This window comes from Ruegeria sp. H4, assembly GCF_056533065.1.
In genome coordinates this window covers 111211-166988 of sequence record NZ_JBQFOC010000003.1, presented here as the reverse complement: position 1 = coordinate 166988, position 55778 = coordinate 111211, and the positions used below count along the sequence as shown (strand labels likewise).

The following is a 55778-nucleotide window of genomic DNA, read 5'->3' as shown; positions in this document are numbered from 1 at the left end:
AAATGTCACGTCCGCCCCCAAGGCTGCCAAAGCCCGCGCCACCGCTGTACCCTGCGCACCCGAGGATCGGTTGGCGATGTAGCGCACGGGATCAATCGGTTCATGAGTAGGCCCCGATGTCACAAGGATACGTTTTCCTTGCAGCGGACCATCTGCCAGTTGCGCTTCGATCGCCGCAACAATCTCCAATGGTTCAGACATTCTGCCAGGGCCGTATTCGCCACAGGCCATATCGCCTTCGTTTGGCCCGACAAAACGCACGCCATCAGCCTGCAATTGCGCAAGATTGCGCTGAGTCGCCGGGTGATCCCACATCCGCACATTCATGGCGGGCGCGCACAATACAGGCGTATCCGTGGCCATCAATAGGGTCGAGGCCAGGTCGTTCGCCAATCCCGCCGCCATCTTGCCCATCAGATCCGCCGTCGCCGGGGCGACCACAAGCAAATCGGCAGAGCGCGACAGCTGAATATGGCCCATCTCAGCCTCATCTGTCAGATCAAACAGGTCGCGATAGCATTTCTCGCCCGCCAAGGCAGACACGGACAAAGGTGTGACGAATTCCTCGGCAGCGCGGGTCAGAACTGGCGTCACGGCAGCGCCACGCTCTTTAAGGCGGCGGATCAGGTCCAGCGACTTGTAGGCCGCTATCCCTCCGCCAATGATCAGCAGGATACGTTTGGAAGCCAGCATGTTCAGCCTTTCCCGTTCTGGTCGGCGCTGACATTAGGCAAGGCCACGGCGTTGTACCAGCGGTTAATTCTGCACCTCAAAGGCTTGGCAGGGGTCTTCGCGATCTACTGCTGGGCTATCGATGACCACATCAAAGGTTCCTTCGATCTGCCCGTCTTCGGATTGACCAAGGACAAAAACCTTCAATCCGGGACGTAGACGAGACAGGAAGGTCGGGATACCGCGATCCTTACGCGCATGACCGTTGCCAGTGATCACGGCCACGGGCCCACCGGTATCGTCCATCGCTTGCAAGATCGACCGCGTCAGCACCGCATCACGCAGGCGTTGTATCGCAACCATCTGCGGCAGCACCTGTTCGGGCAGTGCATTGCAATGCGCCACAAGTTGATCCGCTTCGCGCGCCGCTTGTTCCTGCGCAGGTAGCGGCACCGTCAAACCATAGCGTGCCGCATCTGCGCCAAGCGCGGTTGCCGCGCCGCGATCCATAGCAGCCCGCGCTGCCGCGCGCGGCACCATCGCACCGTAAACCGGTGCGTCTGTGGCCTGGAAGATAGGATAATACATGCTGAGCGGTGGCCAGCCCGTTTCCGCCCAGCGCAGAATACGGCCCAGCTCTTCTGGGTTCGAGACCGCCGTCTGCGCCAAGCGTTGTGCGCCCTCTTCGGTGACCATTTCCCAAACGACAGCAGAAGGGGCAATCACCTCAATCGCCTCGGTCTGAACCTTGTGATGGTCCGGATTGTCATGAATCTCACCCAATATCACGACATCCGCTGCCTGCATCGCAGCAATCACGTCGTCAGGGATAAGGTGAGCAGCAATACCCGGGCGCGCCGGGATTGCCGTAACTGTCAGAGCAAAAAGAAGAATCGCAAATCGTGTCATGCGATGAAGTGTTGCACCTCACGCGATTGGGCTTCAAGGTTCTTACGCATCTTCGTGAAGGCGGCAGCCTCAAGCTGGCGCACGCGTTCCTTTGATAGACCAAGCTCGTCACCCAAGCTTTCAAGGGTTCGTGCCGGTTCCCGCAGCTTGCGTTCACGCACGATGAACCTTTCCCGGTCATTCAGCGATTTCATCGCGGTTAGCAACCATTCGCGTAATTGCTCGGTATCATGGCTGTGTTCTACCGCTTCGGCGGCCTGCTCACGATCATCTTCCAGCGCGTCGATCCATTCGCGCCCATCCTCATCGGCGGATTGCACCGCATTCAACGAGAAATCCGATCCGGACAGGCGACCTTCCATCATCTCGACATCGCGCAGCGGCACACCAATCTCGGTCGCAATCATCTGGTGCAATTGATGGCGATCCAGCTCAAGGCCTTCGGTTGCGGCCTCGCGCTCCAACCGCGCCTGAACACGGCGCATATTGAAAAACAAGGATTTCTGAGACGAGGTCGAGCCAGTGCGCACCATAGACCAGTTGCGCATCACATAGTCCTGAATGCTGGCCTTGATCCACCAGACCGCATAGGTCGAAAACCGCACGCCCCGGTCGGGATCGAACTTGTCGGCTGCTTTCATCAGGCCCAGCCCGGCCTCTTGGATCAGATCGTTCATCGGTGCGCCATAGCGCTTGAACTTGGCCGCCATCGAAATAGCTAACCGCATATAGGCGGTGATCAAACGGTGCAGGGCTTGTTCATCGCGTTGGTCTCGCCACGCATAAGCCAGCTTCAATTCAGTCTCCGCGTCAAGCAGTTCCGCCTTCATCGCTCGCCGGGACATCGAAAAGTCGGTCGCGTTGTCAAGTGCCATGAAACTCTCCCTATTTGATATTCGATGGCCGGGCTTGCCTTGCCGACCTATGGTCGATACGCAGAACCCAACAGACCGGATCACTTGAAAGGTAAGAATTGTGCTTCCCGATTTAACCTTTGTTCTGGGTGGGGCTGCATCGGGAAAGTCCGCCTTTGCCGAACAACTGGTTGTTTCATCGGGCAAAAGCCGCGTTTATCTGGCCACTTCACAAGTGTTTGATGATGAGATGCGCGCGAAAGTCGATCACCATATCGCGCAGCGTGGGCCGGATTGGCCAACGGTCGAGGCCCCGCTGGATCTGGCACCTGTATTGGCTGATCTAAACCCCGAACAGATCTGCTTGATCGATTGCGCCACCATGTGGCTGACCAATCACCTGTTGGCTGAGAGCGATCTGCATACTGCGCAGACTGCCCTGTTACAAGCCGTTAAAAACTGCCCGGCCCAGATCATCATCGTATCGAACGAGGTGGGGCACGGAATCGTCCCCGAAAACACTTTGGCCCGCCGGTTTCGTGAGGCGCAGGGCCGATTGAACATCGCATTGGCCGCCCAAGCCGGGCTGGTTGTTCAGGTGACAGCAGGTCTGCCAACTGTTCTGAAAGGGGCCCTTACGTGACGCTGTTACATCTGGTCCGGCATGGCCCAACCCATGCCAAAACCATGGTCGGGTGGTCTGATGTTCCCGCCGATCTTAGCGACACCGCCGCCCTGAAGCGGTTGCATGATTACTTACCTCGTGACGCCGTTGTTATCTCATCAGACCTGACGCGCGCCGTTGATACCGCATCCGCTATTCAAGGCGCACGCGCACGCCTGCCCCATCATCGTGATTTGCGAGAGATCAATTTCGGGGCATGGGAATTGCGCGGTTTCAAGGAGATCGAGGCAGAAGACGCCGAACTGGCCTTTGCCTATTGGGACACTCCCGGTGATGTGCGCCCACCAAACGGGGAAAGCTGGAACCAGGTCCGCGCGCGTGTCGACCGCACTGTTGACGCCCTCATCGCGGATCATAAGGGCCGCGATATCGTAATCGTCGCCCATTTCGGGGTTATCCTGACGCAGGTCCAGCGGGCACTTGATCTGGACGGACAACAGACCTTTGCCCATCGTATCGACAACCTGTCGGTCACCCATCTGACCTGTAAGGGAACAGGCTGGTCCGCAGGGGCGATCAATCACCGTCCGTGATCCCACTGCGCACAAATCACTGATTTACCAAACGCCGACCCGACGCCATCGTGGGCCCATGACCTATGATCTCTTTATCGGTGACAGGCTGTTTTCCAGCTGGTCCTTGCGTGGTTGGCTAATGCTGGAAAAGTTTGGCCTGCCCTATCGAAACCATATGATCGGGCTGTATTCCGGCACGATGGCGCAGGATATGCAGACCATCGCACCTGCGCGCCTTGTGCCCGCCTTGCGCATGCCCGACGGAACGGTCGTGGGTGAAAGCCTGGCGATGGCCGAAACGCTGGCTGAATGCCATCCGGATGCCGGGCTCTGGCCAAAAGATGCTGCAGCACGGGCGACAGCCCGGTGGCTCTGCGCCGAGATGACCGCCGGCTTCAGCGCCTTGCGTGAAGATTGCCCCATGCAGTTGAAACACACCTGGCAAGACTTCAACCCATCAGAGGATACGCTGGCAGATTTGGAGCGTGTTGAAACGCTATGGTCTCATGCCCGCCAGATATCCGGGGCTGCAGATGGCCCATTGTTCGGAGCCTATTCACTTGCGGATGTGTTCTACACCCCGGTCGCGGCAAGGATTGTGGGCTATGGTCTGCCGGTGTCTGCTGCCAATCTCGACTATTGCCACTTTCTGCTTGGCCAGACCTCGGTACGGCAATGGCGAGCCATGGGACTGACAGTTGAGTACGATCCATTTCCCTACAATCATGGCTCCGTTTCTTCGCCCTGGCCCATCGGTGGCATATCAACCGCCAAAACTGTCGAAACCGGCCCCTCATTGAACGCGCACTGCCCGTATTCCGAGGAACCGGTGACGGATTTTCTGGAACTCGATGGGCAATGCTGGGGTTTCTGCAACGCATTCTGCCGCGATAAAACTGCCGCAGACCCCGAGGCCTGGCCAAAATTCATCGCCATGCGAGACGTCGTTAACGATTCCTAAACCGCAACCATGGCAGCAACGTCCTGTTAACCAAGAACAGGATTGCCATGGTCGCCCGCGCCCATACCGTTGCGTTTCAAGGGGTTGATGCCCGCCCAGTTGAGGTGCAATGCGCCGTTTCGCCCGGACTGCCGGCATTTTCCATCGTGGGTCTGCCCGACAAGGCGGTCTCGGAAGCGCGCGACCGGGTGCGCAGCGCGCTCAGCGCCATGGCCATTGCGCTGCCTTCGAAACGGATCACCATCAACCTTTCCCCGGCGGATTTGCCGAAAGAGGGCAGCCATTTCGACCTGCCCATCGCGGTTGCATTGCTGTCAGCGCTTGAGATTATCCCTGCCGACGCAGCCGAGGGGACGGTCGCTTTGGGTGAATTGTCGCTAGACGGGTCACTGGTCCCTGTAGTCGGGGCTCTGCCTGCCGCGATGACTGCTGCGTCCGAAGATCGTGCCTTGCTGTGCCCCCGCGCCTCCAGCGCCGAGGCGGCTTGGGTCGATGCAACCCAAGTGATTGGCGCAGGGTCATTGGGCGATGTGGTGCGCCACTTTTCGGGCCAGACGCCGCTTACCGCTGCAAAACCGGGTGAGGTGACCCTTGCAGCCAACCCACGTGATCTGCGCGATGTTAAGGGTCAGGAACGGGCCAAACGCGCGTTGGAGATTGCGGCCGCTGGCCGACACCATCTGATCATGATCGGTACGCCCGGATCGGGGAAGTCTATGCTTGCGGCCCGCCTGCCCGGGATTCTTCCCCCATTGACCCCGATTGAGGCTTTGGAAACATCAATGATCCAATCCCTATGCGGGCTGTTAAATGAAGGTGGGATCAGCCGCACTAGGCCCTTTCGGGAACCACATCATACGGCCTCGATGGCGGCGATTGTTGGTGGTGGTAAGGGCGCGAAACCGGGTGAGATATCGCTGGCCCATAACGGCGTGCTGTTCATGGATGAGTTCCCCGAATTCCCCCGAACAGTGCTAGAGACCCTGCGCCAGCCGATTGAAACCGGCGAAGTCATGGTCGCCCGTGCCAATGCCCATGTGAAATACCCCTGCCGCTTCATGCTGATCGCGGCGGCAAACCCCTGCAAATGCGGATATTTGACCGACCCGTCCCGAGCCTGTTCGCGTGCACCCGGATGCGGTGAGGACTACCTAAACCGCATTTCCGGCCCGTTGATGGACAGATTCGACCTGCGGATCGAGGTGCCGCCGGTTGCATTCACCGACCTCGATCTGCCGCCCTCTGGTGACAGTTCAGCCACCGTCGCCGCACGCGTCGAACAAGCACGGGCGGTGCAGGCCGCCCGGTTCGAGGGCCACAGTTCAGTACGTCAGAACGCCGACGTCGAAGGCAAACTGTTGGAAGAAGTTGCCGCGCCAGATGCTGAAGGGAAAGAGCTGTTGCTTAAGGCCGCTGACCGGTTTGGCCTGTCAGCCCGCGCGTTTCACCGCATTCTGAGGGTCGCGCGCACCATCGCGGACCTCGAAGGAGCACCTGATATCCGCCGCCCTCACGTGGCCGAGGCGCTGAGTTTTCGCATCAGCGCCAAGGTGATGGCTTAAACTTTGGCCTCAATCGCCTGCCAGATCTTTTCGGCAATGTTCTCACCATTGAACCGTTCAAGCTCTTGTATGCCGGTCGGCGAGGTCACGTTGATCTCGGTCAGATAGTCGCCAATGACGTCGATGCCGACAAAAATCTGGCCCTTTTCTTTCAGAAGCGGGCCGATTGCAGCACAGATCTCCAGATCGCGTTCTGTCAGCCCGATTTTCTCGGGCCGACCGCCCACATGCATGTTCGATCTGGTCTCACCTTCGGCAGGAACACGGTTGATGGCGCCGACGGCCTCGCCATCCACAAGGATCACGCGCTTATCGCCATTTCTGACGTCGGGCAGGAATTTCTGCACAATCAACGGCTCACGCGAAAAGCCGGTAAACAGCTCATGCAGAGAGGTCAGGTTGCGATCACCCGCATCCAGCCGGAACACGCCCGCACCGCCATTGCCATACAGCGGCTTCAGGATGATGTCCTGGTGCTTGTCCTTGAACGCTTTGATAGTTTGCAAATCCCGCGCAATCGTGGTGGGCGGTGTCAATTCCGGGAAATCCAACACCAGCAGTTTTTCAGGATAGTTGCGCACCCAGAACGGATCATTCACGACAAGCGTCTGACCTTTGAGCCGATCAAGCAGATGTGTCGACGTGATATAGTGCATATCGAACGGAGGGTCCTGACGCAGCCAAACGACATCGAAATCAGCCAGATCAACTTCGCGCTCTGGCCCAAGTATCGCCGGGTCGCCGGGGACGCGCTGAACCGTCATATCCTGACCCCATGCCGTGATCCTGCCTACTTGATAGGCCAATTGGTCCGGGCTGTAGAAGAACAGTTCATGACCTCTGGCCTGAGCCTCTTCCGCCAGGCGGAAAGAACTGTCGGCATTGATGTCCACGTCCCCAATCGGGTCCATTTGAAAGGCGATTTTCATGGCATGTCCCTCAACTTCATGCCAGATACATGGCCCAGCAGGCCGAGGGGTTCAATGGGGCTTACGCCTGCCCAAAGGCGTTTTCGATGATTTGAACAGCCCCCGAGTGATCAACCAGGGCGGCATCAAACCGGACATTCGTCAATTGCCCGCCTGGTTCATTTTTCAGAAACTGCGCGGCAGAGGCGCAAATTCGTTCCGTTTGCCGCCGCGTGATCCGGGCAGCGGCCCGGTCAAAACTGCTGCTTTTCTTCACTTCGATGAACACCAGCCCATTCGCATCACGTGCGATCAAATCAATCTCTCCACCTGCGCCGCGCCAGCGTCGATGCGCAATCGAATATCCGCGTCGTTCATAGTCCATCGCCACCTGCACTTCAGCGGCCCGACCGGAGTGATAAGAAACCGATCCCTGAACCGAGCGCTGCGCCATCTTATCCCTTTCCCAGTTTCAGGGCCTTTTGGTAGATCGGGCGGCGCGGCAGTTCGTACATTTGCGACACCAGATCCGCCGCATCCCGTACCGAATGGGTTTGCAAGGCCTGGATCAGTGCTTCTTCTACGTCAGACTCGTTAACGGTTTGCGAATGACTTCGATCCACCAGTAGAACAACTTCACCTTTGACGGACTGGCCCTCATAGGCGTTCGAAAGCTCACCCAAGCTGCCGCGCCGAACCTCTTCGAACTTTTTCGTCAATTCGCGGCAAAGCGCGGCTTGGCGGTCCGATCCCAGAACGTCTGCCAGATCAGACAGACACGCCGCCACACGCTTTGGCGATTCGTAAAAAACAAGCGTGCCGGGAATATTACGCAGCGCTTCGATACGACTGCGACGTGCGCCAGACGCATTTGGCAAAAATCCCGCGAAAAAGAACGCATCCGTAGGCAATCCGGCCAGCGTGAGCGCGGTTAAAACCGCCGACGGGCCGGGCGCGCAGGTCACGGTATAGCCGGCTTCGGATGCCTGCCGCCCCAGATCATAGCCTGGGTCCGCGATCAGCGGCATTCCAGCCTCGGACGCATAGGCCACTGAAAGCCCCTGGTCTAACGCATCCATGATCTTGCCGCGTGCTCCTGCACCGCTGTGATCGTGATAGGCCTGAATGCGCCGCCCCTCCATTGGAACGCCATGAATCTCCATCAGTCTGCGCAGACTGCGCGTGTCTTCAGCTGCGATCATGTCGGCAGAGGCCAAGACGTCCAAAGCCCTGAGCGTAATGTCGCGCGCGGTTCCGATGGGTGTGGCAACAAAATACAGGCCCGCAGCCAATCTGGTCTTTTGGAAATTCAAAGCTGGACCCTCACCGCGTGACGTTTATTATCTCGGATCGACAGAACAGCGGCGTCGCGCGCTGCCGGATCAGGGAGTTTTCTTTTAGATGTTTACTGTTTGCAAGCCCGTAAGCAAGCTGGCGAAAGCCGCAGCGGCCCTGGCCATCGCAGCATTACTGTCAGCCTGTGAGCCCGGCGGCCTTGGCGGAGGTCCATCAATCGATACATCCGATCCCGTTCCGGTCGCCCTATTGGTGCCGCGCGGTTCAGGTCAGGCCGGAGACGCCGCATTGGCACAAAGCCTCGAAAATGCCGCTCGGCTTGCCATGTCTGATCTGCCGAACGTGAAAGTCGACCTTCGGGTCTATGACACGGCCGGAAATGCGGGCACCGCCTCGACAGTCGCGCAACAGGCTGTGGCAGACGGTGCAAAGATCATTATTGGCCCGGTTTACGCGCAGGCCGCAAATGCCGCTGGCTTGGCCGTGTTAAACAAAAACGTCAATGTCCTGTCTTTCTCGAACAATACCAGCATCGCCGGAGGCAATGTCTTTGTTCTTGGTCCAACCTTCCAGAACACAGCGAACCGGCTGGTGAACTATTCGGCCGCTCAAGGCAAAACCGGAACCGTGATCGTCTACAGCAACGACGCAGCCGGCCAGTTGGGGCAATCTGCAATTGCCTCTGCCTTAGGCAGCAGCCCGGTCAACAACGCGGGCAACGTATCCTATGACCGCTCGCAACAAGGGGTGATCAACGCGGTGCCGACCATCAAGGCCACCGTCGATTCTTCCGGTGCGGACTCGGTCTTCCTGACGGCGACAACAGCTGGGGCGTTGCCTTTGCTGACACAGCTTTTGCCCGAAACGGGCGTGTCCCCCGCCACAACGCAATTCATCGGCCTGACGCGTTGGGATATCCCAGCACAAACACTTGAACTGCCAGGGGTTCAGGGGGGCTGGTTTGCCCTGCCCGACCCATCCAAGGCGCAATCCTATCGTCAGCGCTATAACGCGACCTATGGCGAAGCACCGCATCCGATCAGCGGCCTGGCCTATGACGGGATCGCCGCCATTGGCGCGCTGGTTGCACAAGGCAAATCCAATGCGCTGACCGGAGCAGCCCTGACCCAGAACGCCGGATTCCAAGGCGTGGGCGGCATATTCCGCCTGCGTCCGAACGGCACCAACGAACGCGGTCTGGCCGTCGCCACGATCCAGAACAAACAGGTGGTTGTGATTGACCCTGCCCCACAAAGCTTCGCTGGTGCCGGTTTCTGACCGGCCCGGCCTGATCACAGCGCCTGATGCTGAACTGATCTGCCCCGCCAACGACATTTTCGACAGCGCCAATGTGACGAAACACTTGGCAGCTGCATTTGAGACCTGCGCGGACAATACCGCCATGCGGGCAGAAACGGTGCGAATCCTGCGGGAGGCACAAAAATCCGGGCGCAAAGCGATTGCGGATGCCTTCGCGAAGCGCCCATTTGAGGCGCGCCCCTTGACGCGTTCCTATACCTACCTAACCGATCAGTTGGTGGGCACAGCAATGCGCGTGTCCAGCGAACGGCTGCACCCGCTTGCCACGCCTACGCAAGGCGAGAGGATCGCCGTTCTGGCGGTTGGCGGTTATGGGCGGGGCGAAATGGCCCCCGCATCCGACGTGGATCTGCTGTTCCTGACGCCCTACAAGATCACCGCCTGGGCCGAGAGCGTGATCGAATCCATGCTCTATATCCTGTGGGACCTGCGGTTAAAGGTCGGGAACTCCTCTCGCACGATCAAAGACTGCCTGCGCCTCGGGGCTGAGGACTTCACCATCCGCACAGCTATGCTGGAGCAACGCTATCTGGCGGGTGACAAGGCGCTGGCGGATGAGTTGGACAAACGGCTTAAATCCGAGCTGTTCAAAGGAACCGAGCGCGAGTTTATCGAAGCCAAGCTGCAAGAACGCGACGCCCGGCACCTGAAGCAGGGCCAGCGCTATATGGTCGAGCCCAATGTGAAAGAGGGCAAAGGCGGATTGCGTGACCTGCAATCGCTGTATTGGATCGCTAAGTATATCTACGGTGTCCAGGACGTGGCCGAACTGGTGCCTTTGGGGTTGTTCACACCCGAAGAATTCCAAACATTTGTCGAGGCCGAAGATTTCCTGTGGGCCGTTCGATCACATCTGCATCTAGTGACCGGCCGCGCAACTGAACAGCTGACTTTTGACCTGCAAGTCGAAGTGGCCGAGCGCATGGGATACAAAGACCGTGCCGGGCGACGCGCGGTTGAAGTTTTCATGCAGCGGTATTTCCGCGAAGCGACCCGCGTAGGCGAACTGACGCGAATCTTCTTGACCAAGCTGGAAGCGGCGCATGTGAAAGGTGCCCCGCTGCTGGAACGGATTTTCCGCCGGCGTCCTCAGGTCAAAGACGGTTACAAGGTTGTGCATGGGCGGCTGGACATTGCCGACCCGGATGCGTTTCTGTCTGACAAGGTCAACTTACTGCGCCTGTTTGAAGAAGGGCTGCGGACCGGCATGTTGATCCATCCCGACGCCATGCGCCTTGTTACGGCCAATTTGCACTTGATCGATGAAGACATGCGCAACGATAAAGAAGCGCGGCGCATTTTCCTGGACCTGATGCTCAAACACGGCAACCCCGAACGCGCCCTAAGGCGCATGAACGAACTTGGCGTGCTATCGGCTTTCCTGCCCGAGTTCGAGCCCATCGTCGCGATGATGCAATTCAATATGTATCACAGCTACACGGTGGACGAGCATACCATCCAATGCATCACGAACCTGGCTCAGATTGAACGTGGCGAATTGGTTGAGGCTTTGCCATTGGCCTCATCAATTCTGGAAGGCGGCGTCAATCGCAAGGTTTTGTATGTGGCGCTGTTGCTGCATGATATTGCCAAAGGGCGGCCCGAAGATCATTCGATCCTTGGGGCGCAAATCGCGCGCAAAGTGGCCCCACGGCTTGGGTTGAACAAGACCGAATGTGAAACCGTCGAATGGCTTGTTCGGTATCACCTGCTGATGTCAGACATGGCACAAAAACGCGACGTCTCGGACCCACGCACGGTGCGCGACTTTGCCAAGGCGGTGCAGACCGTCAAGCGGCTGGACCTGCTGACCGTGCTGACGGTGTGTGATATTCGCGGCGTCGGGCCAACCACCTGGAACAACTGGAAAGCCACCCTGCTGCGTGCGCTGCATGCTGAAACCAAACGTGCATTGGACACCGGACTGGAGGTCCTGAACCGCGCCAATCGTGGAGCCGAGGCGAAAAAGGCGTTGCGGGCCGAACTGGCCAACTGGACCAAGACAGACCTCAAGACAGAAACTGGTCGTCACTATGCGCCTTATTGGCAGGGTCTGCCTCTGTCGGCTCATGTCGAATTTGCCGAGATGTTGCGCGCGCTTGAGATCAGCGGCGATCCGGGGGCAATGGAAATTCGCCTACACCCGGATGAAGATCGTGATGCGACCCGCGCCTGCTTTGCGATGGGTGATCACCCCGGCATTTTCGCACGGATCGCCGGTGCGCTGGCATTGGTCGGTGCCAATGTCGTGGACGCGCGCAGCTACACCACCAAGGACGGCTATGTCACCGATGCGTTCTGGATACAGGATGCCGAGGGTCACCCATTCGAAGCTTCGCGCCTGCCGCGCCTAACGCAGATGATCCAGAAGACGCTCAAAGGTGAGGTGGTCGCCGGTGAAGCACTGAAATCCCGCGACAAGATCAAGAAACGCGAACGCGCCTTCAACGTGCCGACCCATATCACCTTCGACAACGAGGGTTCCGAGATTTACACGATCATCGAGGTAGATACCCGTGATCGGACAGGGCTTTTGTATGATCTGACCCGTACGCTTGCTTCCTCGAACGTCTATATCGCCAACGCGGTGATCGCGACCTATGGCGAACAGGTTGTGGATACTTTCTATGTGAAAGATATGTTTGGCCTGAAGTACCACTCGGAAAGCAAGCAACGCGGGCTTGAGGCAAAGCTGCGCAAAGCCATCACCGAAGGCGCCGAGCGCGCGGTCTCATGAAGCAAATCCGGTTGTTTTCGGGCCTGTTTACGGTTGGGTTCTGGACCCTGGCCAGCCGTATCCTTGGGTTTTTGCGAGAGATTCTGCTGACCGCCTATATCGGCCCCGGACCGGTGATGGACGCGTTTGTCGCCGCGTTCCGCCTGCCCAACATGTTCCGCAGGTTCTTTGCCGAAGGGGCATTCAACGCGGCCTTTGTACCGATGTTTTCGAAACGGCTGGAGGGCGATGAAAACGCCGAAGGGTTCGCGCAGGATGCCTTTAATCTACTAGGTGCCGCCGTACTGGCACTGGTTGGTCTGGCCATGGTGTTCATGCCCGGCCTTGTTTGGCTAACGGCAGAAGGGTTTTATGGAGACCAAAGGTTCGATCTGGCCGTTGACTATGGCTATGTCGTCTTTCCTTACATCCTTTTTATGTCTCTGGCGGCATTGTTCTCGGGTGTCCTGAACGCAACCGGGCGCTTTGCAGCCGCCGCTGCAGCCCCCGTTTTGCTGAACATTTTTGCGTGTACGGCCCTGATTTTCGGCGCGCTATCCGGGGGTGAGGTCATTCGCTGGCTGATCGCAGTGATCCCTGTTGCTGGTGTCGCACAACTGGCACTGGTCTGGGTAGCAACGGAACGGGCCGGCATCCGCATTCGCCCCGGCGTACCCCGACTTAGCCCCGAGATGCGCAACATGGTTCGCATCGCCATACCGGCGGCTTTGGCGATGGGTGTCACACAAGTCAATCTGGTGGTTGGACAATTGGTTGCTTCAAAAACCGAAAAAGCCGTCAGTTGGCTTTTTGCGGCAGATCGGCTGTATCAACTCCCCTTGGGCGTTGTGGGGATTGCTATCGGTATCGTCCTGCTGCCTGATCTGTCCCGACGCCTGCGCGCGGATGACAAAGATGGCGCACGCAACGCCTTTTCTCGCGCGGGGGAGTTTATGCTGCTGCTCACGCTGCCCTCGATCATCGCTTTTTTGATCATCCCAATCCCACTGGTCTCGGTCCTGTTTGAACGGGGCCAATTCAGCGCCGAGGATACCGCCGCCACGGCGCTGGCCGTTGCCGTCTATGGCGTCGGGCTTCCCGCTTTCATGCTGCAGAAACTGCTGCAACCCTTGTTCTTTGCGCGCGAGGATACGCGGTCGCCCTTTCGCTATGCCGTCGTCGCCATGATCATCAACGCGGCTTTGGCCTTTGGGCTCTATCCGCTGGTCGGATGGATTGCGCCCGCTATTGCCGCCTCTGCCGCTGGATGGGCCATGGTCGCCTTACTGGCCATCGGCGCGCGCCGCATGGGCGATGAGGCGCGGTTCGATGATCGGTTCAAACAACGGGCATGGCGGATTGGGGCGGCTTCGGTTGGGATGGGTGTCGTGTTGTTTGCTGCCATCCAGTTGTTTGGTTGGGCCTTCGCGTTGGCAGGCTGGCGTTATCTTGCCCTATTGGGTCTGATCAGCGTCGCAGCCGTAACGTATTTTGTGCTTGGACACCTGTTGGGGGCTTTCAAGCTGGCCGAGTTCAAACGCGCCTTGCGACGGTCCTGATCAATCCCGCCGAATGCGGCCTCTGATCCGGGCCCAACCACCTGGTGCCAGAAAGAATGACAATCCGAACCCGGTGGCAAACCCGGCCAGATCGGCGATCCAATCCGGCGCACCGCCAAAGATCAATCGAAACAGAAACTGAATTCCCATCAGCACCGCAATCAATTGAAACGCCCTAGCCTGGTTCTCGCCCACCAAAGAAAGCTTACGCCACAAAAGCCATGTGAACGCTCCGATCAAGCCGTAGACTGATGGAAACCCGCCAACCAGATACGCGCCAGGAGCCAGGATCAACGCATAAACCACAGCTGCGCCGACACCAGACAGCACAAAGATGAGCAACATCGCAACGCTGCCAAACACTTCGGCAACCATCTTGCCCATCGCTAGAACGAAGACGCAAACAAAGACGGATTGCGTGAAGTTGAACGAGACAAACGGATAGGTGATCAGACGCATTAGATAGTCGGCGCGCCACTGCCCTGTCTGCAACATCCGGTCAAACTGGCTGACAAAGAACGAATAGCTGTCTATCGCCTGCGTGCGCCAGCCTATGGCCCCAGGCCCGCCGATCAGGCCGCGTTCGCCCAGAATAAAAGCCAGCTCGATCCCCATGATGAACAGAACCAGCGCCACCACCACGGGCGGTAGCGGGTTCACGGCGGGTGTATAATGCTCACTGCTCATCTGCCGGGCCTTTCGCGGCTGTTGACGTCCCTTACCCTCATGGGTAAGCGACGAGGGCTGATTTTTCCAGACGGGAGTTCCTTTCGATGACCCAGACCCAATTCACGCCGCGCGTGTTTTCCGGCATCCAGCCTTCGGGCGGGCTGACCTTGGGCAACTATCTGGGCGCGCTGAAGCGCTTTGTGGATATGCAGGGGCCAGAGTTCGAAACCATCTATTGCATGGTCGACCTGCACGCGATCACCACATGGCAGGACCCCGCAGTGCTATCGCACAATACCCGCGAGCTATGCGCCGGGTTCATCGCGGCTGGCATTGATCCGGAACAATCGATCCTGTTCAACCAAAGCCAGGTGCCGGAACACGCGCAGCTTGGTTGGGTCTTCAACTGCGTCGCCCGGATGGGGTGGATGCAGCGCATGACTCAGTGGAAAGACAAGGCGGGCAAGAATACGCAGAACGCCTCGCTGGGATTGTTTGCGTATCCGTCGCTGATGGCGGCTGACATTCTGATTTACCACGCGACTCACGTGCCCGTGGGGGATGATCAGAAACAGCATCTGGAGCTGACGCGCGATATCGCAATCAAGTTCAACAATGATTTCGGCGTGGACTTCTTTCCGATCACAGAGCCGGTGATCGAAGGGGCAGCCACGCGGGTCATGAGCTTGCGGGACGGGTCCAAGAAGATGTCCAAATCCGACCTGTCAGATATGAGCCGCATCAACATGACGGACGATGCTGACACCATTGCGAAGAAAATCCGCAAGGCCAAAACGGACCCGGACGCTCTGCCATCGGAAGCTGACGGTCTGGACGACCGGCCCGAGGCACGTAATCTGGTCAATATCTACGCGGCCCTTTCGGATCAAAGCGTGGAACAGGTGCTTTCAGATGTGGGCGGCAAGCAATTCGGAGACTTCAAACCGATGCTGGCCGATCTTGCGGTCGAAAAGCTCTCGCCCATCTCGTCCGAGATGGCTCGATTGATGAATGATCAGTCCGAGATCGACCGCATCCTAGCCCGTGGTGCCGAACGCGCGCGAGAGATCACCGTGCCGATCCTGAGACAGACCTACGAGATCGTGGGAATGGTCGGCGCGTCGACGCGCTGATTGCACTGGACCTTCGCCTGACGCCCTCCTAGGTTTGCCCAAAGATTGGGAGGGCGTCATGGCAACGGGCAAAAACATCCGCACCTATTTCGAAGGGCAGTGGCATGATGGGGACGCGCCTATCATGCACGCGGCAGATCACGGTGCATGGCTGGGATCCTCTGTCTTTGACGGGGCGCGCTATTTCAACGGCATGGCGCCAGACTTGCTGGCCCATTGCGCACGCGTCAACCGATCCGCCAAAGCGCTGATGCTGACCCCGACTGTAACTCCTGAGCGCATGGTAGAATTGGTGCGTGAGGGGCTGCAAACCTACGCCCCGGATAGCGCTGTTTACATCCGCCCTATGTATTGGGGCATTGATGGCGATCACACCGCAATCGTGCCGCAGGAAAACAGCACAGGATTTGCCATCTGTCTGGAAGAAATCCCGATGGCGCCCGAAACGGCCTCTGTCACGCTGACAACTACTCAGTTTCGGCGACCGGTTCTGGAGTCTGCCGTGGTGAACGCCAAGGCCGGGTGTCTGTATCCCAACAATGCCCGTATGTTGGCCGAGGCGAAGGCCAAAGGGTTCTCAAACGCGCTTGTCGCAGATGCAATGGGCAATGTTGCCGAGACTGCAACCGCCAATATCTTCATGGCTAAAGATGGAGAGGTATTCACCCCGATCCCGAACGGCACGTTTCTCGCCGGGATCACCCGCGCGCGTCATATCGCGAATTTACGCGCGGATGGTGTCACGATCCACGAAACCATCCTGAGCTTTGATGATTTCCACGCAGCGGAAGAGGTGTTCATGTCCGGGAACATGAACAAAGTGACGCCCGTGACTGCTCTGGACGATACGCAATATCAGATTGGCCCTATTGCCCGGCGCGCCCGCACGCTTTACTGGGATTGGGCTGCAAGCGAAGGCTAGTCAATCACCTGGGATTTGCCCGAGTTGCCAGTACGCATTTGGTCGGGCATGATCCCCGAAATGAATGAGGACCCCCATGCGCAAGTTTCTGGTCGTATTGGATGATAGCCGCGAATGCCTGAACGCGATGCGCTTTGCCGCCATGCGCGCCTCGCACACCGGTGGCGGTGTCACGATCCTGTCGGTGATCCCGCCGGATGAGTTTAACCATTGGATCGGCGTGGCCGAAGTGATGCGGGAAGAAGCACGCGAGCGTATCCATGCGCATTATGAGGTGTTCGCCAAATGGATGCGCGACAAACAGGGCGTCGATCCTGAACTTGCGATCCGCGAGGGCGATCCCGTGCCTCAGATCATCGAACATGTCCAATCAGACCCTGAGATCGGGGTGCTGGTTCTGGGCGCAGGAACCGACAAGAAAGGCCCCGGCCCCCTGATCACCCAGTTGACCAAAAGCTCGGGCAGCCTGCCAATTCCTATCACCATCGTACCCGGTGATCTAAGCAAGGAAAAACTTGAGGAAATCACCTGATATGGGGGCACGGGTCGAATTCTGGTTCGAATTCGCCTCGACCTATTCCTATCTCAGCGCTATGCGTATCGAACAGGCCGCCTCTGATCGCGGCGTAGTGGTCGACTGGCAGCCCTTTCTGCTGGGGCCAATCTTTGCGGAACAGGGGTGGACCACATCGCCGTTCAACCTCTACCCCGCCAAGGGCGTATATATGTGGCGCGATATGGAAAGGTTATGCTCCGCACGGGGCCTGCCATTTCAGAAACCGGACCCTTTTCCCCAAAATGGCCTGCGCGCGGCACGGCTGGTTTTGGCAATCGACGACCCCGCTGATAAGGCCCGATTTGTACGCACGGTCTACAATGCTGAGTTTGGAGATGGGCAAGAAATCTCGAACGAAGCGACGCTTTTGGCCTGCTTGGACAAGGCCGGGTTGTCACCAGATTTGCTGCAGCGAACCGGTGAACCGGACATCAAATCCGCCTTGTTCCAGCAGACTGAACGCGCCAAGGAAAAGGGTATCTTTGGGGCCCCGAGTTTTTGCGTCGACGACGAACTGTTCTGGGGTGACGACAGATTGGACGAGGCGTTGGACTACGCAACTCGAATTTAGAACCGTTCCAAATCTTGACTTCCACGAGCACCACGCGCATATCAGAGGCATCTCAGATGGAGCTGCCCCATGTTCATTCAGACCGAATCCACCCCTAACCCGGCTACGTTGAAGTTTTTGCCCGGCCAGACGGTGCTGGAAGCGGGAACAGCGGATTTCCCAACCGTCGAAGCGGGTGAGAAATCCCCTTTGGCCAAGCGTATCTTTGGTGTCAACGGTGTGACCGGCGTGTTTTTTGGCAATGACTTCGTCACGGTCACCAAATCTGACTCTGTCGAATGGGATCACATCAAACCCGCCATCCTTGGCGCGGTGATGGAACATTTTCAGTCCGGCCAACCGGTCATGGGTGCTGACGCGACAGCGGCCTCGGGCCATGCGGAACATACCGGTGAAGACTCGGAAATCGTGGATCAGATCAAGGACCTGCTGGACAGCCGCGTCCGGCCCGCGGTTGCACAGGATGGGGGTGACATCACGTTCCACGGTTTTGACCGGGGCGTGGTTTATCTGCATATGCAAGGGGCCTGTGCGGGCTGCCCGTCTTCGACCCTGACCCTGAAAATGGGCATCGAAAACCTGCTGCGCCACTATATTCCCGAAGTGACCGAGGTTCGCCCGGTTGCCGTCTGACCCAACAATATTGGCATTTGACACATCGGCCGCGCATTGCGCGGCCGCTTTGCTGCGGGATGGGCAAATCATTGTGTCAACCGCCGAGGCCATGTCGCGCGGACAAGCCGAACGGCTGATGCCGTTACTGGAAGACGTTTTAGGGCAAGCTGGCTGTATCTGGGCCGATCTTGACGCAATTGGCGTCGGTGTCGGACCGGGGAACTTCACTGGCATTCGAATCTCGGTCTCGGCAGCGCGGGGTCTGGCATTGGGGCTAGGTGTTCCGGCCGTCGGGGTTTCAGGCTTCGATGCCTTGGCCGAAATCGCACCGAACGGTCAGATCCCGGCCATTCAGGCACCGCGCGAACAGGTCTATCTGCAGCAATGCGACGGCCCCGCGCGCCTGATGCCCAAAATCGAGGCAGACACGCTCGGACAGCTGTTCTTTTGCTCCGATCCGGCAGCACAGGCACAGGCAATTGCCACAGTTGCTGCGCGTCGCTGGAAAGACGTCTCAGACCCACCTGCCCCGCTGTATGTCCGGGCTGCTGATGCCGCGCCATCCGGCGACCAACCTCCGGTGCTACTGGACGAATGACCCCACACGAGATGGCCCAAACACATGCGGCTGCATTCACACAATCCCGCCCGTGGACAGCGGCAGAGTTTGCCGACCTGCTGGCAAACCCGTTTACGCACTGCGTTGGATCAAGTGATTCTTTCGCCCTGTTTCAGGTCATCGCGGATGAAGCGGAACTGCTGACCATTGCGACTCACCCCGCGTATCAGCGGCGGGGTCTTGGCCAGCAATGCATGGCGGACTGGCATTCTAAGGCCAAAACGCTTGGGGCAAAACGCGCCTTTTTGGACGTGGCCGCCGACAACCTGCCCGCAATTGCGCTGTATGAACGGTGCGGATACCGGCCTTGTGGGCAGCGAAAGGGCTACTATGCCCGAAAATCCGGCGAAACCTGCGACGCAATGGTCATGGAATACCTGTTCCACCTTAACTAAGGCACAATTTTTGGACCAACTGGTCAAAAACCTCTTGACCCTGCCGGTTGCAAACACCCTTAATTCCCGTCATCACAACGGTTATGCTCGCTCTGAGTGGGTAAACGGGGCTATCTTGGTTCCGGACCGACAAAAACCAACGGGAGTAAAAAATGACCCTGATGAAATCTTTGATGGGTGCCGCTGCGGCGGTCGCACTGACAGCTGGCGCAGCTCTGGCCGAGCCGGCGCTGATCTTTGACCTGGGCGGTAAGTTCGACAAATCGTTCAACGAAGCGGCCCACAATGGCGCAACACGCTGGGCCGAGGAAACCGGCGGCACCTACCGCGAGATTGAACTGCAATCCGAAGCTCAGCGCGAACAGGCATTGCGTCGCTTTGCCGAAGCGGGCGCGAACCCAATCATCACCATGGGCTTTGCCATGGCCGATCCGCTGTCCGCCGTTGCCGGTGACTATCCTGACACCAAGTTCGTCGCCGTCGACGTCACCTGGCTGGATGCCCCAAACATCCGTCAGATCGGATTTGCCGAGCATGAAGGGTCATATCTAGTTGGCATGATGGCCGCGATGGCGTCGGAATCCGGCACCGTTGGCTTTATCGGCGGTATGGATATCCCGCTGATCCGCCACTTTGGCTGCGGCTATGCGCAAGGCGCCAAAGCTGTGAACCCAGATATCGAAGTTGTTGCCAACATGACCGGCACCACCCCGGCTGCCTGGAACGACCCGGTGAAAGGGTCCGAGCTGACCAAGGCGCAGATCAGCCAGGGTGCTGACGTAATCTATGCAGCCGCAGGCGGCACCGGTGTCGGCGTTCTGCAAACTGCAGCCGACGAAGGCATCCTGTCGATCGGCGTGGACAGCAACCAGAACCACCTGCACCCGGGCAAAGTTCTGACTTCGATGCTGAAACGCGTGGACGTGGCCGTCTATGACGCTATGAGCGCGGGCGAAGGCCTTGAAACCGGCGTATTCGCCATGGGTCTGGCCGAAGAAGGCGTGGGCGTCGCAATGGACGACAACAATGCCTCGCTGGTCTCGGATGACATGAAAGGCGCGGTCGACAAGGCACGTCAGGACATCATCGACGGCAATGTGACCGTCGTCAGCTACTACGAGAACGACAGCTGCCCTGCACTGCAGTTCTGATCTTTCGCGGGACGGAGGCTTGGCCTTCCGTCCCGTTTCCACTCTGCCGCTATGTGCAAACGCGGCCCTTTCGGCAACCCAAGGACAAGACATGACCGTCCCCGCCATTGAGCTCAAAGGGATTTCCAAAGCCTTTGGGCCGGTTCAAGCCAATAAAGACATTTCCATCAGCGTCGCCCCCGGCACGATCCACGGGATCATCGGTGAAAACGGTGCGGGCAAATCCACGCTGATGAGCATTCTCTACGGCTTTTACAAAGCCGATAAAGGTGAGATTTGGATCAACGGCACCAAGACCGAGATACCGGATAGCCAGGCGGCTATCGCCTCGGGCATCGGCATGGTGTTTCAGCATTTCAAGCTGGTTGAAAACTTCACCGTTCTGGAAAATATCGTTCTGGGCGCCGAGGATGGCGGGCTATTGGCCCCGTCGCTGTCCAAAGCCCGCAAAGAACTGAAAGCGCTGGAAGAAGAATACGAGCTGTTCGTCGACCCCGACAAACGCATCGACGAGATCGGCGTTGGGATGCAGCAGCGGGTCGAGATTCTGAAAGCGCTTTATCGCAAGGCCGAGATCCTGATTCTGGACGAACCAACCGGCGTTCTGACCCCCTCTGAGGCGGATCAGCTGTTCCGCATCCTAGATCGGCTGCGGACCGAAGGAAAAACGATCATCGTGATCACGCATAAACTGCGTGAAATCATGGAAAACACCGATACCGTGTCGGTCATGCGACGCGGTGAGATGACGGCGACCGTAAAAACTACCGAGACCAGCCCCGAAGAACTGGCCGAACTGATGGTGGGCCGCAAGGTACTGCTGCAAGTCGACAAAGTACCCGCCCAGCCGGGCAAGCCCATACTGGAAATTGAGAATCTGCAAGTGTTCGACAGCACGGGCGTTGAGCGGGTCAAAGGCATCGACCTAACCGTTCGCGCGGGAGAGATCGTCGGCATCGCAGGGGTTGCGGGCAACGGTCAGTCAGAACTGTTGGAAGTTCTGGGCGGAATGCGCCCCGGTCAAGGCTCGATCAAGCTGAACGGCACCCCTCTGGCACTCAGCGGTGCCGGATCGGATGGTCAGGCGCGACGCGCGCAGCACATCGCGCATGTGCCCGAAGACCGCCAGCGCGAAGGGCTGGTGATGGACTTCCACGCGTGGGAGAATGTTGCCTTTGGCTATCACCGCGATCGCGCCTATCAGCGCGGTCTGTTCATGGACAACGCCGCCTTGCGCGCCGATACTGAAGCCAAGATCGCCAAGTTTGACGTGCGCCCGCCCGACCCGTGGCTGGCCGCCAAAAGTTTTTCTGGTGGCAATCAACAGAAAATCGTCGTTGCACGCGAAATCGAGCGGAATCCTGATCTGCTGCTGGTCGGACAACCGACACGCGGCGTGGATATTGGCGCAATCGAGTTCATTCACAAACAAATCGTCGCCCTGCGCGATCAGGGCAAAGCGATCCTGCTGGTCTCGGTCGAGCTGGAAGAGATCTTCTCGCTGTCCGACCGGATCGCCGTGATGTTCGACGGGCATATCATGGGTGAGCGTTTGCCTGCCGAGACCGATGAAAAAGAACTGGGCCTGCTGATGGCCGGTGTTGCGGAAGAGGCCGCTTAAAGCATGGAAAAGATGCCTAAATGGGCCGATGTCGTGCTGATCCCGGTGATCAGCTTGCTGTTGGCCACGATCCTATCGGCGCTGGTCATTCTGGCCATTGGTGAGAACCCGGTTGAAGCCGTGAACCTGATGGTTACGGGCGCGCTGGGGTCGACCTATGGCTGGGGCTATACACTCTACTACGCAACCAACTTCATGTTCACCGGGCTGGCCGTGGCCGTGGCCTTTCATGCGCGGCTGTTCAACATTGGCGGCGAAGGACAGGCGATGCTGGGCGGTCTTGGCGTAGCCATGGTATGTCTGTACATTCCCTGGCCGCATTGGAGTATTGCGCTGGCCGCCGCATCGCTTGGGGCCGCCTTGTTCGGTGCGGCATGGGCCGCAATCCCTGCCTATCTTCAGGCCAAGCGCGGCAGCCATATCGTGATCACCACGATCATGTTCAACTTTATCGCTGCTGCCTTTCTGAACTACATGCTGGTCAATGTAATGCGCCCTCAGGGCTCGCAGGACCCGGCTACAGCGCGATTCCCCGAGGCCGTACATCTGCCGACGTTCCAATCCATGTTCTCGACCGCTGAGAACGTGATGTTCCGAGGCGCACCCGCCAATATCTCATTCTTCGTGGCGATCTTGGCTTGTGTCGTGGTGTGGGCTCTGATCTGGCGCACGCGCCTTGGGTACGAGATTAGATCCTATGGCAAAACCGAAACCGGAGCCGTTTACGCTGGGATTTCGCCGGTACGGATCACCATCATTGCCATGCTGATCTCGGGCGGGCTGGCCGGTTTGATGGCAATTAATAACGTGATGGGCGAGGCGGAGCGTCTGGTCCTGAATTCGACCGAAGGGGCCGGGTTCATTGGTATTGCCGTCGCGCTGATGGGACGCTCGCATCCGTTTGGCGTGTTTCTTGCCGCGCTCCTGTTTGGCTTCCTGTATCAGGGTGGGGCCGAGCTTGCGCTTTGGACCTCGATCCCGCGTGAGCTGATCGTCGTCATTCAGGCGCTGGTTATCCTGTTCACAGGGGCGCTGGACAATATGGTGCGCATGCCGCTTGAAAAGCTGTTCCTGGGTCTGCGGAAAGGGGCGGAGTGATGGAGTTCTTTATCACACTCATTCAAGTCCTCGATTCGACCATTCGCCTTGCGACACCTCTGCTGCTTGCCTGTCTGGCCGGGCTTTATTCGGAACGAGCTGGCATCTTCGACATCGGGCTTGAGGGCAAGATGCTGATGTCTGCTTTCTTCTCGGCAGCCGTTGCAGCAGTGACTGGATCAGTCTGGCTGGGTCTTTTGGCGGGTATCGGTGCGTCGCTTATCTTGTCGGCCTTGCACGGGGTGGCTTCGATTACCTTCCGGGGCAATCAACTGATCTCGGGCGTGGCGATCAACTTTCTGGCCTCGGGGCTGACCGTTCTGATCGCGCAAAGCTGGTTTCAGCAAGGCGGGCGTACCCCGTCCCTGTTTGGCGGTGGCCGATTTGAACCCATAGAGTTTCCCTTTGCAGAGGCGCTAAGCAACGTTCCGGTTATCGGTCCAATCTACTCGGAACTTCTGTCCGGACATTCGATACTGGTCTACGTCGCCTTCCTGATGGTGCCTCTCACATGGTGGATCCTATATCGCACCCGGTTTGGCCTGCGCCTGCGAGCCGTGGGTGAAAACCCGGCGGCGGTCGATACAGCTGGCGTTTCGGTCGTTGGCTTGCGGTTTGCGGCCGTTGCGATCTGCGGCATTCTATGCGGGATTGCCGGGGCCTATCTTGCTACGGCCTTGCAGGCGGGTTTTGTCAAAGAAATGACAGCCGGTCGCGGGTTCATCGCTTTGGCAGCTCTGATCTTCGCAAAATGGCGGCCATGGCATGCGATGTGGGCGTGCCTGTTGTTCGGTCTGCTACAAGCCATCGCCCTGCGGTTCCAGAATATCGATCTGGGCGGGGTCGTGATCCCGGTTCAGGTGATGGACGCCCTGCCTTACATCCTGACTGTGGTGATCCTGGCCGGGTTTGTCGGCAAGGCCGTTCCCCCACGCGCAGGCGGCGAACCCTATGTGAAGGAACGCTGATAAGTCCAGTTCGGAACAAATTTGGGTCCTGTTCGCTGCAAAGCGGCATGCAGAGTTGATTTTGCATGCCGCAACCGCTCTAAGAGGGTATGAACCTCTGGTCTCGGATAGATTTCACAGCTCGGCGGCCTTGGCACGCTGTTGACGTTGGGCTTGTGACTGTTCAGAACTTGGGTCGAATCCAGTTGCCAACCCGTTCCCGCCGCGACAGCATTGTATCGTTGCGCAATCGTTCCCGGCGCGCCTAGAAGAAACCATGCAAATATACCTTCCCATTGCCGAAGTCTCTGTAAATGCCATTCTTCTACTAGGGCTGGGGGGGATGGTCGGCATCCTGTCCGGTATGTTTGGCGTCGGCGGGGGGTTCCTGATGACCCCGCTGCTGTTCTTTATCGGCATTCCCCCGGCGGTTGCTGTTGCAACCGAAGCTAATCAGATCGTCGCGTCTTCGTTTTCGGGTGTGCTGGCGCATCTTCGACGAAAAACCGTAGATTTGAAGATGGGCACGGTGCTTCTGGTGGGTGGCCTTATCGGGGCCGCCGTGGGTGTGGTGATCTTCAACTATCTCAAAAGTCTGGGCCAGGTCGATCTGCTGGTCACGCTTTGCTATGTGGTCTTTCTGGGTGTCATCGGCAGCCTGATGTTCGTCGAAAGCCTGCGCGCCCTGCGACGCGTGAAGAAAGGCACAGGTGGGCCTGCCAAACGACGCCAACGTGGCTGGGTACATTCACTGCCTCTGAAGATGCGCTTTCGCACCTCTGGCCTGTATATCTCGGTCATCCCGCCGGTTGTCGTCGGGCTGTGTGTCGGCATCTTGTCCGCCATCATGGGCGTGGGCGGAGGCTTTATCATGGTCCCGGCCATGATTTACCTGCTGGGAATGCCGACGAAGGTTGTGGTCGGAACATCTTTGTTCCAGATCATCTTCGTCACCGCCTTCACAACCATGCTGCATGCCACCACCAACTACACGGTCGATATTGTGTTGGCCGTTCTCTTGCTGGTGGGCGGCGTGATCGGCGCCCAGATCGGTACCGTGATCGGAGCCCGCATGCCCGCCGAACAACTGCGCGTTCTTCTGGCGGCTTTGGTCCTTGTGGTCTGTGGCAAGCTGGCGCTTGATCTGCTTCTGGAACCGAGCGAGCTATACTCCCTCGGCGCAAGCGGAGGGCATTGATGATGGTCCGCGCGTTCTTTGCCGCCCTATGTCTGATGTGCTTGCCCGCCGCCGCCGCAGAGGAACAGGTGGTTCTTGGGCTCAGTCAGGATCGCGTCGCGATCACCGCGAATTTCGATGGGTCTGAGATTCTGATCTTCGGCGCCATCAAACGCGAGGCCCCAATCCCCGAAGGTCCCCCGGTTGAGGTTATCGTCGCCTTGGCAGGCCCGTCAGAACCCATCACCGTGCGCCGCAAGGCCCGCAGGCTAGGGATTTGGGTCAACACCGACAGTGTACTGGTCGACCTTGCGCCCAGCTTTTATGCGGTCGCCACCAGCGCACCGTTTGACGATATCATCACCGACACCGAAGACCTGCGCTATCGTATCTCAATCGAGCGGGCCATTAGGTCTGTTGGCGCCGCGATGAACATTCAAGGCGCTCAGGATTTTGCCGAAGCAGTTGTGCGCATTCGGGAAAGCGAAGACCTGTATTCCATCCGTGAAAACACGGTGGCAGTGGATGAGCAAACCCTGTTTCGCACCTCGGTTGCGATGCCTGCAGACCTGACCGAAGGTGACTATGTGGCGCGTATCTTTCTGACAAGAGGCGGCGAGGTCGTGTCGCGCTATGAGACAACGATTGACGTGCGCAAAGTGGGGCTGGAGCGGTTTCTTTATACCATGTCGCGCGAGCAACCGGTGTGGTATGGCCTGATGTCGCTGGTCATCGCAATCGTAGCGGGTTGGGGTGCCTCAACCGCGTTCAGATTGCTGCGCGAAAAGTAAAAAGCCTAACCCCTTCCGATATAGGGCATGGTGGTGGCCATCACTGTCATGAACTGGACATTCGCCTCAGGCGGCAGGTTGGCCATATGCAGGACCGAACGCGCAGCATCCTGAACATCCATCGTCGGGTCGGGTGTTTCACCGCTGGCAATGGCCGCATCAACCAGACCCTGAACCATCTGCGTGCGGGCATTGCCGATATCGATCTGACCGCAGGCAATGCCGAAACTGCGCCCATCCAGAGACAGGCTGCGGGTCAACCCCGTGATCGCGTGTTTCGTGGCCGAGTAGTGCACCGAGTTCGGACGCGGCACATGAGCGGCGATGGACCCGTTGTTGATGATGCGACCACCCTGCGGGGATTGGTTGCGCATACTCCGAAACGCGGCCCGGGCACTCAGAAACATGCCGTTCAGGTTCACATTGATGCTGTGATACCAATCCTCCAGCGCGATTTCATCAATCGTGCCACCGGGGGCAAAGATGCCCGCATTGTTGAACAGTACATCCAGCCGACCGGTTTGGCCCTCAAACGTCTGAAAAGCGTGATCGACAGCCTTGGGGTCCGTAACATCCGCAACCAGCGGTATCGCATGCGCCTGACCTTCAGCAATTGCGGCCAGTTTGTCAGCACTGCGGGCCAGCAAGCCCACAGTCCAACCTTCGGCCAGAAACAACTCTGCCGTGGCCTGGCCAATGCCCGAACTCGCTCCGGTGACTATGATTGTTTTCATGTCTCTTCCACCTCCAGCGTCAGTGAGGTTGCCGGGATAGCCTTCAGGTCATCAACACGCAAAGGATATGAGGGTTTCGACAACCGGTTTCGGACAACCCAGATCAACCGCTCCTGCGCCCGTGTGATCGCCACATAGGCCAACCGTTTCCAAAGGGGTTGCCCGGCTTCGGTCCGCCCCATCCGGGCCGCTGCATAGATATCTGGGGCAAAGACCTGCACCGTATCCCATTGTGATCCCTGCGCCTTGTGGATTGTCACTGCGGCACCATGCAGAAACGTTGCACCCATGCGAGCCGCATAGGGGATAAAAGGTTCTTCTTCATCCGGTTGTTCGATCTGCACAATCGAGGCGGCACTGACCTGCGGGTCTTCAGCCCCCATCACATGCAGGCGCGAAAACCCCGGTTTGCGCCCCGGTCCCAGATAGATGACCTGAGCGCCTTTGATCAGGCCGCGCGCCTCAAGGTCCAGCCGCTTTTTGCGATGTTTCAGCGGCAGCTCAATACCGTCACAGATCAGCGGCTCACCTTCCAGCAATTCGGTATCCGGCGCCCCATGTACCTGCCTGAAGGCTTGTATCAGACGAATGCGCGTTGCATTGCGCCAGACCAAAACAGGGCTACGGGCCATCAGGTCGACCTCGACCCGCTGCCCCCACACGACGCGATCGTCACGGCGCGCTGTGTCTTCGACCATCCGCTCGAAATCTTCAAACCCCATGGTCGGATCGGCCAGCGCGTGGGCCAGATCAAGAATCGGATTGTCGGCATCCTGCCGGTGGACCCGGTGCAATTCCAGCTTGCGCGGCTCAGGCAGGGTTTCGAAAACCATACTGCCGGATTGATTGACCGGAGCCAGCTGCGCCGGGTCACCAAACATCAGCAAGGTCGGAAAAATCTCTTTCAGGTCTTCGAACTGACGATCATCCAGCATCGAAGCTTCATCAACAAAGCCAATATCCAGCGGCTCATCCCGGCGTTTCCAGCCGGTGATGAAATCCGACCCTCGCAACCCAGCTGCAGCCAGTGCACCGGGGATCGACTTGTTGTTTTCATAAAAGGCGGCTGCGCGATCCAGCGCTTCGTCGGTCAGGCCTTCAATCTCGGGTCGTTCGCCATTTCCGGCCAGCCATTCCGCGATGCGCTCGTACTCCGGATCATAAACGGGTGTATAGAGGATGCGGTGAATGGTGGTGGCGGGCACACCGCGCAAGCGCAGCACACTGGCAGCCTTGTTGGTCGGGGCCAGAATCGCAAGCGTCCGCTTTTCCCGGGATTTGCGGCTTTCATAGTCGCCCGAGACGATCTGAACACCGCTGTCGGCCAACGCCTTGTAAAGTTCCGCCAGTAGCAGAGTCTTACCCGAACCGGCCTTACCAATCACGGCCATAACGCCAGACTTACCTGCCCCCGGCAGCTTCAGCAAAGCGTCATCTTCCAGGTCCACACCGGCTTGGCGCAGCATCTCGGCGATGCTGTCATAGGCGGCGGCCTGGTCTTCAGAAAAGGTCACGTGCGGCAAAGACATGGCGCGACCCTACAAGGCCGCGCCAGCCATCGCCAGATGCCGAATGGTGTTTTCGCGTTCGTTACGCGGACAAAGCAAACCGATGGTGTTTTCCGGAACCAAACGCCGTTTTGAACCACAGTCTGGACAGCTCTCTTGGAATACCAGCCCGTGCGGCGACACGGTTGCAGTCATCCGCCGAGTAGGGCCACAACCCGACCGAAATCTGATCGCGCCCATTACCTTCGGTTCCCAACACAACCGGTGATGAGCCGATCATCCGGTAGATCCGGATCATGCGGGCATCGAATACACCGGCAATATGGGTCAGGCCGAACCCTTCCATCATCTCGCCACCGCTGAGCATGATGGCTCCGGCGGTATGCGGGCTGGCTGTGCGAGACAGGCAAAACCGCGTGACTTCCCAGATCAGTGGGCTGCAAATCGGTTCCCCCTCGTTCAGATGTCCGAACACTTCGTTGATCATCACCGGCCCGGTGGTTGGAAGCACCCGCATCGAGCCGCCATGGCTGCCATCGGGTTCTTCCCAAATGACATAAAGCGGGTTGAGATCATCGTATTGATCCCGCTCTTCCCCTTTTGCATTGACGTGAACATCCCAACCCAATCGGGTTTTGAACTGATCCGCGCGATCCAGAAACATCCCCTCGGCCAGAGTTGGAAACTTATGCAGCTCGTCGGCATACAGATAACGCAACATGACTTTTCCCCTTGTCGTCCTGTGCAGGAACGAAAGGGGTACAGAGTCGTGGTTAATTATCTGTTCTCAGGGCGTGCGAGGCTTAAACCACTATTAATCCTCGGCTAAGTGCCGTGGCGATCGCATGGGTTGTGTTTTGCGCGCCCAGCTTTGCGCGGGCGCTTTCGATATAAACCCGCAGCGTGTGTTCGGAAATCGATAGGGAATGCGCCACCTGTGCGCGGCTATAACCTAAGGCCAATAGTGTCATCGCGTCGATCTCACGCGGGGACAAGCTGCGTGTCGATTCGGGTTGTCGATCCGTTTCAAACTCCAGTGCCTTGCGGTTGATGAAATGGGCCACCAGAATCAATTCGCGCCCATAAACTGCAATGAAGTTCTGCCAGGTTTTATCGTCACAACTGTGATTGACAGTAAACAGCGCGAACTGCCCATTAGGCCCCCGGATCGGGATCGAATATCCCTGATTACCAACCCCATGTTCCAGCGCGTCCTGCAAGAACGCCTTTGACACTTTCCCAGACCAGTCCAGAGACTTCCAATCAACTGGATGAAATCGTTGGAAACAGCCCAGAATGACAGGGTCGATGCGGTGATAGTTTTTTTCCCGGTACCGTGCGTCCCAGGCATCAGAATAGGTTGTACAGCCGTATTGATCTCCGGCCCCGTCAACCCAATGGTATGTCAGATGTTCGATCTTCAGATGATCGCGTAGTCGAAAGGCAACGACGCTGAGCTCGTCAAGCGTGCTGGTGTTTTCCAAATCCTGCAGGATTTGACTCAAATCGAGTTTTGTTGCCATCCGCCGGCGCCTGTGCCTTATCCTTGATGGACGCGATCTCGGCGGCGGCGATCAGCCGGGTGTCATCCAACTGTTCAGCCAACGCGGTCAACCCATTCGCAACTGCGAACGCGTTGAGGTCCGACAATACGTCCAAAATCCACTCATTCTGCGCCATCAGGGTCTCTCTGAAACAGTTAACGAACAGTTAACACAACCATAACATGTGTGATGTTTTTCAGCCTATTCACTGGTTTCTACTCCCCAAAAGCAGCGAGGTTTCGTTCTGCAACCCCTTGATAGCCTTAAAACTGGTCCGAAAAAGCAAGGCACCCGCGAACCGAGACGGTGATTCGCGGGTGCTGAAAGACGACTTGTGGATGTCTTAACCGCGCGCGTCCAGAACCTCTTCCAACGTGCGCATGCCGGTACGTGGCGCCTGAACAAGGACCGACATGTTACCGGGCTTGTGTTCGTTTCGTAGCATTTTCATATGCGCCTCTGGCAGGTCGTTCCAGGTGAACACCTCGGACATGCAAGGGTCCAGACGACGCTCGACCATCAGCTTGTTCGCGGCCGCCGCCTGTTTCAAATGTGCAAAGTGCGAGCCCTGCAAGCGCTTCTGGTGCATCCACATGTAGCGCACGTCGAAAGTACAGTTGAACCCGGTGGTTCCGGCACAAATCACGACCATACCGCCCTTTTTCACCACGAAGGTCGAGACGGGGAAGGTGCTTTCGCCAGGATGTTCGAACACCATATCGACATTGTTGCCTTTGCCAGTGATGTCCCAGATCGCCTTGCCGAACTTACGGGCCTCTTTGAACCATTGGGCATATTCCGGGGTATTGACCGTGGGCAATTGGCCCCAGCAGTTAAAATCCTTGCGGTTCAGAACGCCCTTGGCACCCAGGCCCATGACAAAGTCACGTTTGCTTTCGTCCGAGATCACGCCGATTGCATTCGCACCTGCGGTATTGATCAACTGGATCGCATACGAGCCCAGACCACCCGATGCGCCCCAAACCAGAACGTTCTGACCGGGTTTCAGATCGTGCGGCTCGTGCCCGAACAGCATCCGATAGGCGGTGGCCAGCGTCAGCGTATAGCATGCAGCTTCTTCCCAAGTCAGATGCTTGGGGCGCGGCATCAGCTGTTGCGCCTGAACACGGGTGAATTGGCTGAACGAGCCGTCAGGCGTTTCATAGCCCCAGATACGCTGGCTGGGCGAGTACATCGGATCGCCGCCATTGCATTCCTCGTCATCGCCATCGTCCTGGTTGCAGTGGATGACCACCTCATCGCCCACTTTCCAGCGCTTGACCTTGTCACCAACGGCCCAAACGATTCCCGACGCATCCGAACCAGCGATATGGTAGGGAGCCTTGTGGCCATCAAATGGGCTGATCGGCTGGCCCAGAGCAGCCCAGACGCCGTTGTAATTGACGCCCGCCGCCATCACGAGGACCAGAACCTCGTTGCTGTCCAACTCAGGCACATCGACCACTTCCTGCTGCATCGCGGTATTTGGTTCTCCGTGACGCTCTTTGCGGATTGCCCAGGCGTACATCTGCTTGGGCACAAACCCCATCGGAGGGATTTCCCCCATCTCATAGAGGTCCTTTTCGGGTGCCTCGTACGACGCGATACCGCTTTCGGTGTCCAAAGCCATGCTGGCCTCCTTCTCTCAATACCTTTGCCGCGCCGCAGAATCGCGCGCGTCTCAAAATGTGAATATTGACCGTTAGGTAATATTGCAACCGCTTTTGCGCAGATTTTGTAATTTTATGACCCAGCAGATGCAGAAATTTCTTTCGCATCTGCAGTATTTCCAGAAATCACACGCGCCGGAACGGATGCCGCGTAGTAGTTTTGAAGGTCGATGCGCTGATCTGACAGGCTGAAGATACCTTCATCATGGCTCAGGAGTCGACGCTCGACCAGTTGATCCAGTGCATTATCCACTGCCTCGCCATTTTCGGACAGTCGATCGTCATCCGCCTTCATCAACCCTGTAATACGCGCTTTCAAATCTTGCTCGGACATCGGACCATGGTCACGTAGCAGCGCACAGGCAGCCGGTACGGGGACCACCGGGATCGCAGCGCCAATACGCTGCATGAGTTCGCGGGCCAGATCTGTCATCAGATCACTCCGACTCTCCTCACTGAACTGTTTCAGCGAAATCGGCCTGCCATATCTGACCGATGCCATGCCAAACCGCTTATAACGGCCAATCAAGCGGCGCCAGATCTGTTTCAAAATCCAGCGCGTGATCACCCCGATCCGAGCGTGAAATCGCCGTTCAGACCCCAATGCGGCACGGGTCAAGATCGTATCCTCTAGAACCCGGTCGTAATTCAGGGCGACGGGCACAAAGACCACATCCCGGCCTTCGGGCGAAGTTCCATCGATGATGTACTTCAAAAGCCCTAACTTTGGCCGCCCCAATGCGCCGGTCAGGCTAAGCCCTCCTTCCGGGAACATGGCTTGTGTCACCCCGGCCTCGGTCGCGTGACGGACATAGCTGGCTAGAACCTGTCGATACAGATCGCTGCCAGACTTACGACGGATAAAATAAGCCCCCATGGCCCGGATCAAGCGGCTGAGGGGCCAGACCCGCGCCCATTCACCCACCGCATAGGACAGCGCGGATTGCTGTGCGGCCAGATAAGTGACCAGCACATAATCCATATTGCTGCGATGGTTCATGACAAAGACCACTGTCGCTTCTGGATCAATCCTCTTGATCGCTGCTTCGTCCGCATAGCTTAGGCGGACATCGTAGAACGTGTTGCTGAGCAGTCGGGCAAGACGAATGGCGAAGCTGAAATAGATAAAGGTCGAAAAAGAAGGCGCGATCTCGCGCGCGTAACGACGCGCCTGTTCAAAAGCGACCGCTTCGGGGATTCCTTCTTCATGCGCATGCTGTTGAACGGCCTGACCAACCTGTGGGTCATAAATCAGCCGCTGGATCATGTCATGCCGCCGCGCGAGTTTAAACGGCTGGATCGGTCTTTGCAGGCGCTGATTCAACCGGGAAACGGCCCGTTCCAACCGGCGCCGAAAAAACCAGCGCACCGAGGGGAACAGAAAATGCGAGGCAAAGGTGACCATGGCAAAGACCACGATCAACAGAAAAAGCCACAGCGGAAGCTCCACGGTCTGAGTCATGTCAGCACAGTGCCACTAATTGGAGCGGCTCACAATCTGAACAAACTTGAAATGCCGCAACGCAGCGAATTGACATGGCCTGAAAATTGCGCTTTAGAACCCCAAGACGTAATTTTGTTACCCTTCGAGACACGAGGCCCGCCGATGACGCAGACGCAGAAAGACCGCCCTTGGCTGATCCGAACCTATGCCGGTCATTCCACCGCCAAAGCCTCGAACGCGCTGTATCGCGGAAACCTTGCCAAAGGTCAGACCGGCCTGTCGGTGGCCTTCGATCTGCCGACGCAGACCGGCTATGACAGTGACCACACGTTGGCACGGGGCGAGGTTGGCAAAGTCGGCGTGCCGATCTGCCATCTGGGTGACATGCGGGTTCTGTTCGACCAGATTCCGCTGGAGCAGATGAACACCTCCATGACGATCAACGCCACGGCCCCATGGCTGTTGGCTTTGTATATCGCGGTGGCCGAGGAACAGGGCGCGGATGTCTCGAAGCTGCAGGGCACGGTGCAGAACGATCTGATCAAGGAATACCTGAGCCGTGGCACCTATGTCTGCCCGCCCAAACCGTCGCTGAAGATGATCGCGGACGTGGCCGAGTACTGCTATACCCACGTGCCGAAATGGAACCCGATGAACGTGTGTTCCTATCACCTGCAAGAGGCGGGCGCGACGCCGGAACAGGAACTGGCCTATGCGCTGGCCACCGCCATCGCGGTGCTGGACGAATTGCGCCCCCGCGTCCCGGCCGAGGATTTCCCGGCGCTGTGCGGGCGGATTTCGTTCTTTGTGAATGCGGGCATCCGCTTTGTTACCGAGATGTGCAAAATGCGCGCCTTTGTCGATCTTTGGGACGAAATCCTGCAAGACCGTTATGGCGTCGAGAACCCGAAATTCCGCCGATTCCGCTATGGCGTTCAGGTGAACTCGCTGGGCTTGACCGAGCAGCAGCCGGAAAACAACGTCTATCGCATTCTGATCGAGATGCTGGCCGTGACCCTGTCGAAAAAGGCCCGCGCCCGTGCGGTGCAATTGCCCGCGTGGAACGAGGCGCTTGGCCTGCCCCGCCCGTGGGATCAGCAATGGTCGATGCGGATGCAGCAAATTCTGGCTTATGAGACCGACTTGCTGGAATATGGCGACCTGTTCGACGGCAACCCGGCGGTGGACGCCAAGGTCGAGGAACTGAAAGAAGGCGCGCGCGCCGAACTGGCCAACCTCGATTCGATGGGGGGTGCCGTAGCCTCGATCGAGTACATGAAATCCCGCCTTGTCGATTCCAACGCCGAACGCCTAAACCGGATCGAGCGCAACGAGACGGTTGTGGTTGGCGTGAACAAGTGGATCGATGGTGAACCCTCGCCCCTGCAAACCGAAGATGGTGGGATCATGGTTGTTGATCCGGCTGTCGAGCAGGAGCAGATCAACCGCCTGAACGATTGGCGCGCTGAGCGCGACGATACAGCGGTTGCCGCCGCCCTGGCCGCGCTGCGCGAGGCTGCGCAGAACGGTACCAATGTGATGGAACCCTCGATTGCGGCAGCAAAGGCGGGTGCCACCACCGGCGAATGGGCCGAAGAAATGCGCAAGGTCTATGGTACCTATCGTGGTCCGACCGGTGTGTCCGGGTCCGTCTCAAACAAAACCGAAGGTTTGGACGACCTGCGCGCCGCCGTGGACGCTGTCAGCGACAAGCTAGGCCGCCGTCTCAAGTTTCTGGTTGGCAAGCCCGGTCTGGACGGCCATTCGAACGGGGCTGAACAAATCGCCTTCCGCGCACGGGATTGTGGTATGGATATCAGCTATGAGGGTATCCGCCTGACCCCCGAAGAGATCGTCACCGCCGCTGCCGAGGATGACGCGCATGTCATCGGCCTGTCTATTCTGTCTGGCAGCCACTTGCCCTTGGTCGAAGACGTCCTGTCCCGCTTGCGTCACGCCGGTCTGGATCACATACCAGTCGTTGTTGGCGGTATTATTCCGGATGAAGATGCGGAAAAGCTCAAAGCCATGGGTGTCGCCAAAGTCTATACCCCCAAGAATTTCGAATTGAATTCGATCATGGGGGATATTGTTGAATTGGTGGATCCGAAAAACCTGGCCGCAGAATAACGGACATTTAATCCAATAAATTCCCCGTTTCTATTCCCAATTCTTTGGGGGTAGGGTATCGCGTTGCGTGAATGCGCACTCGTCTTTGCGTACAGCACCAAAATACTGGACGGAGAATACCAATGGGGATCAATCTCGAAGAAATGTCACGGAAAGAGCTGTTGTCTTTGCGCGACAACGTCGAAAAAGCGTTGGCCAACGCTGAAAAGCGTGAACGTAAAGAAGCGCTGAAAGCGGCAGAAAAAGCCGCGGCAGAATTTGGCTTCTCGCTGTCTGAATTGTCTGATGACGCACCACGCACCGCTAAAGGCACCAAGGCAAAAGCAAAATATCGCAACCCGGCCGATCCGGCGCAAACCTGGACAGGTCGCGGTCGGAAACCGCAATGGATTCATGATGCGCTGAAATCTGGCGCAGATATTTCCGATCTGGAAATCTAAGCAAGATAGGTGCCGAAATGACAATTCATATTGGCGCGGAACAAGGCGAAATCGCAGAAACCGTTCTTTTGCCTGGTGATCCGTATCGTGCAAAATGGGCGGCTGAAACGTTTCTGACCGACGTAAAACAAGTCAACAATGTTCGGGGTATGCTGGGCTTTACTGGCAGCTGGAATGGCCATCCGGTTACGATTCAAGGCAGCGGCATGGGCATGCCATCCCTGTCGATCTACGTGAATGAATTGATCCGGGACTGTGGTGCCAAAACGCTGATCCGGATCGGATCATGCGGAGGGATGCAGGACAGCGTTAATATTCGGGACGTTATTCTGGCGATGACGTCAACGACGCTCAGCACGCCATCACGTGGTATCATGAAAGAGCTGAACTTTGCCCCCTGCGCAGATTGGGGCTTGCTGCAGGCGGCGGCCAACGCGGCGAAGGCAAAAGGAACGCCAACCCATGTCGGTGGGATCTACTCGTCGGATGTGTTCTACGATGAACGCCCTGATCTAAACGAGCAGATGGTGCGCCATGGTGTGTTGGGCGTCGAGATGGAAGCCGCTGAGCTGTATATTCTTGCCGCAAGGCACAAATGCCGGGCTCTGGCCGTTCTGACCGTTTCTGATCATCTGCTAACCGGTGAGGCACTGCCCTCATCCGATCGCGAAAGTAGCTTTGGCGATATGGTCGAAATTGCACTTCACGCCGCTTTTCCGGACGCAGGCTAGACCTGAACGGGCAGAGTTCGCTTCTGCCCGATTTCTATTTCCCCGATGTCTACCGCAAGCATTGCGTTGGGCTATCCACGCTTTCCACCTTCGCGCCACAATAGGCGCAAACCCACAGGCCTTCGTCGCGATGTTGCCGCCATCGGCATTCTCGCGTCAGTGAGGACGTGCGGGAGCGCCATAGAAAGTAGGCAAAAACCCCAGCGGCCAGAAGAAGCAATAGTATGGGCATGAATCTGTTTCGCCCATTCTATCCATCGATGGCAAGCCCTCAGGCTGCGTTTGCGTACTCAAAAAGCTCGGGCTCACGCGACTGAACAGTCGACGGCTCGGGCGTGTAGTAGGCCCATGCCTGTTCAAGCATTTCCAATGCTTCCTTGGCGGTCGGTTTTGGGGTTTGTGGTGTTGTTTTCATCGGAGTGATCCTGAGTTGATCCCATCACTCCTCCCTATCGCAAATCTAGGGTGTTTTGCGCCCGTCGACATCGGTTGATTTCGCAACAGGGACATGCGCTTGCCGCAACTCGGCAAGCGCGATTTTTGGGTCAAACCGAACGTTCAACCATCATCTTCTTGATCTGCGCAATTGCCGCCGCCGGGTTCAATCCCTTGGGGCAGGTCTTAGCGCAGTTCATGATCGTGTGGCAGCGGTACAGCTTGAAGGGATCCTCAAGCTCATCCAGACGCTCACCTGTGGCTTCATCGCGGCTGTCGATGATCCAGCGATATGCATGCAGCAATGCTGCGGGGCCAAGATAGCGGTCGCCGTTCCACCAGTAGCTCGGGCACGAGGTCGAGCAGCTGGCGCACATCACACATTCATACAAGCCATCCAGCTTCTTGCGGTCTTCGATCGACTGCTTCCATTCCTTCGCGGGACGGTTGGTTTTGGTTTCCAGCCAAGGCATGATGGATGCGTGCTGAGCGTAGAAATGGGTCAGATCGGGGATCAAGTCCTTAACCACGGGCATATGCGGCAGCGGATAGATTTTCACGTCGCCCTTGATCTCATCCATGCCATAGATACAGGCCAGCGTGTTGATCCCATCGATATTCATCGCGCAAGAGCCACAGATCCCTTCCCGGCACGAACGGCGGAAGGTCAGGGTCGGATCAATCTCGTTCTTGATCTTGATCAGCGCGTCCAGGATCATCGGCCCGCAGGTATCCATGTCGACGAAATAGGTGTCGACGCGCGGGTTTTGCCCGTCATCCGGGTTCCAGCGGTAAATCTGGAACTTGCGCAGGTTCTTCGCGCCCTCCGGTTTGGGCCAGGTCTTGCCGGTTGTCATCCGGGAATTCTTGGGCAGGGTCAGTTGAACCATGTCAATTCTCCATTCAGCCTGTCCGGGCGCGATCAGATGCGCCGCGATTATGATGCCCCCAATGGGCAATGTTCACGTCAAAATCCGGGGACAGCCAGTCGGCAATGGCCTGCGGGGTGTCCCGGTCGATATCAAAGCGCAGAAACCGTGGGTTTCCGGCGAAATAGTCCTGCACCTCGGCATGATGCACGTCATACATACGGCGCCAGCCTTGCTTGACGTCGTCGGCGGTCTGACCGCTGGCCTTGCAACACCGTTCCAGATATCCGCCATTGCTGTGACGCGCGCGTGAGGCGATCCAATCGTCCACATTGCGCGTGTTCAGCAGGAAATAGGCGTCTGGATATGCGGCGTGCAATTCGCGGAAAAACCGCGTGCCATCCAGCATGAAACGCGCGTTCACAAAGGAAATGTCGGTAAATGCCCGAACGGGACCAAACCCATCCAGTGGTTTACGGCCCATGGCAATATTAGTCACCATGCGATGCGCCAGATTATCACCTTGCTGGTCCACCCAATGCACCGACGGAATACCGTTGTCCTGAAACAGCCTGTGGAACGAGGTCGTCGCGCAGCGGTTCAAACCGATCAGAATGATTTTCGGATCGGTTTGGGCAGAGTGCAGCACTTCGACCGTCATGACCGTCTCCGGGCACTAAACGGTGCCAAACGGCCAGAGGTCAGGGCGTTGTCCTTGGGTATGTGGCGTTCGCACACCATTGCCTGATCAATTCACTCCTTAGAAGGTTCGCGCCTTGGGCGCGATTTTCTTGAGGCTGATGCCGCCTTCATCCTCGTTGGTCAGCGGATCGACGATCACCGGGCGATAGCTGAGGTCAACCTTATTGCCATCGACTCGGCTGACCGTATGAACACGCCAGTTTTTGTCATCCCGTTCGCTGAAATCCTCATGGGCGTGAGCGCCACGGGATTCCTTGCGCGCCTCGGCTCCAACGATCGTCGTCAAAGCGTTTGGCATCAGGTTGGTCAGCTCCAATGTCTCCATCAGGTCGCTGTTCCACACCAGCGAGCGGTCGGTGACCTGCAGATCGTCCATCTTGGCGGCAATCGCGGTCATCTTTTCGACCCCTTCGGCCATGGTTTTGGCGGTCCGGAAAACAGCCGCGTCAGCCTGCATGGTTTTCTGCATCTCAAGTCGCAGATCAGCGGTCGGGATTGCACCGCTGGCGTTGCGGACCGTGTCGAACCGGTCAAACGCCTTGTCGACCGACGCCTGATTCAGAACCGGGTTCGGAGCCTCGGCATCCACAACCTTACCGGCGCGGATCGCAGAGGCACGACCAAAGACCACAAGGTCGATCAGCGAGTTCGAACCCAGTCTGTTCGCACCATGGACCGAGGCACAACCGGCCTCACCCACGGCCATCAGGCCCGGCACTACGGCAGTCGGGTCTTTAGCGGTTGGGTTCAGAACCTCACCCCAATAGTTGGTCGGAATACCGCCCATGTTGTAATGCACGGTCGGCAGAACCGGGATCGGTTCTTTGGTCACGTCGACACCGGCAAAAATCTTGGCGCTTTCCGAAATGCCCGGCAGACGCTCGGCCAAAGCTTCGGCAGGCAGGTGTGACAGGTTCAAGTGGATGTGATCCCCTTCGCCACCGACCCCACGGCCCTCGCGGATTTCCATGGTCATCGAGCGCGAGACATAGTCCCGCGGTGCCAAATCCTTGTACTGGGGCGCATAGCGCTCCATGAACCGCTCGCCTTCCGAGTTGGTCAGATACCCGCCCTCGCCACGCGCACCTTCGGTGATCAGGCAGCCCGAGCCGTAGATGCCGGTCGGGTGGAACTGCACGAATTCCATGTCCTGCAAGGCGAGACCCGCACGCGCCACCATACCGCCACCGTCACCGGTGCAGGTATGGGCCGAGGTCGCGCTGAAATACGCCCGGCCATAGCCGCCGGTTGCCAGCACCACCATCTTGGCGTTGAAGACATGCATCGTGCCGTCGTCCAACTTCCAGCAGACGACGCCCTGACACTGCCCGTCTTCGGACATGATCAGATCGATGGCGAAATACTCGATGTAGAACTCGGCATTGTTCTTCAGCGACTGACCATAGAGCGTGTGCAGGATCGCGTGGCCGGTCCGGTCCGCAGCGGCACAGGTCCGCTGTACGGCGGGGCCTTCGCCAAACTCGGTCGTGTGGCCACCGAACGGGCGCTGATAAATCTTGCCTTCTTCGGTCCGGCTGAACGGCACGCCGTAATGTTCCAGCTCATATACAGCTTTGGGCGCTTCACGCGCCAGGTATTCCATTGCGTCGGTATCACCCAGCCAGTCCGAGCCCTTGACGGTGTCATACATGTGCCACTGCCAATGGTCCGGGCCCATGTTGGACAGCGACGCGGCGATCCCGCCTTGCGCTGCAACCGTGTGCGAGCGCGTTGGGAAGACTTTGGTTACACAGGCTGTACGCAGGCCTTGCTCTGCCATACCCAGCGTTGCGCGCAGACCGGCGCCGCCGGCTCCGACAACCACGACGTCATATTCGTGGGTTTCATATTCATATGCTGCTGTCATTATCTCTGATCCTTACCGCGCGTCTTCACAGGGCCAGCTTGACGAGGGCAAAAAGCCCCGCAGCCATCAGCGTGTAGCCAAAAGCCCACATCGCAACGAGTGTGATCTTTTCCGCGATCCCGTGCACGTAATCCTCGATGGTTTCTTGCGCCTCATACATAAGCTGTTGCAGGCCAACGACCAATGTCAGGGCGGTGACGATGGCCGGGAAGGGTCGGGCGAAATAGGCCAGAACCTCTTCGTAAGTCCCGCCGATGCCGTAACCAAAAGTGAAGACGAACAAGGGCACCAGAACGGTTAGTATCATCGCGCGAACCATGGTGCGCCAATGGGTTTGCGTTCCGGAGTTCCCAGCGCCCAAGCCTTGCGCGCGTTTGCGATCGGTAAGGTATTGCATCGCGATCCTCCTTACACCAAAGCCATGGTGATGATGGTCAGAACGGTCGCCCCGACAAACATGCCAATGCCCATCTTTTCGGAAACCGAAACATCCAGGCAATAGCCGAAATCCCAAATCACGTGGCGCAGGCGCCCCAACGTGTGGTACCACAGTGCCCAGACCCCACCCGTCAGGATAAGCTGACCAAACCAGCTGCGCAGAAAGCCGTCGATGCCAGCAAATGCGGCCTCAGACGTGGCAGCAGCAAGCAACCACCAAACAACAAGTGCCGCGATTGCGAACGCCGCAAGACCGGACAGTCGAACCATGATCGACGATATCGAGGTCATCTGCGGACGGTAGATCATAATGTGTGGCGAGAGCGGGCGGTTGCCCCGATTGACATCGGCCATGGCGGCTCCTCTTACTTTGGCTACTTGTCGTTTTACCGGTTTTTGGTGGTCTGTCACGTGCTGCACCCGCAAAAACAGGTAAAATTACCGCAAAACGGGTGATTTCTTCAATATGTGATCACGCAAATAAAAGCTGTGATCACAAATTGCATTCAGCACTGCCTATGTTAGCGATTTCAGTAGGAAAGCAATGTGATCACGAATCTGCCTTGCTTATTTCAAGTCGGCGGATTGCTGTGTTACCTCGCGCAGCAGCTTTTTTCGAATACGTTCAGGGTAATCAGCAAACCCGGCGGCAGACACAACAAAAGCACCCTCGCCCACGATGACATTCTCAAAGAAATAGGCAGTCAGATCGGGCTCGGATTCTTCGATGGCAATCGCATTCACGGTTACGCCACGGGCACGAAGCAGGCGATGGATCTGATTAGGCTCGACCCCTTCGTTCGAGACCCCATCGCCAGAAATATCGATCAACAAACGTTTGCAATCGTTCACAGCATCAAAGCTGGCCAGCGTCATCTCTAACGCTTCGCCTATAGCCGTTGAGAAGTTTCGCCAGATGCGCGGATCTTGTGCGACTTTGCTGGCAAACCCATCCAATGCGCCGAAACTGTCGATCCGAGTCCAGGGAATAGTTACCCGCTGACGCGATGCACCGGTCCATTGCACGAGCATCAACCGCGCCTGCCCACGCACCAGTGCTTCGGATACAATCGGGTCGCGCAACCCCGCCGCCAGCCCATCCATCTGGACGCGATATTCATCACTGTCGACCGACCCCGAAACATCGACAGCCAAAGCCAATGCCAAATCGCAAGACCAAGCGGGTGGTGTTAAACACAGGCAAGCGATCAAGGCGCGAAACAGGATCATAGCAGTACCCTAGCATGTATCGCAGGGTCTGCACGAATTCACATTGGCATGAGCGCCCAGTAGTCCAGATCCAACAGAACCTGCGGCTGGTACTTGCCGTCTTCATTGCGCAACTCAAACGGCGCACCGCCTTTGGTGGCAACCAATCGCAAGCGAATAGCCCCAACGCCGGGAACGCTGGTTTCGGCCTTGTCCAAAACCTCGGACCAGGCCTTGATGGTATCACCCGCAAAACAGGGATTCGCATGGGCACCACCGTTCAGGCCAACGATCATCTGCGCATTGGCCAACCCGTTGAACGACAAAGCCCGGGCCATCGAGATCACGTGACCGCCATAGATCAATCGCCCCTCGGGTCGGAAGGTCAGATCGAAATGAACCTTGGCCGTGTTCTGCCACAGGCGGGTAGCCAGCATATGCTCGGCCTCTTCGATGGTCACACCATCCACATGGTCGATTGTCTCACCGATCGCGTAATCACCCCAGCGATGGGGCTCGCCCGCCAGAGTGAAATCGTAGTTCGAGAAGTCCAGACCCTCGGGGATCACCAGATCTTCCGGTGCCAAAACCATTTTTAGGTCGGGCACAACGGTTTCCGGCGCCGGCGCATCCGGGTTCGACTTACGAACCATAACCCAGCGCACATAGTCGATCACCACCTCGTCCAGCTGGTTCAGACCACGGGTGCGCACCCAGACCACCCCGGTTTTGCCGTTCGAGTTCTGCTTGACCCCGATCACCTCAGAGATCGAGCGCAAAGTATCACCTGGATAGACCGGTTTTATCCAGCGCCCTTCGGCATAGCCCAGATTGGCCACTGCGTTCAGCGAAACATCCGGGACGGTCTTGCCGAACACCACATGAAACGACGCCAAATCATCAAGCGGACTTTCCTGCAACCCACAAGACCGCGCAAACTCGTCCGAGGAATAGAGCGCGTGGCGCGCGGGATAGAGCGCGTGATACAGCGCGCGCTCCCCATCCGTCACGGTACGGGGCACCGCATGGGGCAGGACCTGCCCTACGGAATAGTCCTCGAAAAATCTGCCCGGATTGGTTTTTGCCATTATTGCTGTCCCAGTTTCATGTCAGGTGAATAATCGACCTCGACCTCTTTGGTCACGGCCTGCGCACAACGCATGACACCGTTTTCCGCGTCAAACGCGTAGGATGGGTCGCCATACAGGTCCCACCCTTTGGCCAGCGCATCTGATACTTTGTGGCAGAACGCGGAGGTGTCTTCCTCGGTCAGCAATCGATAGAGCTTTGCCATGTCTGGTTCCCCCTATCCACCGAACGGGGATGGGCCAACCAGCCCGTGAATATATCCGATGATGCCCAGCAAAACGATTGAGGCGACAAAGAACATCGCGTCCTTACCATATGTACCGGGTTCACCCGGCTTCCAATCAGGTTCGGATTTGTTGATCACAATGACTTCAACCACGGCCCAGGCCAAAAGACCGCCGAACAAGACAATCGAGGCCAGATCGCCATTCACCAGCAGATGCGCAAACGCCCAAAGCTTGAACCCGCCCAGCATCGGATGGCGCATCTTGTTCAGCAGACGGCCTTTCTGGCCAGCCGGGCTCATCATAAAGATCGCGATCAGAACCAACAGGTTGTTGACGTGGATCAGGAAAGTCGGCGGGGCCCAGACATAGATGAAATCGGTCATGCGATAGCCGAAGATCATCATTAGGATCGAGGCAACCAGCGCCAGCGCCACCACGCCTTTGCCTGCATCGCCCATTGCTGCCCGCTGTTCGGGCACCACGCGTTTGAAAAGATGCGCGGCCCACCATAGTGCCACGCCCAAAATCAGAAGAACAAAGCCCATGCTGGCTTACCCCGCTTGCAAAGCTGAAATCGCCTCTGCTTTTGCCAGAATTTCGCGGGCAGTTACAACATGGAGGTTCTCAACAATCTTGCCATCAACGACGGCGACGCCCTGACCCTGAGCCTCGGTCTCTTCAAAAGCGGCGATCTGACGGCGGGCCAGATCGATCTCGGCGTCAGACGGGGCGAAGGCGGCGTTGGTCACTTCAACCTGCGCCGGATGGATCAGGGTCTTCCCGTCAAAGCCCATATCCCGGCCTTGCGTGCATTCGGCGGCCAGACCCTCGGTATCTTTGAATGCGTTATAGACCCCGTCCACGATAACCAGGCCCTCGGCCTTTGCGGCCAGCAGACACAGGCCCAATGATGTCATCAATGGAAGGCGATCAGGGCGGAAGCGGGTCTGAAGCTCTTTGGCCAGATCGTTGGTACCCATCACAAACCCGGTCATCAGGGGATGGGCGGCAATCTCGGCTGCGTTTAGCATACCGCGTGGCGTTTCCATCATCGCCCAGATCGGCAGATCGCCGGTGATTGCGGACAGCGCGTCCACATCCGCGGCGGAGTTCACCTTTGGCAGCAGCACCACATCCGCGTCCATGTCGCGCAAGGCCTCGGCATCCGCACGGCCCCATTCGGTGTCCAACCCGTTGATCCGAACGATCTTGACCCGCGCGCCATAGCCACCGGCCGCCAGCGCCGCCTTCAGCGTTTCGCGGGCGTTGGGTTTTTCGTCAGCGGCGACTGCATCCTCAAGATCGAAGATGATCGCATCCACAGGCAGAGTGCGCGCCTTGTCCAGCGCCCGCTCTTTCGAGCCTGGAATATACAAAACCGAACGATACGGGCGTTGACGCGGGTCCATTGACCTCTCCCTAAGCAATAATGTTGCGCGGAATGGGGCATTTTTTTCGAGAAACTTCAAGGCCAAATTTGCCGCATCGCAGCATAAGCGCCTATTCGTGACGCAACGCACTTTGGTTTAATCAAATCTCCTGCCCTTGTTCGCAAGCTGGTCCTCAGATCAGACAGAAGGGGCCATAGATGAAGAAATCGCTTTTGAACATGACGATCGGGCTGGGGATTATGGTGCTGGCCGCACAGCAAGTGAACGCGCAGAGCCGCAACTGCGCCCCGCGCGCGGACGTAATCAAACGCTTGTCGGAAGGGTATGGCGAAACACGTAAAGGGATCGGGATCGCTGGCCAGGGCGCGGTGATGGAATTGTTCGCCTCTGATGAAACAGGTAGCTGGACCATAACCGTCACGCTGCCGGATGGCACAACCTGCCTTGTCGCCTCGGGGCAGTCCTATGAGACTTTGGCAAAAGCCTTGCCGCCAAATGCCTAAGCCAAAGCGTCCCAGATGAGTTTGCTGCCGGTTAGGGTTAGCAAAACATAGGTGATCCCGAAAAACACCCGCTCGGACAGCATGAAGTGCGCCCGAACCCCAAGCCACGCACCTAGTAGTGCGAACGGCGACAGCAGAATGTTCGCCCAAGCGGTGTGCCACGTAAAAAGGCCCAGATAGGCGTACGGCACAAACTTCACGATGTTGACGACCCAAAAGACCAACACGGTCGAGGCCTGAAACTGGGTCTTTGTCAGACGCTGCGACAACAGATAAACGGCGGCAGGCGGGCCGCCAGCGTGGCTGACAAAGCTTGTGAAGCCCGCCACCAATCCGGCGAACAAACCTGCCGATGGCGGCAACTGCCCCGTGAAACCGCCAATCCAGCCCTTTGCACGCGCCACATGCCAGATCACAAACCCGATCGAAATCGCACCGATCAAAAGGCGTAAGACATCGTCATTGGTCGCGCGATACAGAACCGTCCCCAATATCACGCCGGGTATTGCCCCCAGCATCAGCAGGCGAGCACTCGGCCAATCCCAGCGTTTCCAGTAGGGCTTCAACGTCGCAAGATCGATGATTATCAGGATCGGCAGCATCAGAGCCAGCGCCTGACCCGGGCTCAGGATGATGGCCAGAATCGATGAAGATGCAAAGGCTACACCCGACCCGAACCCGCCCTTGGAAATACCCGCGAAGATGACCGCAGGGATCGCCACGGCAAAAAACATCAGATTCAATTCGAACATGTGGCGGCCTGCGAATTGGCTTGTCTCATTAGCCGTTTAGCGCAACCACCAAGGGCAAGGCAAACGGTATGCGGTTGCATGCCGCGCGGCAGAGGCCTTGCGTTGCGGCGTTTAAAGGACTAGCACAACCGCGATTTCAAAACCGACCGGAGATATTCCAAATGGCCAGACCCAAGATTGCGCTGATCGGCGCGGGGAACATCGGCGGCACGCTTGCGCATCTTGCAGCTGTCAAAGAACTTGGTGACGTAGTCCTGTTTGACATCGCTGACGGGCTGCCCCAAGGCAAAGCGCTCGACATCGCCGAATCCGGCCCGTCCGAAGGGTTTGACGCGTCGATGTCCGGCAGCAGCGACTATGCCGATATCGCAGGCGCGGACGTCTGCATCGTCACCGCTGGTGTCGCCCGCAAGCCGGGCATGAGCCGCGATGACCTGCTGGGCATCAACCTCAAAGTGATGAAGTCGGTCGGTGAAGGTATCGCCAAACATGCACCCGACGCGTTCGTAATCTGTATCACCAACCCACTGGACGCGATGGTCTGGGCCCTGCGTGAATTCTCGGGCCTGCCGCACAACAAGGTCTGCGGCATGGCGGGCGTGCTGGATTCGGCCCGTTTCGCGCATTTCCTGTCGGAAGAATTCAACGTCTCAATGCGCGACGTCACCGCCTTCGTTCTGGGCGGCCATGGCGACACGATGGTACCTTCGGTACGGTATTCGACCGTTGCCGGTATCCCGCTGCCTGATCTGGTCGAAATGGGCTGGACGACACAGGAAAAGCTAGACGCCATCGTACAGCGTACCCGTGACGGTGGCGCTGAAATCGTTGGTTTGCTGAAAACCGGTTCGGCGTATTACGCACCGGCTACTTCGGCAATCGAAATGGCCGAAGCCTACCTGAAAGACCAGAAGCGCGTTCTGCCTTGTGCCGCCTACTGCAATGGTGAGCTGGGTGTTGACGGGCTTTATGTCGGCGTTCCAACCGTGATCGGTGCTGGTGGTGTTGAGCGTATCGTCGACATCAAGCTCAACGAAGACGAGCAGGCCGGTTTCGACAACTCGGTCAACGCCGTGAAGGGCCTGATCGACGCATGCAAAGGCATCGACGGTTCGCTGGCATAGGCTTACTGAAAGCTTCCGAGAACCGGCCCTCAGCAGGGCCGGTTTTTTTGTGCCAAGCCCGTCCGTCGTATCTCAAATGTTTGCGCAACCGTCGCAAACCCCCTTTTTTGAATATGTTTTCCGCATGTGCATTGTGAGATTCGAATCAAAACCAAGGGCCTATCAATTTGTGATCACACGCCAAAAAAGCGTGATCACAAATAGTGAAAATCTTCGTGAAAAACCTCTTTGCTGTCAAAAAACCCTTTAAACTTGCCCGCTAGACACCCCTATAACGGTTTAATCGTAGTCAGACGGGACAGTTTCGATGAACATTCACGAATATCAGGCCAAAGCGCTTCTTCGCAGCTATGGCGCTCCGGTCTCCGACGGTCGCGCGGTTTTGCGCGCCGAGGAAGCCAAAACCGCAGCCGGTGAACTGGATGGCCCCCTGTGGGTTGTCAAAGCACAGATCCACGCAGGTGGACGTGGCAAAGGCAGCTTCAAAGAAGCGGATGCCGGTGAAAAAGGCGGCGTCCGTCTGACCAAATCGGTCGAAGAAGCCGCTGAAGAGGCCAAGAAGATGCTGGGTCGCACGCTGGTCACGCACCAAACCGGCCCCGCAGGCAAGCAGGTCAACCGCATCTATATCGAAGCCGGATCGGGCATCGAACGTGAACTGTACCTGGCCCTGCTGGTGGACCGCCAGACCAGCCGCATCTCATTCGTCTGCTCGACCGAAGGCGGCATGGATATCGAGGAAGTCGCCGCTGCCACTCCTGAGAAAATCCTGTCCTTCTCGGTCGACCCGGCCACTGGCTATCAGGCTTATCACGGCCGCCGTATTGCTTTCTCGCTGGGTCTGGAAGGCGCGCAGGTCAAGCAATGCGTCAAGCTGATGAACCAGCTCTATAACGCCTTCGTCGAGAAGGATATGGAGATGCTGGAGATCAACCCGCTGATCGTCTCGGACAGCGGCGACCTGAAAGTGCTGGACGCCAAGGTCGGTTTCGACGGCAACGCGGTCTACCGCCACCCCGACATCGCCGAACTGCGCGACACGACCGAGGAAGACCCCAAGGAACTGGAAGCCTCGAAATACGACTTGAACTACATCGCGCTGGATGGTGAGATCGGGTGCATGGTGAACGGTGCCGGTCTGGCGATGGCAACCATGGACATCATCAAACTGTATGGGGCCGAGCCTGCCAACTTCCTCGATGTGGGCGGTGGCGCGACCAAAGAGAAAGTGACCGAGGCGTTCAAGATCATCACCTCGGATCCGAACGTCAAAGGCATTCTGGTCAACATCTTCGGCGGCATCATGCGCTGTGACGTCATCGCCGAAGGCGTTGTCGCTGCGGTGAAAGAGGTCGGCCTGCAGGTTCCGCTGGTCGTGCGCCTGGAAGGCACCAATGTCGAGAAAGGCAAAGAGATCATCAACACCTCTGGCCTTGACGTGATCGCGGCGGACAACCTGAAAGACGGTGCCGAGAAGATCGTGAAAGCTGTCAAAGGCTGATTGCCATCCCGTAGGGTGGGCTTTGGCCCACCTTTCCCAAGATTTCGGCGGGCTGAAGCCCGCCCTACAAAGGAGAACGCCAGATGGCAGTCCTCATCGACGAAAATACCAAAGTGATCTGTCAGGGCTTTACCGGCTCGCAGGGCACATTCCACAGCGAACAGGCCATTGCCTATGGCACCAAGATGGTTGGCGGCGTGACCCCAGGCAAAGGCGGGATGACCCACCTTGACCTGCCCGTGTTCAACTCGGTCCACGAAGCCAAGCATGTGACCGAAGCCAATGCCTCGGTGATCTATGTCCCGCCGCCCTTCGCGGCTGACTCGATCCTCGAAGCGATTGATGCCGAGATGGAAGTGATCGTCTGCATAACCGAAGGTATCCCGGTTCTGGACATGATGAAGGTGAAGCGTGCGCTGGAAGGCTCGAACTCGCGCCTGATCGGCCCGAACTGCCCCGGTGTGATTACGCCCGACGCCTGCAAGATCGGCATCATGCCCGGCCACATCCACAAGCGAGGTTCGGTTGGCGTTGTGTCGCGCTCGGGCACGCTGACCTATGAGGCCGTCAAGCAGACCACCGATGTGGGTCTGGGCCAGTCCACCTGCGTGGGCATCGGCGGCGACCCAATCAAGGGCACCGAGCATATCGACGTGCTGGAATGGTTCCTGGCGGATGACGAGACCCACTCGATCATCATGATCGGTGAGATCGGTGGCTCGGCCGAGGAAGAAGCCGCACAGTTCCTGGCGGATGAGGCCAAGAAGGGCCGCAAAAAGCCGACCGCCGGTTTCATCGCGGGCCGCACAGCCCCCCCGGGCCGCCGCATGGGCCACGCGGGCGCAATTGTCGCCGGTGGCAAGGGTGGAGCCGAGGACAAGATCGAAGCCATGCGCTCGGCCGGTATTGTCGTGGCCGAAAGCCCGGCGCAGCTGGGTGAGGCTGTGCTGGAAGCGATTGGGTAAGTGACCAAGGACCGGGCATATGCGTTTAGGGCGGCGCCTGGCCCAAGGGTGGGTGAGAAGCGCCCGCCCGCCAAAACATTGGTTTGCCTCCAGCAAAACGAGGCGGGTCGGGCGCTGCCCGGCAATGCTCGCCGGTTGGGCCAATATTGATGGGACCCCTGCAGGCTATATCGACCGGACTGCGGAAAACCTTGGTCTATTCCGGCAGAGCCACACGCTCGGAATTCTGGTGGTTTGCACCGGTCGCACTGGTCTTTCCAGTGTTAGCGATTACACAACTTAACTGGCAGAACGCCGAGATGTTGGGCATCTGGCAACTGTTTGTAGTAATGGTAGCATCTGTTCCTCTGCTTTCGGCCATGAGCCGCCGGTTACAAGACACTGGGGAGGAGGGTCATCAGGCATTCTACCCTTTCATGCCTGTGATTACTCTCTGGCTCGGTTATCGGATGATGTACTGGCTCGGGTTGGTACTGCTATCCAGTAGCGGTTTCGGAATCCTTTTTCTGGGATTATTCGCTTTGGTGCTGGTCACAATAGTGCTCCTTGTTGGATTTATCTCAAGCGCGCTAATTGCCGCCAACGTTATTGGCATGATGCTTGTAGCATCAGATCCGCAAAGCAATCGTTTCGGAGCGCCCGAGGCAGGAGTGACCCCATGACCTTCTCCGACGCCATCCGCACCTGTTTCTCCAAGTTCTTCACCTTTTCAGGTCGCGCCTCGCGGCCCGAGTACTGGTTCTTTTTCCTTTTCATTGTGATTTGGAGCATCATTGCCGGGATCATCGACGCGCAGTTCTTCACGCAAGTAGCAGTGACCGAAACCGAAACATCCGAATCCGTCGCAGCTACGTCCTCACAACCTGTGCAAAGCATCGTCAGCCTAATCGTCTTCTTTCCGCATCTGGCCGTCGCATGGCGGCGGATGCATGATACCGGGCGCAGTGGCCTCTACGCTTTACTGCCACTCCTTCTAATCCTAGGCGCGTTTGCGACCCTGTTCTTTGGCATCGGGCTGGCCTCCAGTTTCCAGCATGGCGGCAATCTGGATATCCTGTTCACCCGTGCCACTCTGCTGATCGTCATTCCGACACTTCTGATCCTGTTTGTGTCGCCCCTCCTGGTGCTGTGGTGGTTGTCCCGCCCCAGTCAGCCAGGCACCAACCAATACGGTCCCAACCCATATGAGGTAGCCCAATGACCGAACATACGCCCAACACTGCCTTTCATGCCTCTAGCTTCATGCACGGGCACAATGCCGAGTATCTAGAGCAGCTATATGCCCAGTACACAAAAGACCCGAACGCAATAGATGCGGCATGGGTCGAGTTCTTCCGGCAGATGGGTGACGCTACACCGGATGTTCAGAAAGAGGCCGAAGGTCCCTCTTGGGCACGCACCGATTGGCCGCCCATGCCAACAGATGATCTGACCGGGGCGCTGACCGGCGAATGGGCTGAGATTGATGCCAAAGCCGCAGGCAAGAAGATTCAGGAGAAGGCTGCTGACACCGGTGTTCAGGTCAGCGAAGACCAGATCAAGCGCGCCGTGTTGGACAGCCTGCGCGCCCTGATGCTGATCCGGGCCTATCGGATCCGGGGCCATCTGGCGGCTGATCTGGACCCGCTGGGAATGCGCGCGGCCAGCACCCATCCAGAGCTGGACCCGAAAACATATGGCTTCACAGACGCCGACATGGATCGCCCGATCTTTATCGACAATGTTCTGGGCCTGCAGATGGCCAGCATGCGCCAGATCGTCGAGATCGTAAAGCGCACCTATTGCGGCACTTTCGCGCTGCAGTACATGCATATCTCGAACCCGGAAGAAGCCGCCTGGCTGAAAGAACGCATCGAAGGCTACGGCAAGGAAATCCAGTTCACCAAGGAAGGCCGCAAGGCGATCCTGAACAAGATGGTTGAGGCCGAAGGTTTCGAGAAATTCCTGCATGTCAAATACATGGGCACCAAGCGCTTTGGTTTGGACGGTGGCGAAAGCCTGATCCCCGCGATGGAGCAGATCATCAAGCGTGGCGGAGCCTTGGGCGTTCAGGACATTGTCATCGGCATGCCGCACCGCGGGCGTCTGAACATCCTCGCCAATGTGATGGGCAAACCCTACCGTGCGATTTTCAACGAATTCCAGGGCGGCAGCTTCAAGCCCGAAGACGTGGATGGCTCGGGCGATGTGAAGTACCACCTCGGCGCCTCCAGCGACCGTGAGTTTGATGGCAATAGCGTGCACCTGTCGCTGACCGCAAACCCCAGCCACCTTGAAGCGGTGAACCCGGTTGTGTTGGGCAAGGTTCGGGCCAAGCAGGATCAACTGAAGGATACCGACCGGACCAAGGTGATGGGCATTCTGCTGCACGGCGATGCGGCCTTTGCTGGTCAGGGTGTGGTCGCCGAAGGGTTCGGCCTGTCCGGTCTGCGTGGGCACAAGACCGGCGGCACCATGCATATCGTGGTGAACAACCAGATCGGTTTCACCACCGCGCCGCACTTCAGCCGCTCCAGCCCGTATCCAACGGATATCGCGCTGATGGTCGAGGCTCCGATCTTCCACGTGAACGGCGACGATCCCGAGGCGGTTGTACATGCTGCCAAAGTGGCAACCGAATTCCGCCAGAAGTTCCACAAGGACGTGGTGATCGATATCTTCTGCTACCGCCGGTTTGGCCACAACGAGGGCGACGAGCCCATGTTCACCAACCCGATCATGTACAAGAAGATCAAGACGCATAAGACCACGCTGTCGCTCTACACGGAACGTCTGGTCAAGGATGGGCTGATCCCCGAAGGCGAGATTGAGGATATGAAAACCGCCTTTCAGGCCCGTCTGAACGATGAGTTCGAGGCCGGAAAGGACTATAAACCCAACAAGGCCGATTGGCTGGACGGGCGGTGGTCGCACCTCGACAAGAACAAAGACGAATACATGCGCGGTGAGACCGCCATTTCGCCAGATACTTTAGCCGAAATCGGTGCCGCGCTCTCGCGCACACCGGACGGTTTTGCCATGCATAAGACCGTTGGTCGCCTGCTGGAACACAAAAAGCAAATGTTTGAGTCTGGTAAAGGATTCGATTGGGCGACGGGTGAAGCTCTGGCATTCGGCTCGCTGCTGACCGAAGGCTATCCGGTGCGCCTGTCCGGTCAGGACGCCACACGCGGGACGTTCAGCCAGCGCCATTCGGGTTTCATCAACCAGGAGAATGAGGAACGGTATTATCCGCTCAACAATATCCGGCCCGGTCAGTCACACTATGAAGTGATCGACTCGATGCTGTCGGAATATGCGGTTCTGGGTTTTGAATACGGCTATTCACTGGCCGAACCCAACGCGTTGACCCTCTGGGAGGCGCAGTTCGGCGACTTCGCCAACGGCGCGCAAATCATGTTCGACCAGTTCATCAGCTCGGGCGAAAGTAAATGGCTGCGCATGTCTGGTTTGGTTTGTTTGCTTCCGCATGGCTTTGAAGGTCAGGGCCCGGAACACAGCTCGGCGCGACTGGAACGGTTCCTGCAGATGTGCGGCCAGGACAACTGGATCGTGGCGAACTGTACGACGCCCGCGAACTATTTCCACATCCTGCGCCGTCAACTGCACAGGACCTTCCGCAAGCCGCTGATCCTTGTAACACCCAAGTCGCTTCTGCGTCACAAGCTGGCGGTTAGCACCGCTGAGGAATTCACCACAGGCTCCAGCTTCCACCGCGTGTTGTGGGACGATGCGCAACATGGCAATTCGGATACCAAGCTGGTTGCCGACAGCAAGATCAAGCGGGTCGTGATGTGCTCGGGCAAGGTTTACTATGACCTTTTGGAGGAGCGTGACGCGCGTGGGATCGACGATGTCTACCTGATGCGAATTGAACAATTCTATCCGTTTCCTGCGCATTCTCTGATCAATGAGCTTGAGCGTTTTAAAGGCGCCGAAATGATCTGGTGTCAGGAAGAACCCAAAAACCAGGGTGCCTGGACCTTTATCGAGCCCAACATCGAATGGGTCCTGTCCCGCATCAAAGCGAAACATACACGGCCTCGCTATGTCGGCCGCGCCACTTCGGCTTCGCCCGCGACGGGCCTGGCCAGCCAACACAAAGCCCAACAACAAGCGCTGGTGAACGAAGCGCTGAGCATTGAAGGAAAGTAAACGATGACGATTGAAGTTCGTGTTCCCACGCTTGGCGAGTCGGTAACAGAAGCCACAGTTGCGACATGGTTTAAGAAACCAGGCGACGCGGTCGCTGTGGATGAGATGCTCTGTGAGCTTGAAACAGACAAGGTCACCGTAGAAGTGCCTGCCCCGGCTGCGGGCGTGATGGGTGAGATCGTTGCGGCCGAAGGCCAGACGGTTGGCGTCGATGCGTTGCTGGCGACCATCGCAGATGGTGACAGCGCAGCGGCTGCCCCTGCGGCCGCGGCGCCGGCCCCTGCAGCAGCGCCCGCGGCGTCAGCGGGCAGTGTCGACGTGATGGTGCCAACACTGGGCGAGTCCGTGACCGAGGCAACCGTGTCAACTTGGTTCAAACAGGTTGGCGACAGCGTCGCTCAGGACGAAATGCTATGCGAGTTGGAAACCGATAAAGTCTCGGTCGAGGTACCTGCCCCCGCAGCGGGTGTTCTGGCAGAAATTGCAGCTCCCGAAGGTACAACTGTAGATGCCTCAGCGAAACTGGCGGTGATATCGGGTGCGGCGGCTGGTGCGGCTCCGGCGGCTGCCGCAGCAGCAACGGCCCCCACAGCAGCCAGCACAGGCAAAGACGTGGCCAATGCCCCCTCTGCTGAGAAAGCCATGGCCGAGGCAGGCATGTCCGCTGATCAGGTCACCGGGACTGGTCGTGATGGCCGGATTATGAAAGACGATGTGGCACGTGCCGTTGCAACCGCTGCTGCCCCGGCCCCCGCACCTGCGGCAGCGCCTGCTCCGGCCCCGCGCGCTCCGGTTGCGGCCAGCGACGCTGCGCGCGAGGAACGGGTCAAAATGACCCGCTTGCGTCAGACCATCGCAAAGCGCCTGAAAGACAGCCAGAACACCGCAGCGATGCTGACCACCTATAACGAGGTCGACATGACCGAGGTGATGGCCCTGCGCAGCCAGTACAAGGACCAGTTCGAAAAGAAACATGGCGTCCGTTTGGGCTTTATGTCCTTCTTCACCAAGGCCTGCTGCCACGCGTTGAAAGAAGTGCCCGAGGTGAATGCCGAGATCGACGGTACCGACATCGTCTACAAGAACTTCGTCCATATGGGTGTAGCCGCTGGTACACCGACAGGACTGGTGGTTCCGGTTATCCGCGATGCCGACAGCATGTCCTTTGCCGCGATCGAAAAGGCGATTGCCGAAAAAGGTAAACGCGCCCGTGACGGCAAGCTGAGCATGGAAGAGATGCAAGGCGGCACCTTCACCATCTCAAACGGCGGTGTCTACGGCTCGTTGATGTCCTCGCCGATCCTGAACCCGCCGCAATCGGGCATACTTGGCATGCACAAGATTCAGGACCGCCCGATGGCGATCAACGGTCAAGTGGTGATCCGCCCGATGATGTATCTGGCGCTGTCCTATGACCACCGGATCGTCGACGGCAAAGGCGCGGTAACCTTCTTGGTTCGCGTGAAAGAAGCGCTTGAAGACCCCCGCCGCCTGCTTATGGATCTGTAACCATGGCAACGCATATTCTCTGGCAGGCCGATGTCGCAGATTTCGATGTCTGGCTAAAGGTGTTCCGCGAGGATCAAAAAATGAGAGAGGCCGCGGGTATCCGCGACCTCCACATCTGGCGTGACCCCAATTTGAAAGATCATGCGGTGGCCTTGTTTGAAGTCACCGACCTTGAACGCGCACAGAGTTTCATCGAGTCCGAAGAATTGGCCATGCATCACGAACGCGGCGGCGTGGCCCATATTCAGGTCAAGATACTGACACCCGTTTGAATGCGACTGCCACTGGACATAGACCCCAAGTATGGCCCGGGCACGACGACGCCGGGCAACACAACAAAAGTTTCTCAAGCGTGACCCCTGAACTCACAGCCCTGACATTGGCCGCACTTTTGCAGGTTGTTCAGTATGTGGTGATGGCAGTCCCCGCAAATTTGGAACTCGGACCCGGCAAGACCACGTCTGCTCGCGACCGAAGCCGGTTGGGCGGCGGGTTAGAAGATCAGCTTTCGGAAAAAACAGCGCGTCTGTACCGCGCGTTGAACAATCACTTCGAAGGGCTGATCCTGTTCGCTATCGCCTGTGTCGTCGTCACACTCAGCGGATCAACCGGTGGCTTC

The 55778-nt window shown here is 57.8% G+C and carries 59 protein-coding genes (2 of these 59 only partly in view); 33 read left to right on the top strand and 26 right to left on the bottom strand.

Annotated elements, in window-relative coordinates:
- From coaBC to ACR0KG_RS17055, 3 genes are all read right to left on the bottom strand, one after another.
- On the bottom strand, window positions 1-693 hold the 5' portion of the coding sequence (gene coaBC, locus ACR0KG_RS17065) for a bifunctional phosphopantothenoylcysteine decarboxylase/phosphopantothenate--cysteine ligase CoaBC (protein WP_480827935.1). Its footprint begins 504 nt before the window's first position; only the first 693 of its 1197 coding nucleotides appear in the window; it begins with the start codon at window positions 691-693; its stop codon lies beyond the left edge, outside the window.
- A 63-nt stretch (window positions 694-756) separates the two neighbouring features.
- Window positions 757-1581 (bottom strand): ChaN family lipoprotein, encoded by an 825-nt coding sequence (locus ACR0KG_RS17060; RefSeq protein ID WP_480827934.1) that lies wholly within the window; start codon window positions 1579-1581, stop codon window positions 757-759.
- Window positions 1578-2456, bottom strand: a complete 879-nt coding sequence (locus ACR0KG_RS17055; protein WP_170535908.1) for an RNA polymerase factor sigma-32 — start codon at window positions 2454-2456, stop codon at window positions 1578-1580. The genes ACR0KG_RS17060 and ACR0KG_RS17055 overlap by 4 nt, the downstream gene beginning before the upstream one ends.
- Before the next feature lie 100 nt (window positions 2457-2556).
- Between ACR0KG_RS17055 and cobU the strand changes: the two genes are divergently transcribed.
- The 4 genes from cobU to ACR0KG_RS17035 are packed head-to-tail and all read left to right on the top strand — an operon-like array spanning window position 2557 to window position 6158.
- Window positions 2557-3078 carry a bifunctional adenosylcobinamide kinase/adenosylcobinamide-phosphate guanylyltransferase gene (gene cobU / locus ACR0KG_RS17050; protein ID WP_480827933.1) on the top strand — a complete coding sequence of 174 codons (522 nt, stop codon included), beginning with the start codon at window positions 2557-2559 and terminating at the stop codon, window positions 3076-3078.
- The gene (locus tag ACR0KG_RS17045; protein WP_480827932.1) at window positions 3075-3653 is read left to right on the top strand and encodes a histidine phosphatase family protein; all 579 of its coding nucleotides are present in this window, start codon (window positions 3075-3077) and stop codon (window positions 3651-3653) included. Before cobU ends, ACR0KG_RS17045 begins: the two co-directional genes overlap by 4 nt.
- 58 nt (window positions 3654-3711) lie before the next feature.
- Window positions 3712-4596 carry a glutathione S-transferase gene (locus tag ACR0KG_RS17040; RefSeq protein WP_480827931.1) on the top strand — a complete coding sequence of 295 codons (885 nt, stop codon included), beginning with the start codon at window positions 3712-3714 and terminating at the stop codon, window positions 4594-4596.
- Between the two features lie 47 nt (window positions 4597-4643).
- Window positions 4644-6158: a YifB family Mg chelatase-like AAA ATPase gene (locus ACR0KG_RS17035; RefSeq protein WP_480827930.1), complete on the top strand. Its 1515-nt coding sequence runs from the start codon at window positions 4644-4646 to the stop codon at window positions 6156-6158.
- Here the strand turns inward: ACR0KG_RS17035 and gshB are convergent.
- The 3 genes from gshB to rsmI all read right to left on the bottom strand — a co-directional run bounded on the left by gshB (window position 6155) and on the right by rsmI (window position 8379).
- On the bottom strand, window positions 6155-7087 hold the full coding sequence (gshB, locus tag ACR0KG_RS17030) for a glutathione synthase (protein WP_480548601.1): 933 nt from the start codon (window positions 7085-7087) through the stop codon (window positions 6155-6157). The two genes, ACR0KG_RS17035 and gshB, sit on opposite strands and share 4 nt — an antisense overlap.
- A 61-nt stretch (window positions 7088-7148) precedes the next feature.
- Entirely contained in the window at window positions 7149-7520 is a 372-nt protein-coding gene (locus ACR0KG_RS17025; protein ID WP_480548599.1) for a YraN family protein, read from the bottom strand.
- A gap of 1 nt (window position 7521) precedes the next feature.
- Window positions 7522-8379 carry a 16S rRNA (cytidine(1402)-2'-O)-methyltransferase gene (gene rsmI, locus ACR0KG_RS17020; RefSeq protein WP_480827929.1) on the bottom strand — a complete coding sequence of 286 codons (858 nt, stop codon included), beginning with the start codon at window positions 8377-8379 and terminating at the stop codon, window positions 7522-7524.
- Window positions 8380-8467: 88 nt separating this feature from the next.
- On the opposite strand from rsmI, the gene ACR0KG_RS17015 reads away from it, so the two are divergent.
- Genes ACR0KG_RS17015 through murJ form a run of 3 tightly spaced genes read left to right on the top strand, consistent with a single transcriptional unit; the run spans window position 8468 to window position 13957 of the window.
- A complete protein-coding gene (locus tag ACR0KG_RS17015) occupies window positions 8468-9640 on the top strand; it encodes a penicillin-binding protein activator (RefSeq protein ID WP_480548595.1) in 1173 nt (390 codons plus the stop codon).
- Window positions 9600-12419 carry a [protein-PII] uridylyltransferase gene (locus ACR0KG_RS17010; protein ID WP_480548593.1) on the top strand — a complete coding sequence of 940 codons (2820 nt, stop codon included), beginning with the start codon at window positions 9600-9602 and terminating at the stop codon, window positions 12417-12419. Before ACR0KG_RS17015 ends, ACR0KG_RS17010 begins: the two co-directional genes overlap by 41 nt.
- Window positions 12416-13957 (top strand): murein biosynthesis integral membrane protein MurJ, encoded by a 1542-nt coding sequence (murJ, locus tag ACR0KG_RS17005; protein WP_480827928.1) that lies wholly within the window; start codon window positions 12416-12418, stop codon window positions 13955-13957. Before ACR0KG_RS17010 ends, murJ begins: the two co-directional genes overlap by 4 nt.
- Here the strand turns inward: murJ and ACR0KG_RS17000 are convergent, their stop codons facing one another.
- The gene (locus ACR0KG_RS17000; protein ID WP_480548589.1) at window positions 13958-14644 is read right to left on the bottom strand and encodes a rhomboid family intramembrane serine protease; all 687 of its coding nucleotides are present in this window, start codon (window positions 14642-14644) and stop codon (window positions 13958-13960) included.
- A gap of 86 nt (window positions 14645-14730) precedes the next feature.
- Between ACR0KG_RS17000 and trpS the strand changes: the two genes are divergently transcribed.
- The 13 genes from trpS (at window position 14731) to ACR0KG_RS16935 (ending at window position 26222) form a co-directional block, all read left to right on the top strand.
- Window positions 14731-15759, top strand: a complete 1029-nt coding sequence (gene trpS, locus ACR0KG_RS16995; protein WP_480548587.1) for a tryptophan--tRNA ligase — start codon at window positions 14731-14733, stop codon at window positions 15757-15759.
- Window positions 15760-15817: 58 nt separating this feature from the next.
- Window positions 15818-16681 carry a branched-chain amino acid aminotransferase gene (locus tag ACR0KG_RS16990; protein ID WP_480548585.1) on the top strand — a complete coding sequence of 288 codons (864 nt, stop codon included), beginning with the start codon at window positions 15818-15820 and terminating at the stop codon, window positions 16679-16681.
- Window positions 16682-16757: 76 nt separating this feature from the next.
- The gene (locus tag ACR0KG_RS16985; protein ID WP_170535882.1) at window positions 16758-17213 is read left to right on the top strand and encodes a universal stress protein; all 456 of its coding nucleotides are present in this window, start codon (window positions 16758-16760) and stop codon (window positions 17211-17213) included.
- Between the two features lies 1 nt (window position 17214).
- Window positions 17215-17808 (top strand): DsbA family protein, encoded by a 594-nt coding sequence (locus ACR0KG_RS16980; protein ID WP_480548583.1) that lies wholly within the window; start codon window positions 17215-17217, stop codon window positions 17806-17808.
- Window positions 17809-17877: 69 nt separating this feature from the next.
- Entirely contained in the window at window positions 17878-18441 is a 564-nt protein-coding gene (locus ACR0KG_RS16975; RefSeq protein ID WP_480548581.1) for a NifU family protein, read from the top strand.
- Complete coding sequence (gene tsaB, locus ACR0KG_RS16970) at window positions 18431-19021, top strand: tRNA (adenosine(37)-N6)-threonylcarbamoyltransferase complex dimerization subunit type 1 TsaB (protein ID WP_480548579.1); 591 nt, start codon at window positions 18431-18433, stop codon at window positions 19019-19021. The genes ACR0KG_RS16975 and tsaB overlap by 11 nt, the downstream gene beginning before the upstream one ends.
- Window positions 19018-19437: a GNAT family N-acetyltransferase gene (locus ACR0KG_RS16965; protein WP_480548577.1), complete on the top strand. Its 420-nt coding sequence runs from the start codon at window positions 19018-19020 to the stop codon at window positions 19435-19437. The genes tsaB and ACR0KG_RS16965 overlap by 4 nt, the downstream gene beginning before the upstream one ends.
- 152 nt (window positions 19438-19589) lie before the next feature.
- Window positions 19590-20588: a BMP family lipoprotein gene (locus ACR0KG_RS16960; RefSeq protein ID WP_353011925.1), complete on the top strand. Its 999-nt coding sequence runs from the start codon at window positions 19590-19592 to the stop codon at window positions 20586-20588.
- 91 nt (window positions 20589-20679) lie between these two features.
- On the top strand, window positions 20680-22209 hold the full coding sequence (locus ACR0KG_RS16955) for an ABC transporter ATP-binding protein (protein ID WP_480548575.1): 1530 nt from the start codon (window positions 20680-20682) through the stop codon (window positions 22207-22209).
- A 3-nt stretch (window positions 22210-22212) separates the two neighbouring features.
- Window positions 22213-23307 carry an ABC transporter permease gene (locus tag ACR0KG_RS16950; RefSeq protein WP_480544341.1) on the top strand — a complete coding sequence of 365 codons (1095 nt, stop codon included), beginning with the start codon at window positions 22213-22215 and terminating at the stop codon, window positions 23305-23307.
- Entirely contained in the window at window positions 23307-24275 is a 969-nt protein-coding gene (locus tag ACR0KG_RS16945) for an ABC transporter permease (RefSeq protein ID WP_170535868.1), read from the top strand. Before ACR0KG_RS16950 ends, ACR0KG_RS16945 begins: the two co-directional genes overlap by 1 nt.
- Window positions 24276-24531: 256 nt before the next feature.
- A complete protein-coding gene (locus ACR0KG_RS16940) occupies window positions 24532-25452 on the top strand; it encodes a sulfite exporter TauE/SafE family protein (RefSeq protein ID WP_480548573.1) in 921 nt (306 codons plus the stop codon).
- Window positions 25453-25454: 2 nt separating this feature from the next.
- Complete coding sequence (locus ACR0KG_RS16935; protein ID WP_353012104.1) at window positions 25455-26222, top strand: TIGR02186 family protein; 768 nt, start codon at window positions 25455-25457, stop codon at window positions 26220-26222.
- A 5-nt stretch (window positions 26223-26227) separates the two neighbouring features.
- Here the strand turns inward: ACR0KG_RS16935 and ACR0KG_RS16930 are convergent, their stop codons facing one another.
- From ACR0KG_RS16930 to ACR0KG_RS16900, 7 genes are all read right to left on the bottom strand, one after another.
- Entirely contained in the window at window positions 26228-26956 is a 729-nt protein-coding gene (locus ACR0KG_RS16930; RefSeq protein WP_480827926.1) for an SDR family oxidoreductase, read from the bottom strand.
- Complete coding sequence (locus ACR0KG_RS16925) at window positions 26953-28485, bottom strand: ATP-dependent DNA helicase (RefSeq protein WP_480827925.1); 1533 nt, start codon at window positions 28483-28485, stop codon at window positions 26953-26955. The genes ACR0KG_RS16930 and ACR0KG_RS16925 overlap by 4 nt, the downstream gene beginning before the upstream one ends.
- Window positions 28486-28546: 61 nt before the next feature.
- The gene (locus ACR0KG_RS16920; protein WP_480548567.1) at window positions 28547-29185 is read right to left on the bottom strand and encodes an acyl-homoserine-lactone synthase; all 639 of its coding nucleotides are present in this window, start codon (window positions 29183-29185) and stop codon (window positions 28547-28549) included.
- A gap of 82 nt (window positions 29186-29267) precedes the next feature.
- Window positions 29268-29987: a helix-turn-helix transcriptional regulator gene (locus ACR0KG_RS16915; protein WP_480548565.1), complete on the bottom strand. Its 720-nt coding sequence runs from the start codon at window positions 29985-29987 to the stop codon at window positions 29268-29270.
- Window positions 29926-30144: a hypothetical protein gene (locus ACR0KG_RS16910; RefSeq protein ID WP_170535599.1), complete on the bottom strand. Its 219-nt coding sequence runs from the start codon at window positions 30142-30144 to the stop codon at window positions 29926-29928. Before ACR0KG_RS16910 ends, ACR0KG_RS16915 begins: the two co-directional genes overlap by 62 nt.
- A gap of 207 nt (window positions 30145-30351) precedes the next feature.
- The gene (gene ccrA, locus ACR0KG_RS16905; protein WP_480548563.1) at window positions 30352-31638 is read right to left on the bottom strand and encodes a crotonyl-CoA carboxylase/reductase; all 1287 of its coding nucleotides are present in this window, start codon (window positions 31636-31638) and stop codon (window positions 30352-30354) included.
- Between the two features lie 113 nt (window positions 31639-31751).
- Window positions 31752-33140: a 1-acyl-sn-glycerol-3-phosphate acyltransferase gene (locus ACR0KG_RS16900; RefSeq protein WP_480827924.1), complete on the bottom strand. Its 1389-nt coding sequence runs from the start codon at window positions 33138-33140 to the stop codon at window positions 31752-31754.
- Here ACR0KG_RS16900 and ACR0KG_RS16895 point away from each other — a divergent pair.
- From ACR0KG_RS16895 to deoD, 3 genes are all read left to right on the top strand, one after another.
- Window positions 33063-35252, top strand: coding sequence for a protein meaA (locus tag ACR0KG_RS16895; RefSeq protein ID WP_480548559.1), 2190 nt, complete (start codon window positions 33063-33065; stop codon window positions 35250-35252). The two genes, ACR0KG_RS16900 and ACR0KG_RS16895, sit on opposite strands and share 78 nt — an antisense overlap.
- Before the next feature lie 122 nt (window positions 35253-35374).
- On the top strand, window positions 35375-35692 hold the full coding sequence (locus tag ACR0KG_RS16890; protein ID WP_353012107.1) for an H-NS histone family protein: 318 nt from the start codon (window positions 35375-35377) through the stop codon (window positions 35690-35692).
- 17 nt (window positions 35693-35709) lie between these two features.
- Complete coding sequence (gene deoD / locus ACR0KG_RS16885) at window positions 35710-36423, top strand: purine-nucleoside phosphorylase (RefSeq protein WP_480827923.1); 714 nt, start codon at window positions 35710-35712, stop codon at window positions 36421-36423.
- A 271-nt stretch (window positions 36424-36694) separates the two neighbouring features.
- On the opposite strand, the gene ACR0KG_RS16880 is transcribed toward deoD, so the two are convergent.
- The 11 genes from ACR0KG_RS16880 to ACR0KG_RS16830 form a co-directional block, all read right to left on the bottom strand.
- A complete protein-coding gene (locus ACR0KG_RS16880) occupies window positions 36695-36838 on the bottom strand; it encodes a hypothetical protein (RefSeq protein ID WP_353011959.1) in 144 nt (47 codons plus the stop codon).
- Window positions 36839-36968: 130 nt separating this feature from the next.
- The gene (locus ACR0KG_RS16875) at window positions 36969-37748 is read right to left on the bottom strand and encodes a succinate dehydrogenase iron-sulfur subunit (protein ID WP_170535844.1); all 780 of its coding nucleotides are present in this window, start codon (window positions 37746-37748) and stop codon (window positions 36969-36971) included.
- Between the two features lie 13 nt (window positions 37749-37761).
- Window positions 37762-38388: a sulfotransferase gene (locus ACR0KG_RS16870; protein ID WP_480827922.1), complete on the bottom strand. Its 627-nt coding sequence runs from the start codon at window positions 38386-38388 to the stop codon at window positions 37762-37764.
- 99 nt (window positions 38389-38487) lie between these two features.
- A complete protein-coding gene (sdhA, locus tag ACR0KG_RS16865; protein WP_480548553.1) occupies window positions 38488-40296 on the bottom strand; it encodes a succinate dehydrogenase flavoprotein subunit in 1809 nt (602 codons plus the stop codon).
- 25 nt (window positions 40297-40321) lie between these two features.
- Window positions 40322-40693 carry a succinate dehydrogenase, hydrophobic membrane anchor protein gene (locus ACR0KG_RS16860; RefSeq protein WP_480544352.1) on the bottom strand — a complete coding sequence of 124 codons (372 nt, stop codon included), beginning with the start codon at window positions 40691-40693 and terminating at the stop codon, window positions 40322-40324.
- A gap of 11 nt (window positions 40694-40704) precedes the next feature.
- Window positions 40705-41088 carry a succinate dehydrogenase, cytochrome b556 subunit gene (gene sdhC, locus ACR0KG_RS16855; RefSeq protein WP_480544353.1) on the bottom strand — a complete coding sequence of 128 codons (384 nt, stop codon included), beginning with the start codon at window positions 41086-41088 and terminating at the stop codon, window positions 40705-40707.
- Between the two features lie 213 nt (window positions 41089-41301).
- Entirely contained in the window at window positions 41302-41964 is a 663-nt protein-coding gene (locus tag ACR0KG_RS16850; RefSeq protein ID WP_480827921.1) for a DUF1194 domain-containing protein, read from the bottom strand.
- A gap of 38 nt (window positions 41965-42002) precedes the next feature.
- On the bottom strand, window positions 42003-43031 hold the full coding sequence (locus tag ACR0KG_RS16845; protein ID WP_480827920.1) for a MaoC family dehydratase: 1029 nt from the start codon (window positions 43029-43031) through the stop codon (window positions 42003-42005).
- Window positions 43031-43237 carry a DUF1737 domain-containing protein gene (locus ACR0KG_RS16840; protein ID WP_480544356.1) on the bottom strand — a complete coding sequence of 69 codons (207 nt, stop codon included), beginning with the start codon at window positions 43235-43237 and terminating at the stop codon, window positions 43031-43033. The genes ACR0KG_RS16845 and ACR0KG_RS16840 overlap by 1 nt, the downstream gene beginning before the upstream one ends.
- A gap of 12 nt (window positions 43238-43249) precedes the next feature.
- Window positions 43250-43804 carry an NnrU family protein gene (locus ACR0KG_RS16835; protein ID WP_480548549.1) on the bottom strand — a complete coding sequence of 185 codons (555 nt, stop codon included), beginning with the start codon at window positions 43802-43804 and terminating at the stop codon, window positions 43250-43252.
- Window positions 43805-43810: 6 nt separating this feature from the next.
- A complete protein-coding gene (locus tag ACR0KG_RS16830; protein WP_480827919.1) occupies window positions 43811-44668 on the bottom strand; it encodes an HpcH/HpaI aldolase/citrate lyase family protein in 858 nt (285 codons plus the stop codon).
- A 179-nt stretch (window positions 44669-44847) separates the two neighbouring features.
- Between ACR0KG_RS16830 and ACR0KG_RS16825 the strand changes: the two genes are divergently transcribed.
- Complete coding sequence (locus tag ACR0KG_RS16825) at window positions 44848-45153, top strand: hypothetical protein (RefSeq protein ID WP_480827918.1); 306 nt, start codon at window positions 44848-44850, stop codon at window positions 45151-45153.
- Here ACR0KG_RS16825 and ACR0KG_RS16820 read toward each other — a convergent pair.
- Window positions 45150-45905: a sulfite exporter TauE/SafE family protein gene (locus ACR0KG_RS16820; RefSeq protein WP_480827917.1), complete on the bottom strand. Its 756-nt coding sequence runs from the start codon at window positions 45903-45905 to the stop codon at window positions 45150-45152. The two genes, ACR0KG_RS16825 and ACR0KG_RS16820, sit on opposite strands and share 4 nt — an antisense overlap.
- Before the next feature lie 161 nt (window positions 45906-46066).
- On the opposite strand from ACR0KG_RS16820, the gene mdh reads away from it, so the two are divergent.
- The 9 genes from mdh to ACR0KG_RS16775 form a co-directional block, all read left to right on the top strand.
- Complete coding sequence (mdh, locus tag ACR0KG_RS16815) at window positions 46067-47029, top strand: malate dehydrogenase (protein WP_480548543.1); 963 nt, start codon at window positions 46067-46069, stop codon at window positions 47027-47029.
- A 307-nt stretch (window positions 47030-47336) separates the two neighbouring features.
- On the top strand, window positions 47337-48530 hold the full coding sequence (gene sucC / locus ACR0KG_RS16810) for an ADP-forming succinate--CoA ligase subunit beta (protein WP_480500114.1): 1194 nt from the start codon (window positions 47337-47339) through the stop codon (window positions 48528-48530).
- An 83-nt stretch (window positions 48531-48613) separates the two neighbouring features.
- Window positions 48614-49495, top strand: a complete 882-nt coding sequence (gene sucD / locus ACR0KG_RS16805; protein ID WP_170544616.1) for a succinate--CoA ligase subunit alpha — start codon at window positions 48614-48616, stop codon at window positions 49493-49495.
- A 149-nt stretch (window positions 49496-49644) separates the two neighbouring features.
- Window positions 49645-50157, top strand: coding sequence for a DUF805 domain-containing protein (locus tag ACR0KG_RS16800; RefSeq protein ID WP_480827916.1), 513 nt, complete (start codon window positions 49645-49647; stop codon window positions 50155-50157).
- Window positions 50154-50696 (top strand): DUF805 domain-containing protein, encoded by a 543-nt coding sequence (locus ACR0KG_RS16795; RefSeq protein ID WP_480827915.1) that lies wholly within the window; start codon window positions 50154-50156, stop codon window positions 50694-50696. The genes ACR0KG_RS16800 and ACR0KG_RS16795 overlap by 4 nt, the downstream gene beginning before the upstream one ends.
- Window positions 50693-53650: a 2-oxoglutarate dehydrogenase E1 component gene (locus ACR0KG_RS16790; RefSeq protein ID WP_480827914.1), complete on the top strand. Its 2958-nt coding sequence runs from the start codon at window positions 50693-50695 to the stop codon at window positions 53648-53650. Before ACR0KG_RS16795 ends, ACR0KG_RS16790 begins: the two co-directional genes overlap by 4 nt.
- A gap of 3 nt (window positions 53651-53653) precedes the next feature.
- Window positions 53654-55159, top strand: coding sequence for a 2-oxoglutarate dehydrogenase complex dihydrolipoyllysine-residue succinyltransferase (gene odhB, locus ACR0KG_RS16785; RefSeq protein WP_480544364.1), 1506 nt, complete (start codon window positions 53654-53656; stop codon window positions 55157-55159).
- Window positions 55160-55161: 2 nt separating this feature from the next.
- Window positions 55162-55431: a hypothetical protein gene (locus ACR0KG_RS16780; protein ID WP_353012019.1), complete on the top strand. Its 270-nt coding sequence runs from the start codon at window positions 55162-55164 to the stop codon at window positions 55429-55431.
- Between the two features lie 80 nt (window positions 55432-55511).
- Window positions 55512-55778, top strand: partial view of an MAPEG family protein gene (locus tag ACR0KG_RS16775; RefSeq protein ID WP_480544365.1) — the 5' portion only. The gene runs 144 nt beyond the window's last position; the window shows 267 of its 411 coding nt (coding positions 1-267); it begins with the start codon at window positions 55512-55514; the stop codon falls past the right edge of the window.

Excerpts from the sequence above, each read along its gene's own strand:
- ACR0KG_RS17060 (WP_480827934.1), bottom strand. The coding sequence starts at position 1,581 with ATGACACGATTTGCGATTCTTCTTTTTGCTCTGACAGTTACGGCAATC.
- ACR0KG_RS17055 (WP_170535908.1), bottom strand. The coding sequence starts at position 2,456 with ATGGCACTTGACAACGCGACCGACTTTTCGATGTCCCGGCGAGCGATG.
- ACR0KG_RS17040 (WP_480827931.1), top strand. The coding sequence starts at position 3,712 with ATGACCTATGATCTCTTTATCGGTGACAGGCTGTTTTCCAGCTGGTCC.
- ACR0KG_RS17035 (WP_480827930.1), top strand. The coding sequence starts at position 4,644 with ATGGTCGCCCGCGCCCATACCGTTGCGTTTCAAGGGGTTGATGCCCGC.
- gshB (WP_480548601.1), bottom strand. The coding sequence starts at position 7,087 with ATGAAAATCGCCTTTCAAATGGACCCGATTGGGGACGTGGACATCAAT.
- ACR0KG_RS17025 (WP_480548599.1), bottom strand. The coding sequence starts at position 7,520 with ATGGCGCAGCGCTCGGTTCAGGGATCGGTTTCTTATCACTCCGGTCGG.
- ACR0KG_RS17015 (WP_480548595.1), top strand. The coding sequence starts at position 8,468 with ATGTTTACTGTTTGCAAGCCCGTAAGCAAGCTGGCGAAAGCCGCAGCG.
- murJ (WP_480827928.1), top strand. The coding sequence starts at position 12,416 with ATGAAGCAAATCCGGTTGTTTTCGGGCCTGTTTACGGTTGGGTTCTGG.
- ACR0KG_RS17000 (WP_480548589.1), bottom strand. The coding sequence starts at position 14,644 with ATGAGCAGTGAGCATTATACACCCGCCGTGAACCCGCTACCGCCCGTG.
- trpS (WP_480548587.1), top strand. The coding sequence starts at position 14,731 with ATGACCCAGACCCAATTCACGCCGCGCGTGTTTTCCGGCATCCAGCCT.
- ACR0KG_RS16990 (WP_480548585.1), top strand. The coding sequence starts at position 15,818 with ATGGCAACGGGCAAAAACATCCGCACCTATTTCGAAGGGCAGTGGCAT.
- ACR0KG_RS16985 (WP_170535882.1), top strand. The coding sequence starts at position 16,758 with ATGCGCAAGTTTCTGGTCGTATTGGATGATAGCCGCGAATGCCTGAAC.
- ACR0KG_RS16980 (WP_480548583.1), top strand. The coding sequence starts at position 17,215 with ATGGGGGCACGGGTCGAATTCTGGTTCGAATTCGCCTCGACCTATTCC.
- ACR0KG_RS16975 (WP_480548581.1), top strand. The coding sequence starts at position 17,878 with ATGTTCATTCAGACCGAATCCACCCCTAACCCGGCTACGTTGAAGTTT.
- ACR0KG_RS16965 (WP_480548577.1), top strand. The coding sequence starts at position 19,018 with ATGACCCCACACGAGATGGCCCAAACACATGCGGCTGCATTCACACAA.
- ACR0KG_RS16960 (WP_353011925.1), top strand. The coding sequence starts at position 19,590 with ATGACCCTGATGAAATCTTTGATGGGTGCCGCTGCGGCGGTCGCACTG.
- ACR0KG_RS16955 (WP_480548575.1), top strand. The coding sequence starts at position 20,680 with ATGACCGTCCCCGCCATTGAGCTCAAAGGGATTTCCAAAGCCTTTGGG.
- ACR0KG_RS16950 (WP_480544341.1), top strand. The coding sequence starts at position 22,213 with ATGGAAAAGATGCCTAAATGGGCCGATGTCGTGCTGATCCCGGTGATC.
- ACR0KG_RS16945 (WP_170535868.1), top strand. The coding sequence starts at position 23,307 with ATGGAGTTCTTTATCACACTCATTCAAGTCCTCGATTCGACCATTCGC.
- ACR0KG_RS16940 (WP_480548573.1), top strand. The coding sequence starts at position 24,532 with ATGCAAATATACCTTCCCATTGCCGAAGTCTCTGTAAATGCCATTCTT.
- ACR0KG_RS16935 (WP_353012104.1), top strand. The coding sequence starts at position 25,455 with ATGGTCCGCGCGTTCTTTGCCGCCCTATGTCTGATGTGCTTGCCCGCC.
- ACR0KG_RS16930 (WP_480827926.1), bottom strand. The coding sequence starts at position 26,956 with ATGAAAACAATCATAGTCACCGGAGCGAGTTCGGGCATTGGCCAGGCC.
- ACR0KG_RS16925 (WP_480827925.1), bottom strand. The coding sequence starts at position 28,485 with ATGTCTTTGCCGCACGTGACCTTTTCTGAAGACCAGGCCGCCGCCTAT.
- ACR0KG_RS16920 (WP_480548567.1), bottom strand. The coding sequence starts at position 29,185 with ATGTTGCGTTATCTGTATGCCGACGAGCTGCATAAGTTTCCAACTCTG.
- ACR0KG_RS16915 (WP_480548565.1), bottom strand. The coding sequence starts at position 29,987 with ATGGCAACAAAACTCGATTTGAGTCAAATCCTGCAGGATTTGGAAAAC.
- ACR0KG_RS16910 (WP_170535599.1), bottom strand. The coding sequence starts at position 30,144 with ATGGCGCAGAATGAGTGGATTTTGGACGTATTGTCGGACCTCAACGCG.
- ccrA (WP_480548563.1), bottom strand. The coding sequence starts at position 31,638 with ATGGCTTTGGACACCGAAAGCGGTATCGCGTCGTACGAGGCACCCGAA.
- ACR0KG_RS16895 (WP_480548559.1), top strand. The coding sequence starts at position 33,063 with ATGCGAGGCAAAGGTGACCATGGCAAAGACCACGATCAACAGAAAAAG.
- ACR0KG_RS16900 (WP_480827924.1), bottom strand. The coding sequence starts at position 33,140 with ATGACTCAGACCGTGGAGCTTCCGCTGTGGCTTTTTCTGTTGATCGTG.
- ACR0KG_RS16890 (WP_353012107.1), top strand. The coding sequence starts at position 35,375 with ATGGGGATCAATCTCGAAGAAATGTCACGGAAAGAGCTGTTGTCTTTG.
- deoD (WP_480827923.1), top strand. The coding sequence starts at position 35,710 with ATGACAATTCATATTGGCGCGGAACAAGGCGAAATCGCAGAAACCGTT.
- ACR0KG_RS16880 (WP_353011959.1), bottom strand. The coding sequence starts at position 36,838 with ATGAAAACAACACCACAAACCCCAAAACCGACCGCCAAGGAAGCATTG.
- ACR0KG_RS16875 (WP_170535844.1), bottom strand. The coding sequence starts at position 37,748 with ATGGTTCAACTGACCCTGCCCAAGAATTCCCGGATGACAACCGGCAAG.
- ACR0KG_RS16870 (WP_480827922.1), bottom strand. The coding sequence starts at position 38,388 with ATGACGGTCGAAGTGCTGCACTCTGCCCAAACCGATCCGAAAATCATT.
- sdhA (WP_480548553.1), bottom strand. The coding sequence starts at position 40,296 with ATGACAGCAGCATATGAATATGAAACCCACGAATATGACGTCGTGGTT.
- ACR0KG_RS16860 (WP_480544352.1), bottom strand. The coding sequence starts at position 40,693 with ATGCAATACCTTACCGATCGCAAACGCGCGCAAGGCTTGGGCGCTGGG.
- sdhC (WP_480544353.1), bottom strand. The coding sequence starts at position 41,088 with ATGGCCGATGTCAATCGGGGCAACCGCCCGCTCTCGCCACACATTATG.
- ACR0KG_RS16850 (WP_480827921.1), bottom strand. The coding sequence starts at position 41,964 with ATGATCCTGTTTCGCGCCTTGATCGCTTGCCTGTGTTTAACACCACCC.
- ACR0KG_RS16845 (WP_480827920.1), bottom strand. The coding sequence starts at position 43,031 with ATGGCAAAAACCAATCCGGGCAGATTTTTCGAGGACTATTCCGTAGGG.
- ACR0KG_RS16840 (WP_480544356.1), bottom strand. The coding sequence starts at position 43,237 with ATGGCAAAGCTCTATCGATTGCTGACCGAGGAAGACACCTCCGCGTTC.
- ACR0KG_RS16835 (WP_480548549.1), bottom strand. The coding sequence starts at position 43,804 with ATGGGCTTTGTTCTTCTGATTTTGGGCGTGGCACTATGGTGGGCCGCG.
- ACR0KG_RS16830 (WP_480827919.1), bottom strand. The coding sequence starts at position 44,668 with ATGGACCCGCGTCAACGCCCGTATCGTTCGGTTTTGTATATTCCAGGC.
- ACR0KG_RS16825 (WP_480827918.1), top strand. The coding sequence starts at position 44,848 with ATGAAGAAATCGCTTTTGAACATGACGATCGGGCTGGGGATTATGGTG.
- ACR0KG_RS16820 (WP_480827917.1), bottom strand. The coding sequence starts at position 45,905 with ATGTTCGAATTGAATCTGATGTTTTTTGCCGTGGCGATCCCTGCGGTC.
- mdh (WP_480548543.1), top strand. The coding sequence starts at position 46,067 with ATGGCCAGACCCAAGATTGCGCTGATCGGCGCGGGGAACATCGGCGGC.
- sucC (WP_480500114.1), top strand. The coding sequence starts at position 47,337 with ATGAACATTCACGAATATCAGGCCAAAGCGCTTCTTCGCAGCTATGGC.
- sucD (WP_170544616.1), top strand. The coding sequence starts at position 48,614 with ATGGCAGTCCTCATCGACGAAAATACCAAAGTGATCTGTCAGGGCTTT.
- ACR0KG_RS16800 (WP_480827916.1), top strand. The coding sequence starts at position 49,645 with ATGGGACCCCTGCAGGCTATATCGACCGGACTGCGGAAAACCTTGGTC.
- ACR0KG_RS16795 (WP_480827915.1), top strand. The coding sequence starts at position 50,154 with ATGACCTTCTCCGACGCCATCCGCACCTGTTTCTCCAAGTTCTTCACC.
- ACR0KG_RS16790 (WP_480827914.1), top strand. The coding sequence starts at position 50,693 with ATGACCGAACATACGCCCAACACTGCCTTTCATGCCTCTAGCTTCATG.
- odhB (WP_480544364.1), top strand. The coding sequence starts at position 53,654 with ATGACGATTGAAGTTCGTGTTCCCACGCTTGGCGAGTCGGTAACAGAA.
- ACR0KG_RS16780 (WP_353012019.1), top strand. The coding sequence starts at position 55,162 with ATGGCAACGCATATTCTCTGGCAGGCCGATGTCGCAGATTTCGATGTC.